The organism is uncultured Kriegella sp. (assembly GCF_963975415.1).
In the GTDB taxonomy this organism is placed as follows: Bacteria; Bacteroidota; Bacteroidia; order Flavobacteriales; family Flavobacteriaceae; genus Kriegella.
Window position 1 is genome coordinate 1 of the sequence record NZ_CAXBGN010000020.1, and the last position, 57,427, is coordinate 57,427.

63 protein-coding genes (1 of these 63 cut by a window edge) are annotated in these 57,427 nt (G+C 39.8%); 48 read left to right on the forward strand and 15 right to left on the reverse strand.

Annotated features, from left to right (window positions below):
- From rplB to AACZ88_RS23535, 33 genes are all read left to right on the forward strand, one after another.
- Positions 1-740 (forward strand): 50S ribosomal protein L2 (gene rplB / locus AACZ88_RS23375; protein WP_339716064.1); only part of this gene is annotated, 740 nt, incomplete at its 5' end.
- 14 nt (positions 741-754) lie between these two features.
- A complete protein-coding gene (rpsS, locus tag AACZ88_RS23380; protein ID WP_089894059.1) occupies positions 755-1,033 on the forward strand; it encodes a 30S ribosomal protein S19 in 279 nt (92 codons plus the stop codon).
- A 3-nt stretch (positions 1,034-1,036) separates the two neighbouring features.
- Complete coding sequence (gene rplV / locus AACZ88_RS23385; protein WP_089894062.1) at positions 1,037-1,444, forward strand: 50S ribosomal protein L22; 408 nt, start codon at positions 1,037-1,039, stop codon at positions 1,442-1,444.
- Position 1,445: 1 nt separating this feature from the next.
- Positions 1,446-2,171, forward strand: a complete 726-nt coding sequence (gene rpsC / locus AACZ88_RS23390; RefSeq protein WP_339716071.1) for a 30S ribosomal protein S3 — start codon at positions 1,446-1,448, stop codon at positions 2,169-2,171.
- Positions 2,172-2,188: 17 nt separating this feature from the next.
- Complete coding sequence (gene rplP / locus AACZ88_RS23395; protein ID WP_089894067.1) at positions 2,189-2,614, forward strand: 50S ribosomal protein L16; 426 nt, start codon at positions 2,189-2,191, stop codon at positions 2,612-2,614.
- A 13-nt stretch (positions 2,615-2,627) separates the two neighbouring features.
- The gene (rpmC, locus tag AACZ88_RS23400; protein WP_089894070.1) at positions 2,628-2,819 is read left to right on the forward strand and encodes a 50S ribosomal protein L29; all 192 of its coding nucleotides are present in this window, start codon (positions 2,628-2,630) and stop codon (positions 2,817-2,819) included.
- Positions 2,820-2,832: 13 nt separating this feature from the next.
- Complete coding sequence (gene rpsQ, locus AACZ88_RS23405) at positions 2,833-3,090, forward strand: 30S ribosomal protein S17 (protein WP_089894073.1); 258 nt, start codon at positions 2,833-2,835, stop codon at positions 3,088-3,090.
- A 2-nt stretch (positions 3,091-3,092) separates the two neighbouring features.
- Positions 3,093-3,461, forward strand: coding sequence for a 50S ribosomal protein L14 (gene rplN / locus AACZ88_RS23410; protein ID WP_089894076.1), 369 nt, complete (start codon positions 3,093-3,095; stop codon positions 3,459-3,461).
- A gap of 9 nt (positions 3,462-3,470) precedes the next feature.
- Positions 3,471-3,785 carry a 50S ribosomal protein L24 gene (rplX, locus tag AACZ88_RS23415; protein ID WP_339716079.1) on the forward strand — a complete coding sequence of 105 codons (315 nt, stop codon included), beginning with the start codon at positions 3,471-3,473 and terminating at the stop codon, positions 3,783-3,785.
- Between the two features lie 2 nt (positions 3,786-3,787).
- Positions 3,788-4,339: a 50S ribosomal protein L5 gene (gene rplE, locus AACZ88_RS23420; RefSeq protein ID WP_339716082.1), complete on the forward strand. Its 552-nt coding sequence runs from the start codon at positions 3,788-3,790 to the stop codon at positions 4,337-4,339.
- 1 nt (position 4,340) lies between these two features.
- A complete protein-coding gene (gene rpsN, locus AACZ88_RS23425; protein WP_339716084.1) occupies positions 4,341-4,610 on the forward strand; it encodes a 30S ribosomal protein S14 in 270 nt (89 codons plus the stop codon).
- A gap of 67 nt (positions 4,611-4,677) precedes the next feature.
- A complete protein-coding gene (gene rpsH / locus AACZ88_RS23430; RefSeq protein WP_339716086.1) occupies positions 4,678-5,076 on the forward strand; it encodes a 30S ribosomal protein S8 in 399 nt (132 codons plus the stop codon).
- A gap of 19 nt (positions 5,077-5,095) precedes the next feature.
- Positions 5,096-5,638: a 50S ribosomal protein L6 gene (rplF, locus tag AACZ88_RS23435; protein WP_339716088.1), complete on the forward strand. Its 543-nt coding sequence runs from the start codon at positions 5,096-5,098 to the stop codon at positions 5,636-5,638.
- A 12-nt stretch (positions 5,639-5,650) separates the two neighbouring features.
- Positions 5,651-6,007 (forward strand): 50S ribosomal protein L18, encoded by a 357-nt coding sequence (rplR, locus tag AACZ88_RS23440; protein WP_339716091.1) that lies wholly within the window; start codon positions 5,651-5,653, stop codon positions 6,005-6,007.
- Positions 6,008-6,015: 8 nt separating this feature from the next.
- Positions 6,016-6,540 carry a 30S ribosomal protein S5 gene (rpsE, locus tag AACZ88_RS23445; protein WP_339716094.1) on the forward strand — a complete coding sequence of 175 codons (525 nt, stop codon included), beginning with the start codon at positions 6,016-6,018 and terminating at the stop codon, positions 6,538-6,540.
- Positions 6,541-6,595: 55 nt separating this feature from the next.
- Positions 6,596-6,778, forward strand: a complete 183-nt coding sequence (gene rpmD / locus AACZ88_RS23450; RefSeq protein WP_089894098.1) for a 50S ribosomal protein L30 — start codon at positions 6,596-6,598, stop codon at positions 6,776-6,778.
- Positions 6,779-6,789: 11 nt separating this feature from the next.
- Entirely contained in the window at positions 6,790-7,242 is a 453-nt protein-coding gene (gene rplO, locus AACZ88_RS23455; RefSeq protein ID WP_339716096.1) for a 50S ribosomal protein L15, read from the forward strand.
- A gap of 12 nt (positions 7,243-7,254) precedes the next feature.
- A complete protein-coding gene (gene secY / locus AACZ88_RS23460) occupies positions 7,255-8,598 on the forward strand; it encodes a preprotein translocase subunit SecY (RefSeq protein ID WP_339716098.1) in 1,344 nt (447 codons plus the stop codon).
- 4 nt (positions 8,599-8,602) lie between these two features.
- Entirely contained in the window at positions 8,603-8,818 is a 216-nt protein-coding gene (gene infA / locus AACZ88_RS23465; protein ID WP_013751343.1) for a translation initiation factor IF-1, read from the forward strand.
- Between the two features lie 20 nt (positions 8,819-8,838).
- The gene (gene ykgO / locus AACZ88_RS23470; protein ID WP_089894109.1) at positions 8,839-8,955 is read left to right on the forward strand and encodes a type B 50S ribosomal protein L36; all 117 of its coding nucleotides are present in this window, start codon (positions 8,839-8,841) and stop codon (positions 8,953-8,955) included.
- Between the two features lie 2 nt (positions 8,956-8,957).
- Positions 8,958-9,332 (forward strand): 30S ribosomal protein S13, encoded by a 375-nt coding sequence (gene rpsM / locus AACZ88_RS23475; RefSeq protein ID WP_339716102.1) that lies wholly within the window; start codon positions 8,958-8,960, stop codon positions 9,330-9,332.
- Between the two features lie 98 nt (positions 9,333-9,430).
- The gene (gene rpsK / locus AACZ88_RS23480; protein ID WP_089894120.1) at positions 9,431-9,823 is read left to right on the forward strand and encodes a 30S ribosomal protein S11; all 393 of its coding nucleotides are present in this window, start codon (positions 9,431-9,433) and stop codon (positions 9,821-9,823) included.
- 88 nt (positions 9,824-9,911) lie between these two features.
- Complete coding sequence (rpsD, locus tag AACZ88_RS23485) at positions 9,912-10,517, forward strand: 30S ribosomal protein S4 (protein WP_339716106.1); 606 nt, start codon at positions 9,912-9,914, stop codon at positions 10,515-10,517.
- Between the two features lie 18 nt (positions 10,518-10,535).
- Complete coding sequence (locus AACZ88_RS23490; RefSeq protein ID WP_339716109.1) at positions 10,536-11,528, forward strand: DNA-directed RNA polymerase subunit alpha; 993 nt, start codon at positions 10,536-10,538, stop codon at positions 11,526-11,528.
- Between the two features lie 60 nt (positions 11,529-11,588).
- Positions 11,589-12,131, forward strand: a complete 543-nt coding sequence (gene rplQ, locus AACZ88_RS23495) for a 50S ribosomal protein L17 (protein ID WP_339716111.1) — start codon at positions 11,589-11,591, stop codon at positions 12,129-12,131.
- 85 nt (positions 12,132-12,216) lie between these two features.
- Positions 12,217-13,329, forward strand: coding sequence for a glutamine-hydrolyzing carbamoyl-phosphate synthase small subunit (gene carA / locus AACZ88_RS23500; RefSeq protein WP_339716113.1), 1,113 nt, complete (start codon positions 12,217-12,219; stop codon positions 13,327-13,329).
- 120 nt (positions 13,330-13,449) lie between these two features.
- Positions 13,450-14,742 carry a phosphopyruvate hydratase gene (gene eno, locus AACZ88_RS23505; RefSeq protein WP_339716116.1) on the forward strand — a complete coding sequence of 431 codons (1,293 nt, stop codon included), beginning with the start codon at positions 13,450-13,452 and terminating at the stop codon, positions 14,740-14,742.
- Positions 14,743-14,869: 127 nt separating this feature from the next.
- Positions 14,870-16,420 (forward strand): glycogen/starch synthase, encoded by a 1,551-nt coding sequence (locus AACZ88_RS23510; protein WP_339716119.1) that lies wholly within the window; start codon positions 14,870-14,872, stop codon positions 16,418-16,420.
- 137 nt (positions 16,421-16,557) lie between these two features.
- Entirely contained in the window at positions 16,558-17,841 is a 1,284-nt protein-coding gene (locus AACZ88_RS23515; protein WP_339716121.1) for a citrate synthase, read from the forward strand.
- A gap of 98 nt (positions 17,842-17,939) precedes the next feature.
- The gene (locus tag AACZ88_RS23520) at positions 17,940-18,854 is read left to right on the forward strand and encodes an arginine deiminase family protein (RefSeq protein ID WP_339716123.1); all 915 of its coding nucleotides are present in this window, start codon (positions 17,940-17,942) and stop codon (positions 18,852-18,854) included.
- Positions 18,855-18,903: 49 nt separating this feature from the next.
- Positions 18,904-19,836 carry an arginine deiminase-related protein gene (locus tag AACZ88_RS23525; RefSeq protein ID WP_339716126.1) on the forward strand — a complete coding sequence of 311 codons (933 nt, stop codon included), beginning with the start codon at positions 18,904-18,906 and terminating at the stop codon, positions 19,834-19,836.
- Between the two features lie 38 nt (positions 19,837-19,874).
- A complete protein-coding gene (locus tag AACZ88_RS23530; protein WP_339716129.1) occupies positions 19,875-20,465 on the forward strand; it encodes a Crp/Fnr family transcriptional regulator in 591 nt (196 codons plus the stop codon).
- Positions 20,466-20,533: 68 nt separating this feature from the next.
- A complete protein-coding gene (locus AACZ88_RS23535) occupies positions 20,534-21,100 on the forward strand; it encodes a hypothetical protein (RefSeq protein WP_339716131.1) in 567 nt (188 codons plus the stop codon).
- Here AACZ88_RS23535 and AACZ88_RS23540 read toward each other — a convergent pair.
- From AACZ88_RS23540 to AACZ88_RS23560, 5 genes are all read right to left on the reverse strand, one after another.
- A complete protein-coding gene (locus tag AACZ88_RS23540) occupies positions 21,066-23,576 on the reverse strand; it encodes an outer membrane beta-barrel protein (protein ID WP_339716133.1) in 2,511 nt (836 codons plus the stop codon). The two genes, AACZ88_RS23535 and AACZ88_RS23540, sit on opposite strands and share 35 nt — an antisense overlap.
- 80 nt (positions 23,577-23,656) lie before the next feature.
- A complete protein-coding gene (locus AACZ88_RS23545) occupies positions 23,657-24,469 on the reverse strand; it encodes a helix-turn-helix domain-containing protein (RefSeq protein WP_339716135.1) in 813 nt (270 codons plus the stop codon).
- Between the two features lie 229 nt (positions 24,470-24,698).
- Positions 24,699-26,273 (reverse strand): BCCT family transporter, encoded by a 1,575-nt coding sequence (locus tag AACZ88_RS23550; protein WP_339716137.1) that lies wholly within the window; start codon positions 26,271-26,273, stop codon positions 24,699-24,701.
- Positions 26,204-27,628 (reverse strand): SDR family oxidoreductase, encoded by a 1,425-nt coding sequence (locus AACZ88_RS23555; RefSeq protein ID WP_339716139.1) that lies wholly within the window; start codon positions 27,626-27,628, stop codon positions 26,204-26,206. The genes AACZ88_RS23550 and AACZ88_RS23555 overlap by 70 nt, the downstream gene beginning before the upstream one ends.
- Positions 27,625-28,050 (reverse strand): hypothetical protein, encoded by a 426-nt coding sequence (locus tag AACZ88_RS23560; protein WP_339716141.1) that lies wholly within the window; start codon positions 28,048-28,050, stop codon positions 27,625-27,627. The genes AACZ88_RS23555 and AACZ88_RS23560 overlap by 4 nt, the downstream gene beginning before the upstream one ends.
- A gap of 184 nt (positions 28,051-28,234) precedes the next feature.
- Between AACZ88_RS23560 and argS the strand changes: the two genes are divergently transcribed.
- Positions 28,235-30,022: an arginine--tRNA ligase gene (gene argS / locus AACZ88_RS23565; protein ID WP_339716144.1), complete on the forward strand. Its 1,788-nt coding sequence runs from the start codon at positions 28,235-28,237 to the stop codon at positions 30,020-30,022.
- A 120-nt stretch (positions 30,023-30,142) separates the two neighbouring features.
- Positions 30,143-30,967 (forward strand): zinc-dependent peptidase, encoded by an 825-nt coding sequence (locus AACZ88_RS23570; RefSeq protein WP_339716147.1) that lies wholly within the window; start codon positions 30,143-30,145, stop codon positions 30,965-30,967.
- Here the strand turns inward: AACZ88_RS23570 and AACZ88_RS23575 are convergent.
- From AACZ88_RS23575 to AACZ88_RS23585, 3 genes are all read right to left on the reverse strand, one after another.
- Positions 30,951-33,497: a TonB-dependent receptor plug domain-containing protein gene (locus tag AACZ88_RS23575; protein ID WP_339716150.1), complete on the reverse strand. Its 2,547-nt coding sequence runs from the start codon at positions 33,495-33,497 to the stop codon at positions 30,951-30,953. The genes AACZ88_RS23570 and AACZ88_RS23575 overlap by 17 nt on opposite strands.
- Positions 33,478-34,386: a FecR family protein gene (locus AACZ88_RS23580; protein WP_339716152.1), complete on the reverse strand. Its 909-nt coding sequence runs from the start codon at positions 34,384-34,386 to the stop codon at positions 33,478-33,480. Before AACZ88_RS23580 ends, AACZ88_RS23575 begins: the two co-directional genes overlap by 20 nt.
- Before the next feature lie 125 nt (positions 34,387-34,511).
- Positions 34,512-35,024 carry an RNA polymerase sigma factor gene (locus AACZ88_RS23585; protein WP_339716155.1) on the reverse strand — a complete coding sequence of 171 codons (513 nt, stop codon included), beginning with the start codon at positions 35,022-35,024 and terminating at the stop codon, positions 34,512-34,514.
- A 104-nt stretch (positions 35,025-35,128) separates the two neighbouring features.
- Between AACZ88_RS23585 and AACZ88_RS23590 the strand changes: the two genes are divergently transcribed.
- The 4 genes from AACZ88_RS23590 (at position 35,129) to AACZ88_RS23605 (ending at position 39,833) form a co-directional block, all read left to right on the forward strand.
- Positions 35,129-36,889 carry a hypothetical protein gene (locus tag AACZ88_RS23590; RefSeq protein WP_339716158.1) on the forward strand — a complete coding sequence of 587 codons (1,761 nt, stop codon included), beginning with the start codon at positions 35,129-35,131 and terminating at the stop codon, positions 36,887-36,889.
- A 68-nt stretch (positions 36,890-36,957) separates the two neighbouring features.
- Complete coding sequence (locus AACZ88_RS23595; protein ID WP_339716160.1) at positions 36,958-37,425, forward strand: hypothetical protein; 468 nt, start codon at positions 36,958-36,960, stop codon at positions 37,423-37,425.
- A 128-nt stretch (positions 37,426-37,553) separates the two neighbouring features.
- A complete protein-coding gene (ffh, locus tag AACZ88_RS23600; protein ID WP_339716163.1) occupies positions 37,554-38,891 on the forward strand; it encodes a signal recognition particle protein in 1,338 nt (445 codons plus the stop codon).
- Positions 38,892-38,948: 57 nt separating this feature from the next.
- The gene (locus AACZ88_RS23605) at positions 38,949-39,833 is read left to right on the forward strand and encodes a bifunctional 5,10-methylenetetrahydrofolate dehydrogenase/5,10-methenyltetrahydrofolate cyclohydrolase (protein WP_339716165.1); all 885 of its coding nucleotides are present in this window, start codon (positions 38,949-38,951) and stop codon (positions 39,831-39,833) included.
- 105 nt (positions 39,834-39,938) lie between these two features.
- On the opposite strand, the gene AACZ88_RS23610 is transcribed toward AACZ88_RS23605, so the two are convergent.
- On the reverse strand, positions 39,939-40,097 hold the full coding sequence (locus tag AACZ88_RS23610) for a hypothetical protein (RefSeq protein ID WP_339716167.1): 159 nt from the start codon (positions 40,095-40,097) through the stop codon (positions 39,939-39,941).
- A 162-nt stretch (positions 40,098-40,259) separates the two neighbouring features.
- Here AACZ88_RS23610 and AACZ88_RS23615 point away from each other — a divergent pair, with 162 nt between their 5' ends.
- Positions 40,260-41,120, forward strand: a complete 861-nt coding sequence (locus AACZ88_RS23615; RefSeq protein WP_339716170.1) for an alpha/beta hydrolase-fold protein — start codon at positions 40,260-40,262, stop codon at positions 41,118-41,120.
- A gap of 48 nt (positions 41,121-41,168) precedes the next feature.
- On the forward strand, positions 41,169-44,585 hold the full coding sequence (locus tag AACZ88_RS23620) for a HEAT repeat domain-containing protein (protein ID WP_339716172.1): 3,417 nt from the start codon (positions 41,169-41,171) through the stop codon (positions 44,583-44,585).
- Positions 44,586-44,617: 32 nt separating this feature from the next.
- On the opposite strand, the gene AACZ88_RS23625 is transcribed toward AACZ88_RS23620, so the two are convergent.
- The 4 genes from AACZ88_RS23625 to AACZ88_RS23640 all read right to left on the reverse strand — a co-directional run bounded on the left by AACZ88_RS23625 (position 44,618) and on the right by AACZ88_RS23640 (position 48,934).
- A complete protein-coding gene (locus AACZ88_RS23625; RefSeq protein WP_339716175.1) occupies positions 44,618-45,457 on the reverse strand; it encodes an alpha/beta hydrolase in 840 nt (279 codons plus the stop codon).
- Positions 45,458-45,613: 156 nt separating this feature from the next.
- Complete coding sequence (locus AACZ88_RS23630) at positions 45,614-46,588, reverse strand: YitT family protein (RefSeq protein ID WP_339716177.1); 975 nt, start codon at positions 46,586-46,588, stop codon at positions 45,614-45,616.
- Positions 46,589-46,817: 229 nt separating this feature from the next.
- The gene (locus tag AACZ88_RS23635) at positions 46,818-47,372 is read right to left on the reverse strand and encodes a hypothetical protein (protein ID WP_339716179.1); all 555 of its coding nucleotides are present in this window, start codon (positions 47,370-47,372) and stop codon (positions 46,818-46,820) included.
- A 50-nt stretch (positions 47,373-47,422) separates the two neighbouring features.
- Entirely contained in the window at positions 47,423-48,934 is a 1,512-nt protein-coding gene (locus AACZ88_RS23640) for a helicase HerA-like domain-containing protein (protein ID WP_339716182.1), read from the reverse strand.
- A gap of 184 nt (positions 48,935-49,118) precedes the next feature.
- Here AACZ88_RS23640 and AACZ88_RS23645 point away from each other — a divergent pair, with 184 nt between their 5' ends.
- Positions 49,119-49,751, forward strand: a complete 633-nt coding sequence (locus AACZ88_RS23645) for a 7-carboxy-7-deazaguanine synthase QueE (protein WP_339716184.1) — start codon at positions 49,119-49,121, stop codon at positions 49,749-49,751.
- An 84-nt stretch (positions 49,752-49,835) separates the two neighbouring features.
- Here the strand turns inward: AACZ88_RS23645 and AACZ88_RS23650 are convergent, their stop codons facing one another.
- Together AACZ88_RS23650 and AACZ88_RS23655 are read right to left on the reverse strand one after the other, a co-directional pair.
- Positions 49,836-50,681, reverse strand: a complete 846-nt coding sequence (locus AACZ88_RS23650; protein ID WP_339716187.1) for a hypothetical protein — start codon at positions 50,679-50,681, stop codon at positions 49,836-49,838.
- Between the two features lie 90 nt (positions 50,682-50,771).
- The gene (locus tag AACZ88_RS23655; RefSeq protein ID WP_339716189.1) at positions 50,772-51,497 is read right to left on the reverse strand and encodes a class I SAM-dependent methyltransferase; all 726 of its coding nucleotides are present in this window, start codon (positions 51,495-51,497) and stop codon (positions 50,772-50,774) included.
- A 96-nt stretch (positions 51,498-51,593) separates the two neighbouring features.
- Between AACZ88_RS23655 and AACZ88_RS23660 the strand changes: the two genes are divergently transcribed.
- From AACZ88_RS23660 to AACZ88_RS23685, 6 genes are all read left to right on the forward strand, one after another.
- Positions 51,594-52,091, forward strand: a complete 498-nt coding sequence (locus tag AACZ88_RS23660; RefSeq protein ID WP_339716192.1) for a YkgJ family cysteine cluster protein — start codon at positions 51,594-51,596, stop codon at positions 52,089-52,091.
- A gap of 157 nt (positions 52,092-52,248) precedes the next feature.
- Positions 52,249-53,073 (forward strand): sterol desaturase family protein, encoded by an 825-nt coding sequence (locus tag AACZ88_RS23665; RefSeq protein WP_339716206.1) that lies wholly within the window; start codon positions 52,249-52,251, stop codon positions 53,071-53,073.
- 80 nt (positions 53,074-53,153) lie between these two features.
- Positions 53,154-54,152, forward strand: coding sequence for a hypothetical protein (locus tag AACZ88_RS23670; protein WP_339716195.1), 999 nt, complete (start codon positions 53,154-53,156; stop codon positions 54,150-54,152).
- 178 nt (positions 54,153-54,330) lie between these two features.
- Complete coding sequence (locus tag AACZ88_RS23675) at positions 54,331-55,446, forward strand: DUF2914 domain-containing protein (protein ID WP_339716198.1); 1,116 nt, start codon at positions 54,331-54,333, stop codon at positions 55,444-55,446.
- A gap of 94 nt (positions 55,447-55,540) precedes the next feature.
- On the forward strand, positions 55,541-56,743 hold the full coding sequence (locus AACZ88_RS23680) for a crosslink repair DNA glycosylase YcaQ family protein (protein WP_339716201.1): 1,203 nt from the start codon (positions 55,541-55,543) through the stop codon (positions 56,741-56,743).
- A 111-nt stretch (positions 56,744-56,854) separates the two neighbouring features.
- On the forward strand, positions 56,855-57,427 hold the 5' portion of the coding sequence (locus tag AACZ88_RS23685; protein WP_339716204.1) for a TlpA disulfide reductase family protein. It continues 471 nt past the right edge of the window; 573 of the gene's 1,044 nt are visible here — the first part of the coding sequence; its start codon is at positions 56,855-56,857; the stop codon falls past the right edge of the window.

A 57,427-nucleotide genomic window follows, 5' to 3' on the forward strand; every position in this document is an offset into this window, starting at 1 on the left:
CGGAGAAAAGCTTGCTTGCTCCGTTAAAAAAGTCCGGAGGTAGAAACAGTCAAGGAAAGATGACTATGCGCCATAGAGGTGGTGGTCATAAAAGAAGGTATCGTGTAATAGATTTTAAAAGGGATAAGCAAGATGTTGCTGCTACCGTAAAATCGATTCAGTATGATCCGAACAGAACGGCGTTTATCGCTTTGTTGGAATATACCGATGGTGAAAAGCGATATGTGATAGCTCAAAACGGACTTCAGGTGGGGCAAGAGGTGTCTACGGGTTCTTCCGCAGCACCGGAAATCGGAAATGCACTTCCTTTAAGTGCTGTTCCATTGGGTACTATCGTTTCATGTATAGAATTGCGTCCTGGTCAAGGGGCGGTGATGGCTAGAAGTGCTGGTACGTTTGCACAATTGATGGCCAAAGACGGAAAATTTGTTACCGTTAAATTGCCGTCTGGGGAAACAAGATTAATTCTTTCAGGTTGTTTGGCTACAATTGGTGCGGTATCTAACTCGGATCATCAGCTGTTGGTTTCAGGTAAAGCTGGTCGTAGTAGGTGGTTGGGTCGAAGACCAAGAACTAGGCCTGTTGCGATGAACCCTGTCGATCACCCAATGGGTGGTGGTGAAGGAAGGGCTTCAGGAGGGCATCCAAGATCTAGGAACGGTATTCCTGCAAAAGGATTTAGAACCCGTACCAAGACCAAGAGCACCAACAAATATATTTTAGAACGTAGAAAGAAATAAAAAAGTAGAAAGAAATGGCACGTTCATTAAAAAAAGGACCTTACGTTCATTATAGCCTAGAGAAGAAGATTGAGCAAAATGCTTCTTCTGGAAAGAAAACGGTTATCAAAACATGGTCAAGGGCATCTATGATAACACCAGATTTCGTTGGTTTGACTATAGCGGTGCACAACGGGAGGCAATTTGTTCCTGTGTATATTACCGAAAACATGGTTGGTCATAAATTAGGTGAATTTTCTCCAACGCGATCTTTTAGGGGGCATGCAGGAGCGAAAAATAAAGGTAAAAAGTAAGCTATGGGAGTTCGAAAAAGACAGATGGCCGAAAGAATTAAGGCTGAAAAACAACAAGTAGCTTTTGCTAAATTGAACAATTGTCCAACATCGCCTAGAAAAATGCGTTTGGTCGCAGATTTGGTTAGGGGGGTGCAAGTTGAAAAGGCTTTGGCGATATTAAGGTTTAATCCTAAAGAGGCTTCGCGTAGGTTAGAGAAGCTTTTGCTTTCAGCTTTGGCTAATTGGCAAGCGAAGAATGAAGAGGCTAGTGTTGAAGATGCCGACCTTTTTGTAAAAGAGATACGGGTAGACAGCGCGAGTATGTTGAAAAGACTGCGTCCGGCACCTCAGGGAAGGGCCCATAGAATACGAAAACGTTCCAATCACGTAACATTGGTGTTGGGGTCTAACAATAATATAGAAAGCTAGAATGGGACAGAAAACAAATCCGATAGGAAATCGTCTAGGAATCATCAGAGGATGGGAGTCTAATTGGTATGGAGGTAATGATTATGGAGATAAACTTGCCGAAGACGATAAGATTAGGAAATATATCCATGCTCGTTTAGCAAAAGCAAGTGTTTCTAGGGTTATTATAGAGCGTACGCTTAAACTGATTACGGTAACAATCACAACGGCAAGACCGGGTATTATTATTGGTAAAGGTGGTCAAGAAGTTGATAAGCTTAAAGAGGAGCTGAAGAAGATTACGAGTAAAGAAGTTCAGATCAATATTTACGAAATCAAGAGACCTGAGCTAGATGCTAATTTGGTTGCTGCCAGTGTGGCACGTCAGATAGAAAGTAGGATATCTTTTCGTAGGGCTATAAAAATGGCTATTGCCGCGGCAATGAGAATGAATGCTGAAGGAATTAAGATTCAGATTTCAGGACGTTTGAACGGAGCTGAAATGGCGCGTTCCGAGTCGTATAAAGATGGAAGGATTCCATTGTCCACTTTTAGGGCTGATATTGATTATGCTTTGCATGAAGCACATACTACTTATGGAAGATTGGGTATTAAGGTGTGGATAATGAAAGGTGAAGTATATGGCAAACGGGATCTTTCTCCTTTGGTCGGTATGTCGAAAAGTCAAGGTGGAAAAGGAGGCGGAAAGCAGCAAGACGGTGGTAGAAAACCTCGTCGTAGAAAGTAATTTTTAAAGAATAAGAAATGTTACAGCCAAAGAGAACCAAGTTTCGTAAAATGCAAAAAGGCCGCATGAAAGGTGATGCGGGTAGAGGACACCAACTTTCAAATGGCATGTTCGGCATTAAAACTCTGGATTCTAATTTTTTAACATCGCGTCAGATAGAAGCGGCTCGTATTGCTGCTACTAGATATATGAAAAGGGAAGGGCAGTTATGGATTAAAATATTTCCGGATAAGCCAATTACCAAAAAACCATTGGAAGTTCGTATGGGTAAAGGTAAAGGTGCGCCAGAATATTTCGTAGCCGTGGTCAAACCTGGTAGGGTTTTGTTCGAGGTCGCCGGAGTTCCTATGGATATTGCTAAAGAGGCATTGAGGTTGGCTGCACAAAAATTACCGGTAAAGACAAAGTTCATTGTCGCTCGAGACTATGTACATCAAGATTAAATTTTAGGGAGGCATGAAAAAACAGGAAATAAAGAAAATGTCGGTCGAAGAGCTGAATGAAAAGCTTGCTGAATTTAAAAAACAGCATACCGATTTAAAAACGGCCCATTTTGTAACTCCGTTGGAGAACCCACTTCAGATAAGAAAGGTAAGAAGAACGGTTGCACGATTGGCAACGGAATTAACTAATAGGGAAAACCAATAATTGGTTCGGCTTTATGGAAAATAGAAATTTAAGAAAAGAAAGAGTCGGGGTAGTAACCAGTGACAAAATGGAGAAATCAATTGTGGTTTCCGAGGTTAAGCGTGTCAAGCACCCGATGTACGGTAAGTTCGTGTTGAAAACTAAGAAATATGTTGCACACGATGAGAAAAATGACTGCAATATCGGCGATACTGTAAAGATTATGGAGACGCGCCCTTTGAGCAAGACTAAGTGTTGGAGGTTAGTAGAAATCCTAGAAAGAGCTAAATAATTATGTTACAGCAAGAATCGAGATTAAAGGTAGCAGACAATACAGGGGCCAAAGAGGTTTTGACCATTCGAGTTCTCGGAGGTACGAAACGGAGGTATGCTTCTATAGGTGACAAAATTGTAGTTGCCGTAAAAGAGGCCACACCTAACGGTGGTATTAAAAAAGGAGCTGTTTCTACTGCAGTCGTGGTTAGGACAAAAAAGGAGGTTAGAAGGCCTGATGGGTCTTATATCCGTTTTGACGACAATGCATGTGTGTTGTTGAATCCTACCGGGGAGATGAGAGGTACACGTGTTTTCGGACCCGTGGCCAGAGAGCTTCGTGACAAACAGTTCATGAAAATTGTTTCATTGGCTCCAGAGGTGCTTTAAACTATTAGAATGAAAAAGTTAAAGATAAAAACAGGGGATACCGTAAGAATTGTTGCCGGAGACCATAAAGGTACCGAGGGCAAGGTTTTGCGAGTAGACATTGAAAAGAACAAGGCAATTGTTGAGGGAGCTAATATGGTCTCTAAGCATGAAAAACCGAGTGCTAAAAACCCACAGGGGGGCATCACTAAAAAGGAAGCTCCTATTCATATATCCAATTTGGCATTGATTGATTCCAAATCTGGGGATACGACTAAGGTCGGCTATGAAGTTAGAGATGGTAAGAAGGTCAGGTTTTCCAAAAAATCCAATGAAGTAATTTAGTTATGGCTTACGTTGCAAGATTAAAAAAGGAATATAAAGAGCGTATAATAGATGCGCTTAGAAAGGAATTTGGCTACAAGAATGTCATGCAGGTTCCAAAATTAGATAAAATCGTTGTCAGTAGAGGTGTTGGTGCCGCTGTGGCCGATAAGAAACTAATCGATCACGCTGTAGACGAATTGACCAATATAACGGGTCAAAAAGCGATTGCTACAATTTCGAAAAAAGATGTTGCGGCATTTAAACTACGAAAAGGTATGCCGATTGGAGCTAAAGTTACACTTCGTGGCGAAAGAATGTATGAGTTCTTAGACAGGTTGGTGACTACTGCCTTGCCACGTGTAAGGGATTTTCAGGGTATTCGCGCTACTGGTTTTGATGGTCGTGGGAATTACAGCCTTGGGGTTACGGAACAGATTATTTTTCCAGAGATTAATATCGATAAGATTAACAGGATCAATGGAATGGATATAACTTTTGTTACTACAGCCGAAACTGACAAAGAAGCAAAATCATTATTAACAGAACTGGGATTACCTTTTAAAAAGAACTAGTATGGCTAAAGAATCGATGAAGGCCCGTGAAAGAAAAAGAGCAAAAACGGTTGCTTTATATGCGGAGAGAAGAAAAGAATTGAAAGAAGCAGGTGATTACGAAGCCTTGCAGAAACTTCCAAGAAATGCTTCGCCTGTACGTATGCACAATCGTTGCAAGTTGACAGGAAGGCCTAAAGGTTATATGCGTACTTTTGGAATTTCTAGGGTTATGTTCAGGGAGATGGCAAATAAAGGTTTGATTCCCGGAGTAAAAAAGGCCAGCTGGTAAGATACAATTGAATAACTGGTTTCAGGTTTGGCAATGATGCTGAAAACCGTTACCGAATTAGATAAAAATGGTTACAGATACTATAGCAGATTATTTAACACGAATTAGAAACGCTAGTAGGGCGGGTCATCGGGTTGTTGAGATTCCTTCCTCAAAAGTAAAGAAGGAAATAACTAAGATATTGTTCGATCAAGGTTATATTTTAAGTTATAAATTTGAAGACGATAAAGTACAGGGGTCTATAAAAATTGCCCTTAAGTACGATAAAATGACCAAAGATCCAGTTATTAAGAAGTTAGAGCGCATAAGCAAACCGGGTTTACGTAAGTATACGGGTTCGCAAGATTTGCCTCGAGTTTTGAACGGTCTAGGTATAGCTATAGTGTCAACATCGCATGGGGTAATGACCAGCAAGCAGGCCAAGAACGAGAACGTTGGTGGCGAGGTATTGTGCTATGTATATTAATGTGATAAAGAATTAAGAAATGTCAAGAATAGGTAATAATCCAATAGCGATTCCTGATGGTGTGACCATAGAGGTGAAGGATAACGAAATTACTGTAAAAGGTAAATTGGGTGAGCTGGTACAGGAATTTTCAGAGGTTTCCATTAAGATCGAAGACGGTCAGGCTTGGGTGACTAGGCCATCAGATTCGAAAGAGCATAAAGCGAAACATGGTCTGTATCGATCTTTAGTGTTGAATATGGTTGAAGGAGTTTCTAAAGGATGGACCAAGGAATTGGAACTGGTTGGAGTTGGGTATAGAGCCAGCAATCAGGGTCAAAAATTGGATTTAGCAGTAGGTTTTTCGCATAACATTGTGCTTGATATAGCACCTGAGGTGAAAATTGAGACTACATCGGAAAAAGGAAAAAATCCTATTGTAAAGTTGACATCGCACGACAAACAGTTGGTTGGTCAAGTTGCGGCAAAAATACGTTCATTCCGAAAGCCTGAGCCTTATAAAGGAAAAGGTATCAAATTTGTCGGTGAGCAATTAAGAAGAAAAGCGGGTAAATCAGCATAATAATTAAGTATCATGGGATTATCGAAGACCGAGAGAAAATTTAGAATTAGAAGGAGAATACGTAAGGTTTCTTTCGGAACTGCCGAAAGACCAAGACTCTCCGTTTTTAGAAGTAATAGTGAAATTTATGCCCAAATTATCGACGACAATAAAGGGGAGACATTATTGTCTGCTTCGTCAAGGGATAAGGATTTAGCTAAAAATAAGGGTACAAAGTCTGAATTGGCAGCCCTTGTAGGGAAGACTATTGCTGAAAAGTGCAAAGAAACAGGAATAGAGAAAGTCGCTTTTGATAGAGGGGGTAACCTTTATCATGGCCGAGTTAAATCTTTGGCCGATGGCGCAAGGGAAGCAGGACTAAAATTTTAATTGAAAATATGTACCAGAAATACAAAAACGTAGAGACCGTAAAACCTGGAGGGTTAGATCTGAAAGATAGATTGGTCGGTGTTCAAAGGGTTACCAAGGTAACCAAAGGTGGTAGGGCATTTGGCTTTTCTGCTATAGTGGTCGTTGGTGATGAGAATGGTGTCGTAGGGCATGGTTTGGGTAAGTCTAAAGAAGTTGCTACGGCAATTGCGAAAGCTATTGAGGATGCAAAGAAAAATCTTATCCGTATTCCTTTGAATAAGGCTACAGTTCCCCATGAGCAGAAAGGAAAATTTGGAGGTGCTCGTGTCTATATCCAGCCGGCATCACATGGTACGGGAGTTATCGCTGGTGGCGCCGTTAGAGCTGTGCTTGAGGCGGTTGGGGTCCAAGATGTACTTTCGAAATCTCAAGGTTCGTCAAACCCGCATAATGTTGTTAAGGCTACTTTTGATGCGCTTTTACAGCTAAGAGGTGCTAGTACGGTTGCAAAACAACGTGGTGTATCTTTGGAAAAGGTTTTTAAGGGATAAAATAATAGTATTAGGTGCCGGTAAGCTGGCTACTTAGCTACGAATTACTAAAAAGATGGCAAAGAAGATAAAGGTAAAACAGTTGAAAAGTGGTATCAAGAGACCTCAGAATCAAAAGAGGACACTTGAAGCACTTGGTTTGCGAAGAATTGGTCAAGTCGTAGAGCATGAGGCGACTTCCAATATTGTTGGCATGATAAATAAAGTTAAACACTTAGTTTCTACAGAAGAAGCTTAATTATAGGTCCAATGAATTTAGGCAATTTAAAACCAGCGGATGGCGCTGTTCAGAAAGAAGGAAAGAGAGTAGGAAGAGGTCAGGGCTCAGGAAAGGGAGGTACTGCCACTCGAGGACATAAAGGGGCGAAGTCTAGATCCGGATACTCTAAAAAAATCGGTTTCGAGGGTGGTCAAATGCCGTTGCAACGTCGTGTTCCTAAATTTGGTTTTACGAACATTAACCGAAAGGAGTATAAAGGAATCAATCTAGATAAGTTACAAGAGTTGGTAGATAACAAAGTTGTTGCCGATACTGTAACACTTGATACACTTATTGAGAACAGATTAGTTCGCAAAAACGATTTGGTAAAGATTTTGGGTGGTGGTGAATTAAAAGCATCCCTGAAAATTTCAGTACATAAATTTACATCTAGTGCCAAAGCGGCTATTGAGGCTGCTGGTGGAGAGGCAATAAGTTTATAACCAAAGCATAGCATGAAGAAATTCTTTGAGACAATTACCAATATTTGGAAGATTGAAGAGCTAAGAAATAGAATTATTCTTACGCTGGGTCTTCTTTTGGTGTACCGTTTTGGTTGCCAAATTGTGCTTCCGGGTATTGATTCCAAACAATTGGCAGAATTGGCCTCTAGTACTGACCAAGGTATTTTTGGTTTATTGAATGCTTTTACCGGTGGTGCGTTTTCCAATGCTTCCATTTTTGCATTGGGTATCATGCCTTACATTTCGGCATCGATTGTAGTACAGTTGATGGGTATAGCCGTTCCATATTTGCAGAAATTGGATAAAGAGGGTGAAAGTGGAAGAAAAACAAAGAATCAGATTACACGTTGGTTGACCATTGGTATCTGTATCGTTCAGGCACCAGCTTATCTTTATGGGTTGGAGGCCTTCGGAGTTAGGGATAGTGCTTTTCTTTTGGGAAAGGGACTTGACTTTATGATTCCGGCGGTAATTATTTTGGTAACTGGTTGTGTTTTTGCAATGTGGTTGGGTGAGAAAATTACCGATAAGGGTATCGGTAACGGAATCTCCTTATTGATTATGATTGGTATTATCGCCACCATGCCGCAATCATTCGTTCAAGAGTTCATTTCTAGAACTGTTGATAACAACGGAGGATTGATGTTTATTTTGATTGAGGTGATTATATGGTTCTTAGTTATTTTGGCCAGTGTCCTACTGGTTATGGCCACACGTCAGATTCCTGTTCAGTATGCGCGTAGAACCGCCTCCGGCGGGTACGAGAAAAATATTATGGGATCCCGACAATATATTCCCTTAAAATTGAATGCTTCTGGGGTAATGCCTATTATCTTTGCACAGGCGATTATGTTTGCTCCAGGTTTATTGGGAAAAACATTTAATGATACGGCTATCGGTCAATGGATGGAAGTGCAGTTTAATGATATTTTTGGTTTGGCATACAATTTATTGTTTGCTTTCCTAATCATTGTCTTTACGTATTTCTATACGGCGATAACAGTACCTACAAATAAAATGGCCGATGATTTGAAGCGCAGTGGAGGTTTTATTCCTGGTGTGCGGCCAGGGAAGGAAACGGGAGACTTCTTAGATAAAATAATGTCTTTGATAACGTTACCTGGTTCTGTATTTTTGGCGCTTTTAGCGGTACTTCCGGCAGTAGTGGTCAAACTTATGGGTATTCAGGCCGGATGGGCTTTGTTTTATGGTGGTACATCACTACTTATTATGGTAGGGGTTGCCATTGACACTGTTCAACAGGTGAATGCTTATTTGTTGAACAGACACTATGATGGTTTGATGAAGACGGGCAAAAATAGAAAAGTAGCATAAGGTTATGGCTAAACAAGCAGCAATAGAGCAAGACGGATCTATAATTGAAGCATTGTCGAATGCAATGTTTCGTGTAGAATTGGAGAATGGGCATGTGGTAACAGCGCATATCTCAGGAAAAATGCGAATGCATTACATTAAACTACTTCCAGGGGATAAAGTTAAATTGGAAATGAGTCCCTATGATTTGTCCAAGGCTAGAATAACATACAGGTATTAAGAATAAGAATAGAGAGAAAGATGAAAGTAAGAGCATCAATAAAAAAGAGAAGTGCCGAGTGCAAGATTGTACGTAGAAATGGCAGGTTGTACGTGATCAACAAAAAAAATCCTAGATTTAAACAAAGACAAGGATAATTATGGCAAGAATTGCAGGTATTGATATACCAAAACAGAAGAGAGGCGTAATCGCCCTTACCTATATTTTTGGAATTGGTAAGAGTAGGGCTAAAGAAATTTTGGAAAAGGCCCAAGTGAGTGAGGATACGAAAGTTTCTGAATGGAACGATGATGAGATAGGACGTATCCGTGAGACGGTTGCTTCTTTTACTATAGAAGGAGAATTGCGCTCGGAAACTCAATTGAATATTAAGCGTTTGATGGATATCGGATGCTACAGGGGTATTCGTCATAGATCTGGACTGCCATTGAGGGGACAGCGTACCAAGAACAATTCTAGGACAAGAAAAGGAAAAAGAAAAACAGTTGCCAATAAAAAGAAAGCAACTAAATAATTAAAAGTCATTAGTATTTAGTAGTTGGATTGAATCTGTTTGAAATGTAAAAGTCTAGGATTCTAATACTAACAACTAACAACTAGAAACTAAAAAATATGGCAAAGGCAAGTACAAAAACAGCAAAAAAGCGTAAGGTAATTGTAGACTCGGTTGGCGAGGCACATGTTACTGCATCTTTTAATAATATCATTATCTCACTGACCAATAAGAAAGGCGATGTAATTTCTTGGTCATCGGCCGGTAAGCTTGGTTTTAGAGGGTCTAAGAAAAACACACCTTATGCTGCTCAGGTAGCCGCTGAAGATTGTTCCAAAGTTGCCCATGAAGCGGGACTTAGAAAAGTAAAGGTATACGTAAAAGGTCCGGGTAACGGTCGAGAATCTGCTATTCGTACTATTCACAACTCAGGAATTGAGGTAACGGAAATTATTGATGTTACACCAATGCCACATAACGGTTGTAGACCTCCTAAGAGAAGAAGAGTTTAATTCAATATTTATATATTTCACAGAAGTGTAGATAACGATTATCGAAGGATAAGCCTTAATTCATAATCACACTTCAAATTAAAAGAAAATGGCAAGATATACAGGACCAAAAAGTAAGATTGCCCGAAAATTCGGTGAAGCAATTTTCGGAGAGGACAAAGCTTTTGAAAAAAAGAGCTACCCACCAGGACAACACGGTAACAACAGACGTCGTGGTAAAAAATCGGAGTACTCCGTTCAATTGATGGAGAAGCAAAAGGCGAAATATACCTACGGTATTCTAGAAAAACAATTTAGAAACTTATTTGCCAGCGCCAAAAGAAAAGAAGGTGTTGCAGGTGAGGTATTACTTCAATTATGTGAATCTCGTCTCGATAACGTAGTATACCGAATGGGTATTTCTACCTCTAGAAGAGGTGCTAGACAATTAGTTTCTCACAGACACATTACCGTTAACGGCGAATTAGTAAATATTCCGTCATACTCTCTTAAACCTGGTGATGTTGTTGGCGTTAGGGAAAAATCAAAGTCTTTGCAGACTATTCAAGATGCGTTGTCGGCGAACAGTAGCGTTTATGAATGGATTACCTGGAATACTGAGAAGAAAGAGGGAACGTTTGTAGCGGTTCCTGAACGAATTCAGATTCCGGAGAACATCAAAGAACAATTAATCGTCGAGTTATACTCAAAATAAAACAACACTGATCCAATTATGGCATTATTTAATTTTCAGAAACCCGATAAAGTAATAATGATCGATTCCTCAGATTTCGAAGGGAAGTTTGAATTCCGCCCTTTGGAACCTGGTTATGGATTGACTGTTGGGAACGCATTAAGAAGGGTATTGCTTTCCTCTTTGGAAGGGCATGCCATCACTTCGGTTAGAATCGATAAGGTAGAACATGAGTTCTCGGTAATTTCTGGTGTTGTTGAAGACGTTACAGAGATTATCCTAAATTTGAAACAAGTTCGTTTTAAGAAGCAAATTGATGATTCTGAGTCAGAAGTCGTTTCTATTTCCGTAAGTGGAAAAGAGCAATTGACCGCTGGCGATTTTCAGAAATTTATTTCCGGATATCAAGTCTTGAATCCTGATTTGGTTATTTGTAACATGGATCCCAAGGTTAGTATCAATATGGAGATAACCATTGATAAAGGTAGGGGTTATGTGCCGGCTGAAGAGAATAAAAAATCTGATGCACCTATTGGAACTATAGCAGTAGATTCTATTTTTACACCGATAAAGAATGTAAAATATAGTATTGAAAACTTCCGTGTAGAGCAAAAGACCGATTACGAAAAGTTAGTTTTTGAAATCGTTACCGATGGTTCGATACATCCAAAAGATGCATTGACCGAAGGTGCAAAGGTTTTGATACATCATTTCATGTTATTCTCTGATGAGCGCATCACGCTTGAAGCTGATGAAATAGCACAAACTGAGACTTATGACGAAGAATCGTTGCACATGCGTCAATTGTTAAAGACTAAATTGGTAGATATGGATCTTTCGGTTCGTGCCTTGAATTGTTTAAAGGCGGCAGAAGTTGATACCTTGGGCGATTTGGTTTCTTTTAATAAGAACGACTTGATGAAGTTCAGGAATTTTGGTAAAAAATCCCTGACCGAATTGGAAGAATTAGTTATCAATAAAGGTCTAAGTTTTGGAATGGACCTATCAAAGTATAAATTGGATAAAGATTAAGTAATCATATTTTGCTCCTCGGTCTTTCGAGTTTGGTAGCAAGATGATAAAATGTAAATCATGAGACACGGTAAAAAAGTAAATCATTTAGGAAGAAAAGCCGCCCATAGAAGAGCTATGTTGGCAAATATGGCCTGTTCCTTAATAGAGCATAAGAGAATCAATACTACAGTAGCCAAGGCGAAGGCCTTAAAACAGTTTATTGAGCCATTGATTACAAAATCAAAGGCAGAAAATAACCAAACTGTTGAAAAAGGAACGCATAACAGACGAATTGTTTTTAAATACTTGAGAGACAAGTATGCGATTACAGAGTTGTTTGGTTCGGTCTCTGAAAAGGTGGGAGAGAGACCAGGGGGGTATACCCGTATAATTAAATTGGGTAATCGCCTAGGGGATAATGCCGATATGGCAATGATCGAGTTGGTTGATTTCAATGAACTTTATAATGCTGGCCAACCTAAGAAGAAGTCTACTAGAAGAAGTAGAAGAAGTGGTGGTAAGAAAGAAGATACGCCACCGGTGGTTGTGACCGATACAGAAGAAAAAGCTGTAGAGGGCGTTGCTGATGCTGAAGTTAAAGCAGATGATTCCGAAGAATAAAATGTTAGTATATTTTAATAACTATAAAAGGATAGTCTTTGAAGACTATCCTTTTTTTATGTTTTTTTGTCAAATAAAATAGAGCATGAAATATCAATCTAAAAGAAAAGCGTTATTGTTACTCGCAGACGGGACTATTTTTCATGGAAAGGCTGTGGGAGATAAAGAAGGTACGGCCTTTGGAGAAGTATGTTTTAATACGGGGATGACAGGGTATCAGGAAATATTTACGGATCCTTCCTATTTTGGTCAATTAATGGTCACTACCAATGCGCATATAGGAAATTATGGAACCAATGCCGGCGAGGTAGAATCGAACTCGGTTAAAATTGCTGGATTGATTTGTAAGAATTTTAGCTATAACTATTCTCGGCCAAGTGCAGATGCTGGTCTCGATCAGTTTTTAAGTGCTAGTAACTTATTTGCCATTTCAGACGTAGATACAAGGGCCTTGGTGAGCTATATTAGAGATAATGGGGCCATGAACGCGGTTATTTCTACGGATGTCACAAACATTGATAGACTTAAAAGTGAATTGGAAAAAGTACCAAGCATGGAAGGTTTAGAACTTTCTTCCAAAGTATCTACTACAGAGCCTTATTTTGTTGGAGATGAAAAGGCGACCTATAAAATTGCGGCACTAGACATTGGTATCAAAAAGAATATTCTAAGAAATTTGGCTAAAAGAGATGCTTATATCAAGGTGTTTCCTTATGATGCCTCCTTTGCCGAGATGGCCGAATGGGGTTGCGATGCTTACTTTATTTCAAATGGTCCTGGGGATCCCGAGCCATTGACAGCAGCTATAGAAACGACAAAGGAAATGATTGCAAGTGAAAAGCCTCTTTTCGGCATTTGTTTAGGGCACCAAGTTATTGCTTTGGCAAATGGTGTCTCTACCTTTAAGATGCATAATGGACATAGGGGTATTAACCACCCCGTAATGAACTTGGTTTCAGGTAAAGGAGAGATTACTTCGCAAAATCATGGTTTTGCTATCAATAGGGAAGAAACCGAAGCAAATCCCGACCTTGAAATCACACATGTACACTTGAACGACAAGACTGTTGCTGGAATACGCATGAAAGATAAGAATGTTTTTTCCGTTCAGTACCACCCTGAGGCGAGTCCTGGTCCACATGATGCCGATTATCTTTTCGATCAATTTTTTGATATGATCAAATCAGTGGCCAACTAAAACGTTATAGTTTAAATTAATGTTATTTCCTACAGAATATAGGACGATAAACCAATTTGCAAATGGTATGCTTTTGTATATTTGTGTTTTCGTAAAGCAATCAAAATAAAAGAAAACCATATGAGTATTATACTTAGTGTACACGCAAGACAAATTTTAGATTCGAGGGGTAATCCTACGGTAGAAGTAGATGTAGTTACTGAAGATGGAATATTAGGAAGAGCTGCCGTGCCTTCAGGGGCGTCTACTGGTGAACACGAGGCTGTGGAATTACGCGACGGAGGAAAAGCGTATATGGGAAAAGGAGTAAGCAAAGCTGTCGACAACGTAAATACCCTCATCGCAGAGGAGATTTTGGGAATGTCAGTTTTTGAGCAGAATTTAGTAGATCAGACCATGATTGAGCTAGATGGTACTCCTAATAAATCCAAATTGGGGGCGAATGCCATCTTAGGTGTTTCGCTGGCGGTGGCAAAGGCTGCTGCCAATCAGTTGGGTATGCCATTATATCGCTATGTTGGTGGTGTTAGTGCAAATACACTACCTGTGCCAATGATGAATATTATCAACGGGGGATCGCATTCCGATGCACCGATTGCTTTCCAAGAATTCATGGTGATGCCTGTAAAAGCCGAAAGTTTTTCGCATGCTATGCAAATGGGTACCGAAATTTTCCATAACCTAAAAAAGGTATTGCATGATAGAGGTTTAAGTACTGCAGTAGGTGATGAGGGAGGATTTGCACCCAACTTGGCCGGTGGTACTGAAGATGCATTGGATACTATTGCTAAAGCTGTCGAAAAAGCAGGTTACAAATTAGGTGATAATGTCATGATTGCTTTAGACTGTGCTTCTGCTGAGTTTTATGTTGACGGTAAATATGATTATACCAAGTTTGAAGGAGATAAAGGGGTAGTGCGTACTTCTGAAGAGCAAGCCCAGTATTTGGCCGAACTATGTGAGCAATATCCTATAATCTCTATAGAAGATGGTATGGATGAAAATGATTGGGATGGTTGGAAAGCTTTGACCGATAAAGTAGGTGACAAAGTCCAGTTGGTAGGTGACGACCTTTTTGTTACAAACGTAGAACGCCTGTCTAAGGGTATTGAAAATAATATTGCCAATTCTATTTTGATCAAGGTAAACCAGATCGGTACCTTGACCGAGACTATCTCCGCGGTCAATATGGCAAAGAATGCCGGCTATACTTCTGTGATGAGTCACCGTTCGGGTGAAACCGAAGATAATACCATTGCAGATCTTGCGGTGGCCCTGAATACAGGACAAATCAAAACCGGTTCAGCCTCTCGTTCCGACCGAATGGCAAAATATAATCAATTGCTCCGTATTGAGGAAGAATTAGGCAGTATGGCATACTACCCAAAAGAAAAAGCATTTAAAATTAAATAGCTTTTGAACTTGAAGAGCAAGGGCCTTTCTTGATGTTAAATCAAGGAAGGCTTTTTTTTGATATTTTGTTAAAGTTTTCTGTAACTTATTGTTTATATTGAAGTAATCTTAAAGACCACTGATTAATATGAATAATTTTCTTTTTGTTGCCGCAGAGAATGATGCAATCGCCAATTGTAAAGCAGGTGGAATGGGAGATGTAGTACGCGATGTTCCAAGGCAGATTTCTGAACGTGGCGATAGAGTGCACGTGGTAGTTCCTTCATATTCCCGATTACATAAAAATGGTGTCTTTAAGAGTAATCTTAATTTTCAATTGCGCGGTCTTGATTACACAGCTGAACTTTATGAGGTAGCGCCTAAAAAGGAATTCAAGAATTTATTTCATTACGTTATACATCATCCCGAGATAGAGGGAGGTGAAATTGCACACATCTATCATGATGACCCCGAAGAGCCATTTTTCACTGATGCCATAAAATATATTATTTTTTGTACCGCAGTGGCAGAGGCAGTAAAATTAGGTGCTTTTGGAAAGCTCGATGTGGTTCATTTACATGATTGGCACTCAAGTCTACTGCTTTTTCTTCGAACTTACCATAACGAATACAGGTCGTTAAAAGAAATTCGTTTTGTGTATACCATACACAATTTGGCCATACAAGGCATAAGGCCTTTTGATAATAATTATTCTTCGCTCAGAAATTGGTTTCCCGATGTTGAGTTCGATACCGAAAGTTTGATGGATTATAGATATCGCGATTGTGTGAATCTTATGGCCGTGGGCATTCGTTTGGCCGATGCCGTACATACGGTATCCCCATCATATAAAGAAGATGTACTTAGATCCAGTACACCGCCTGAATTTATTGGGGGGGAAGGCTTGGAGAAAGATTTGCAACAAGCAGATAACGAAGGAAGACTTTTTGGTGTACTTAATGGTTCGAATTACAAAAATATTAGAGCGGCCGAGAAAGGATTGATATATAGAAATACGGTCAAGGCACTTTTTAGATGGTTGCAAGAGGAGTCAAAAAAATACAAAGCCGATTTCTTGGCCCATACGGGAGAGAAAGTGATGGAGTTTGTGGTCAATCGTCCAAAGTTTATTGTTTCTAGTGTTGCTCGATTGACCGAACAAAAATTCTATTTTTTCAAACGATCGCCTGAAGCATTTGTCGAAATTCTAAAGAAGCTGGAAAAAATTGACGGTATTTTTATGTTGCTGGGTACCGGAGCACCAGAGTACGAAGCGCTTTTTAGGGACTTAAGTTATAAACATAAAAACTTCATTTTTACAAACGGACAATCGGAAGATTTGATTGATTCGATTTATTTGGAATCTGATCTTTATTTTATGCCAAGTCTTTTTGAACCCTGCGGCATCAGCCAAATGTTGGCCATGAGAAATGGAAATCCATGTTTGGTGCACCATACGGGTGGGTTGAAAGATACCGTTGAACATTTGAAAACGGGCTTCAGTTTCGACGGCACTACCTATGATGAGAAAATTAAGAATATGCTCTCGACTTTCGATATAGCCTTGGATATCTTCGAAAACGACAAGGCTACGTGGAAGAAAATTCAAGACAATGCCAAAAAAATGCGATTTACTTGGGAGAAATCGGTCGACGGTTACTACGAATTTTTATATGCCCTAGGAGTAAAGGCAGGTTGAGATATTGAATACTATTGCCAATTTGCCATTAACTAACAATTTGTGTTAAGAATGCCACAAAAGAAATAATGAAATTGTTAACGTGAAGGGTTTTTCATAAATTTACAAATTACAGACTTAATAAGTAAACTATACAAATGTCAGATAAAGTTACGCTAGACTACAACGGAAATAAGTTCGAATTTCCAGTCATCGAAGGAACAGAGAAAGAGGTTGCAATTGATATAAAAACATTACGAGCAACAACGGGGATGACAACTTTAGATCCTGGGTATAAGAATACAGGTTCTTGTGAAAGTGCTATTACTTTTTTGGATGGAGAAAAAGGGATTCTTAGATATCGTGGATATGCAATAGAAGAATTGGCAGAAAAGGCTGATTTTTTAGAGGTGGCCTACCTACTTATCTTTGGGGAGTTGCCTAATAAGGAACAACTGGCAAAATTTCATCATGATATTCGTGAAGAATCACATATTGATGAGGAAATGAAAAAGATTTTGGATGGTTTTCCTAAATCTGCTCACCCGATGGGAGTTATTTCTTCATTGACTAGTGCGCTTATTGCATTCAATCCATCAACAGTTGATGTTTCTTCTGAAAAAGATATGTACCATGCCATCGTACGCATAATGGCAAAATTCCCGGTTTTGGTAGCTTGGACTTTACGCAAGAAAAAAGGGCTGCCGTTAGATTATGGTGATGATAGCTTGGGCTATGTTGAGAACATCCATAAGATGATGTTCAAAAAACCAAATCAGACCTATAAAAAGAATAGTGTGGTTATCGAAGCATTGGATAAGCTGCTGATTCTGCACGCAGATCACGAACAAAACTGTTCTACTTCTACTGTACGAATTGTGGGGTCATCACATGCGGGATTATTTGCCTCGCTTTCTGCTGGAATATCAGCGCTTTGGGGTCCATTGCATGGTGGGGCCAATCAGGCAGTTCTTGAAATGCTTGAGGCTATAGAAGCAGATGGCGGTGATACAAAAAAATATATGGCCAAAGCGAAAGATAAGGAAGACCCTTTTCGTTTAATGGGCTTTGGGCATAGAGTCTATAAAAACTTTGATCCCAGGGCAAAGATTATTAAAAAAGCGGCAGATGAGGTTCTTGGTGATTTAGGTATCGAAGATTCGATATTGGATATAGCAAAAGGGTTGGAGAAAGAAGCTTTGGAAGATGACTATTTCGTAAAACGAAAGTTATATCCCAATGTTGATTTTTATTCAGGCATCATTTATCGGGCGTTAGGCATACCTACCGAAATGTTTACCGTGATGTTCGCTTTGGGCCGTTTGCCGGGTTGGATCGCTCAATGGCGTGAAATGCGTTTACGTGGTGAACCAATAGGTCGACCAAGACAAATTTATATTGGTGAAAACCTTAGACCTTTTGTCAATGTCGATTTGAGATAGTCTATTAAAAAACATCCCATAAATGCCCTTTTAATTTATTAAAAGGGCATTTTTTTTACCCTGATTGTATACGTTATCTTTACTTAAAATTAAGTACGATGCTTCAATTGCACATTACTGATGAGATTTCACCTTTAAAAGCGGTGCTTTTGGGTACGGCTGTTAGTTGTGGGGCGACCCCAACTCCCGATGAGGCTTATGATCCCAAGTCATTAGAGCATATTTTAAATGGTACTTATCCGGTGGAGGCCGATATGGTAAAGGAAATGGAGGCTTTTGCCGCGGTTTTTAAAAAATATGGAATAAAGGTTTTTCGTCCGGAGGTGTTACCAAATTGTAATCAAATTTTCTCTAGGGATATAGCATTTGTTATAGAAGATAAATTGATATTGGCCAATATCCTTCCAGATAGGGAAAAGGAAATTGAAGCAATTCTTCATGTATTGGACAAGATTCCTGAAGATAATATTATTCATCCACCCAAAGAAGTACATGTCGAAGGAGGCGATGTGATGCCTTGGAACGACTATATCTTTATAGGCACCTACACGGCAGATGACTACGCCGACTATATTACGGCGCGAACAAATATAGAGGCTGTTGCGTATATTACTGAATTATTTCCGCATAAAAAGGTCAAATCTTTTGAACTGAGAAAAAGTAATACCAACGCCAAAGAGAATGCATTGCATTTAGACTGCTGTTTTCAGCCTTTGGGTAAGGGGAAAGCTATTTTGCACAAAAATGGTTTCTTGATAGAGGATGAGTATCAGTGGCTCGTAGATTTTTTTGGAAAGGAGAATATTTTCGAAATTACGGCGGATGAAATGTACCGAATGTTCAGCAACGTTTTCTCGATATCACCTGAGGTTGTCGTTTCCGAACGTAGATTTACAAGGCTTAATCAGTGGCTCAGAAAGCAGGGTTTTACGGTAGAAGAAATTCCTTATGCCGAAATCGCAAAACAAGAGGGGTTGCTTCGCTGTAGTACACTGCCTTTGACTAGAGAGTAAATCGAGGAAGCATTAACAAGGATAAGTCTAAAATTCAAAATATAATTTGATGCAAATTACCAATACGATTCTAATGATTCGACCCGTCAGTTTTCGCATGAACGAACAAACTGCGGTCAATAATTATTTTATGGAAGACCTAGAAATCAAGAATCAGGTGATAAATAACAAGGCACAGGAAGAGTTTGATAATTTTGTAGGCGTGCTTCGTAGTAAGGGGATAAATGTTATTGTAGTCGATGATACCAAATTGCCCGATACCCCTGATTCTATTTTTCCAAATAATTGGATTTCTTTTCATGCCGACGGAACGGTGGTACTCTACCCAATGTTCGCTGAAAATAGAAGAAACGAGCGTAGGGAAGATGTTTTAGATATATTGGAAGAGCGGGGTTTTCTTATTGAAAATATCTTAGATTACACCTCGGCAGAAGAAGCTGGTGTTTTTCTAGAGGGAACTGGAAGTATTCTGTTAGATCGGGAGAACGAAAAGGCATATTGTGCCCTATCGGAACGCGCAGACGAAGAACTGTTTATCGAATTCTGTGAAGATTTCGAGTATTTTCCGATATTGTTTACGGCTAATCAGTCGGTAGCTGGTAAACGTTTGCCTATTTATCATACCAATGTTATGATGTGCCTGGCAGAACAATTTGTGGTGATTTGTTTGGATGCCATCGATGATAAAAAGGAACGTAAGAATGTTCTTGATCATTTAAAGAAAGATGACAAAGAAATCATTGTGATTTCTGAAGCGCAAATGCATCATTTTGCGGGAAATATGCTACAGGTCCTAGGTAGTGATGATCAACGATTTTTGGTAATGAGTTCAGCCGCTTACCATAGTCTTATCAGTGCTCAAATTCGACAAATCGAAAAACATTGTGAAATTATACATAGTTCTTTGGAAACCATAGAGACCTGCGGAGGTGGAAGTGCCCGATGTATGATGGCCGAAGTATTTTTGCCTAAAAGTCATTAACTTTCTTTGGAAAACTGGTAATTAAATAATTACTGGAAATGTATTTTTTTACTATGACCCATGAAACGCTAGATTATGCCATAAACAAGTATTCACCTAATTTATCATTGGATGCACGTAGCGATTTAGCACGATTGGGCCAAGAAGTATTTTTAGAAAAGGGAGCATGTCTTTTTAGTAGGAATGCTTTTGATGACTATGAATATATCTTATTAAAAGGTATTGCTAGAACATATCTTCCGAATATGGAAGGCACCGAAATCACACTCTCTTTTTTTGAGGAAGGCATGGTCTTACCGCCCTATGTGACCCGTACGAACAACCAGAGGTCTCTACTATTTTGCGACGCAATCACTGATTGTAGGTTAGTTCGTCTTGGTGCCACGGAATTTGAGCGGCTCATGATCGATAATTTAGAGATACGAAACTTTGGAAACTCGGTGCTCCGAGTAGAGCTTCAAAATAAAGTACTTAAGGAGATTAGAATGGCTTCCTGGTCGGCGAAGGAAAGGCTGCAGCAGTTTCGAAAAGACTTTACGATGTTGGAAAATTATGTGCCACATTCCATGGTCGCATCGTATCTCGGAATAACGAATGTTACGTTAAGCCGACTAAGAAAGGAAGGCTAAATCGCTTTTTATCATTTGTTAATGCGTTGTTTCATCAAACCTCATTCCTTTGCAGAAAGAACGAGGGAATGGACATTAAAAATTATTTGCTTAAAAAGAGGAGCGGTAAGACCGTGTTGCGTCTTTTTTTAGCCACGAATTTTGTTTATATAATGATGCTAGCGGTTACCATACCAAAGGTGGCGAGCTACGCAGACGGGCTGAAAATTTTAGATATGATGCCTACAGGCTACGATTTGGTATATGTAAAACAATTATTTGACGCCTTGGGAACGGAAGGAAGGAATAGCTATCTTTTTTGCCAACTTCCGCTCGACATGATTTATCCCTTTCTTTTCGGATTAAACTACTGCCTGCTTTTGGCTTATTTCTTACGCAAATTGAACAAATTCCAAGGTTTACTTATGTATTGCTGTTGGCTTCCTGTTTTTGCCGCTATTGCCGATTATGCCGAAAATATAGGAATTCTAAATCTATTGTTGACTTATCCCCATATTTCCAAAACCGCCGTGATAACGACGAATATGTTCACACTACTGAAAAGTGCTTCATCTACCATATATTTTATACTTTTAATGACAGTTTTAATTTGGTGGGGTCTTAGAATTCTTTTTTACCGAACTCGCTTTCGATAAATTTAGATTTGTTTTTCGTTGTGTTAAATAGATACGATAGGTTAATCGACACCATATCTACCTCATACCTGTAATTGGTAGTGGTATAAAACTCGTTGGTTTTAAAAGTTGTTATGCGTTGTTCGTTTGATTTCAACAGACCCATATCTATATTTTGCCATTGCAAGGTCGCCGTCAACTTATTGTCAAGAAATGTTTTTCTGAAGGTGAGATTAGGAGTGTAGAATCGAGAATCTTCCCCTTGGGCGGTGTTTCTGTCGGATAGGTAATTGAACGTAAATTGTACCGAGGCATTTTCCCAAAATGAATAGGTAGAGTTGACATTGAAAGAATAGACGGTTGCACTACTATTAACATCGTAATTTCTCGTCATACCATCTCGGTGTCTGAATACAAAAGCACCATCAATATCATAGGAATATACATTTGCTCCGATATAATTTGACCAATTTTTAGTTGGTTTTATTTGTGCTCCAATTTCTAATCCAATAGCATTACTTTTTCCTACATTGGAATAGACCCGATTAATAATACTATCTAATACTGCACCATTAGCTTCATAAGCTAGGGTGTTAACTCGGTTTATTACGTTGTCTACATGTCTATAATATGCGGTTGCGCTGAAAGAGTTCCCACCTTGGAAATTTTTGACAATTCCAAGTTCGACCAAATCGATAAATTCAGGTCTTAATTGATTATCACCCTGTTCAAAAACCTCTGAATGTTCGCGCTCAGCGAAACTGTTCATTTTAAGTGTCGTTGTTCGCTCTACCCTTTTACTATAGGCGGCTTTAATTTTTGACGTTTCATTAACGGTGTATTGCAAAGAGGCAGAAGGGAACAATTTCAAGAAATCGTAGTTATAGGTTTGCTCAGGGTCTGGTGTCTTCAGATTTTCTTTATAAGTACGATCCATTGATTCTAGGCGTAGTCCACCGGCGTAATCCCATTTATCTTTAGCGCCTGTCAATTGGGCGTATCCCGAATGTAATATGCGCTCAAGACTGATGTCGCTGGAAAATTCAGGTACCAATGTACCATCACGTTCGTAAACAAATTCACCAGTATGGTCTAAGGCCCTAAATTGATACCCCGTCTCTATAGTTCCTATGGATAACGGGTTCCATTGATAGTCTAAATTCACCCGATATCCGTTTAAGGGATTATCGTTGGTGTTGTACTCTTGTTGGTAAATGATATTTCGATTGGTAAGCCCCAGGTTATCGTTATAAGTAGGGCCGCCTAAAAAAGTATATTCATATAAAAACGATGTAGATAATTTAGATTCGTTTTTGAATATATGCGAATAGTCAAAACTTCCCAACCCAAAATCGCCTTTACGTGTCCTTAAGTTGTGATTGTAATATTGAAAAGTATAGTCCCTGTTGTTACTGCCTATTGGAGAAATTGCATGATTATCGTAATATTCAATGTCTGCCAAACGATCTACCGTATGTTTTCCGGCATAAAAGCCTAGCGAATAAGTATCTGCTTCATTAGGAGTGAAATCTACATTGAATCTTCCGTTGTAGCTAATATCATCAAAACTACGTTCCCCATCAGAAGGTAAAAAGGTCTGTTTGTTTTCTGGTTGATTGATGACAAAAACTTCGCCCTCCCTTCTTCCGGTTTTATCATTTCGTTGGTAACTGGCCCCCAGAGAGAAATTCCACTTATCGGTTCTTTTGTTAAGGGTCGCATCTATCCCGTATCTTTGAGCAGCTTTTTGGGTATCATAAGATTCTATGGAAGGAAGTCCGCCGCGAACATTTACTTGCGTATAGATACCATTCGTAGCTCCTTTTTTGGTGATTATATTGATTATACCACCTTTTCCTTCAGGATCATATTTGGCAGAGGGCGCGGTAATTAATTCTACCGATTGCAAAGCGTTTGCTGGCAATTGTGCCAAAATAGCGCTGGCATCGCCTTGTGTCGGTTTACCATTTATTAAAACGGCAAAACCTTTGCTGCCTCTTACGCTAATTTCCCCTTGTCCGTCGACAGTTACCGATGGTATATTCTTTACAATATCAACTGCGTTGCCCCCTTGGCTGCTTTGAAATTTTTTAGTATCAAAAACTTGACGGTCTATTTTGTGTATTACCGTTGAACGTTCGCCTTGAACAACCACTTCACTAAGTTGGTTCTGGCCAATATTTAATGAAATAATACCTAAATCGTTTACCGTATTTCTAGATTGAATTTGAATATCGGAAATGGTTTCCTTTTGAAACCCGATAAAAGAGGCTTCTAAATAGTAATTGCCTTTTTTTATGTTGTCGATAGAGAAATTACCTTCAGCGTCTGTAATTACACCGGTTACTACGGTACTATCTTGCTGGCTGTAAACAGCTGCAGTAGCATATTCCAATGGAGATCCATCTGCTTTATCGACAATTGTGCCGGTTAGTTGACCGAAGGTAATATGTGTTAGAAATAAAAGAAGTAAACTGCTGACGTGTTTTAATTTCAAGGTATTATGTTTTTTAATTACACTGCAAACATAGCCCCTTTGAATATTTGAAAATGGTCTATTTGTAAAATTAATGGTACTTATGAGATCGCTTCTTTTTTAAATTGTAGCGGTGTTTGCCCCACTTGTCTTTTGAAATATTTTATAAAATGGGAAGTATCTTTAAAATCAAGATTAAACGAAATCTCCGCAACCGACAGGTCAGTATAAAGCAGGAGTCTTTTTGTTTCTTGGATCATGTGAAATGCAATAACCTCTGAGGCTGTTTTTGAAAGCCGTTTTTTGCATAACGAGTTGAGGTTTTGTGCCGTAGTGTTGAGGTATTCTGCATAGAAACCAACATTGTTTCTAGGTTGTTCTTCCAAAAGTTCAGTGAATTTCGTAACCATATCAACTGATTGATTCGTCATACCTTTGGAATAGGATATTATTTTAGCTAATAGCGCCTTTAAGCTGCCCTCGAGTACTTCCTTTTGAACCGGGGAGCCGATTTTTTTTTCACGACAAAGTATTTCGAATAGGGCATTTATTGAGGGGTCTTCCGGCACCTTTGTTACTTGAAGGTCATGTAACTTCGTTAAAAGTAAGGCCAGGCTCTTGTCAAAACTCTTTTCAAGAAACTCTTCCTTTATTATTATCACATACCCCTCGGGAATTGTATTAATTTCCCAATGATGTACCTGCTCTTTCCAAATAAAAAAGAAAATAGGTGTTGTAATGGAATAGCACTTCTCGTCCATGTAATGGAAACCCTGGCCTTTTTGGAAATAGACGAGTTCTAGATACTTGTTATGGCGATGGGGTTTTGTATAGCGCTTGTTGATGTCGAAAGGTTCGATTTTGATAGCATCGAATGCCGAAATCTTATTGTACGTGGCTATTTGTTTTTCCATCAAGCAAAATGTTTTTATAATATTGAATCGAAGTTCGGTAAATAGGAGGGGGCAATATAGCCATTTTATGGGTGTGGATTTTTATCATTGAAAGCCTGTTGTGAAATTTAACAACTAATTGTACAATCAGCTTTTATGAATTAAACTTATAAAATACCCAAGGGATGGCCCTTCAATATTAGTCTATGCTGGTTCTGATCGTCATCGATACCTCAGGGATATCATGAGGTTAGCGTGGTTTTCTTAAATCCTTTTTTAAAAAAATAACTGTCATCGCTACCATGAAAAAAGCAAAGGGCAATGAGGTGATTATCAATAACTTTTGGGCGGCCGTTAGCACATCGATATTAGGTTTTGCATTTCCCAGTAGAATAAGGGCCATGGTAGCCAATAGGATAAAGACCGACCAAGTCAAGCGGTGTTTTTTGCTGGGGTTCTTTTTTCCCTTATCGGTAAACATACTCAGTACGAATACGGCGGAATCGACCGAAGTAACCAAGAAACTTATCAAAAGAAATATGGTTGTAAAATTTAGTAGCATGGCCAAGGGGTAGTTTTCAAAAAATACAAAAATGGAAGAAAAGACATTTCCGAATTCATTGTTGTAGATACCCCAGCCTTCGATTAATTGAAAGGCGGAAGCTCCAAAAACCGAGAACCAAAAAAAGGTGCCCAAAGAGGGTATCAGCAATACCCCAAGTAATAATTGCCGTAAGGTTCGCCCTTTTGAAATTCTGGCAATAAAAATACCAGTGAAGGGTGCCCACGCAAGCCAAAAAGCCCAATAATAGAAGGTCCAATCGGTTAAGAAATCGATTCCAGGGTTAAAACTTCCGTAAGCAAGGCTCAAAGGAATAAAATTGACCAAGTAGTATAATGTCGATGAGAGAAATGAACTCAGGATAAAGGCCATGTCACTTGAGAAAAATATGTAGAGCAATACTAAAAGGGTAATTAGAATGTTGAATTTTGATATTATCTTAATTCCTTTGTTTACACCTTGCCAAGCCGAATAAAAAGCGATTGACGAAATCAAAAATGCTAAGAATAGGGTAGTGCCCAATTCAAACTCTTTTTGGAATAAATGGTTAAGCCCTCCATTGATTTGAGTGGTTCCCAGGCCTATTGCGGCAATCAATCCAACTACAGTAGTAATAATGGTCATTACGTCTATTCCGTTTCTTGCAATTTTGCCTTTGATGGAATCTTCAATGGTTGCGCTAACCAAGACTTTCTTTTTTCGCACAAAAAGCGCATAGCCCATTACCATGGCAAACAACCCGTAAAAAGCCCATGCCGTAAAACCCCATTGGTAAAATGTGAATTGTAGCGCCAACACTTCAGGTTCAAGACTTGAAGGATACGGTGGATATTGTTGCATAAAAACGGGTTCTTGAACGGCACGAAGCAAAATACCGGCACCCATACCTGCACTGTATAGCATAGCGGTCCATGCCCATAAGGAATATTCTGGTTTTTGATTCTTTTTTCCCAATTTGATTTTACCGAAAGGGGAAAGGGCAATGCCTAGTAGCAACAGCACACATGCCAAGCCTAAATAGAGGTAAAAAAAACCGAAATAGTTGCGAACCCATAATGATGCATTTTCTATGGCGCGATAACTTTCCTCGGTTGCGAAAACTGTGATAAGGGAAAAGAGAAAGATGATTCCTACGGAGATAGAAAGCAGTATGTTCTTCTTAATAAAACTGATGGTTTTGATAAATACCTGTTTTAGGTTTTTGCAATATTGCGAATCATTCCTCCAAAGATAAAATAATGAAAAGGGAGTATGATGAACCAATACAATCGGCCTCTCAGTCCTTTCGGTCTAAAGGTCGCGGTCTGGTGTAAAATATTATTTCCGTCAATTTTAAACTCCAGCCAAGCTTCCCCCGGCAACCGCATTTCAGCGAATAGCAGTAAGCGCTTCTTTTTCTTATCGGCTAATAATACCCTCCAGAAATCAAGTGAATCCCCCGTGTAAATACGATTGGGGTGCGTGCGGCCCCTCCTCAATCCCACACCTCCGTTGAGCTTGTCTAGAAACCCACGTATTTTCCAAAGCCAATTGGCATAGTACCAGCCATTTTCGCCGCCAATTTTCCAAATATTCTCCAAAACTTTGTCTGTATCTTCGATTTTTATTTGTTTCTGATCTTTTAAGACACCATACTTTGGAACTTGAATGTATTTTCCGAGATTTTTTTTAAAACGGCCGCTGACCATACTGTCTTTCCAACTACTCAAGACTAAGTTTTGTTCAATTTTTTTAAACGCCATGTCAATGGCTTCGGTATAGGTGTGGGTTTTGATGCCTAATAAGTCTTGTAGTCTACGGTCTCTTGCAATAACTTCCATCTTCATGCTATCGACAAGGTTAATTGCCAATTTATAAGATGTTGATGTTACAAAATACAACCAATATGATGAAAGCTTTGGTGTCATTATGGGCACGGTAAAAATACGATTGGTAAAGCCCCGTGCTTTGGCGTACTGTTGTAGCATTTCTTTATAGGTCAATACATCTGGTCCCCCAATATCGAATGAATTGGCATAGGTGTCTTTGTTACCTATTACCTTGATTAGAAATTCTATAACGTCACGAATAGCGATGGGTTGGGTTTTGGTCAACACCCATTTTGGCGTAATCATAAAAGGTAGTTTTTCGCATAGATCTCTAATAATTTCAAAAGACGAACTGCCCGACCCTACAATAATTCCTGCACGAAGAACGGTAAGGTTAAAATTTCCTTGGTAGAGAATATTTTCGACATTTTTACGTGAATTTAAATGCTTTGATAATTTTTCATCATTGACAATACCGCTTAAATAAATGACCTGTTTGACCTTTGTTTTCTCCATGTACTTATTAAATAATTTGGCAGACTGGGCCTCCTTATCGTCAAAATCACTGGTCGAAGAACTCATCGAATGAATAAGATAGTAGGCTATTTCGACGTCTTTTGGGATCAAATTGTCTTGGAATTCCTGCAAAAAATCCACTTCAATAATCGCTATTTTTTTTTTGGTTTCTTTATCAATGGAAAATCGATTGTTGTCGCGAACAAGGCAAACAACCGTATGGCCTAATTCGAGTAATTGGGGCAGTAGACGCATACCAATATAGCCGTTGGCGCCTGTCAGGAGTATTTTCATAGGTCTTCGATTGAGGTAGGTGTATTATCCGCCTTGTAATCGAGCATTTTTTTGAAGAACTTTTGAACCGCTTTCGTATCTGCTTGCACCCTTATGAAATAATGATCTTTGTATACCCCGTAAGTCGCGAGATTGCCCTTGTGGACAGTAAGTTTGTAATATGGAATCACGAGGGCAAAGGTTTCCAATAGTGATCGAAAGCGCACAATAATACCCTTGGGTCTCAATTCAATATTGCAACTATCAATCGTATTATCAAGAATCAATAGGTTGCGTATCTCTACACTGGTTTCAAAAATGAAAAGTTTTGGTGATCCGATACCCTTCATGGCCCAACGCTCTTTCAAAGGAAAGGGTTTGCCTACTTCAGTGTCAATTTTACGGGTAATCGACTTGTCGTTATAGGATACGTTCAAGAGCATAGAATGCTATTTCAAGATAGAATTATAAAGTTAGTCAAAACACATGGGAATATGCTGAAGATAAAAGATATATTCTTTGCTTAAATTGGTTTTCTTAATTATGGGATTACTCCCGTATTTCGATATTTTTCAGAAAAATGTTCCGTTTAAATACGTAGTTTTACAGCCTTAAATACCTTGATCGATGAATTTGAAAGAAGTCCTAAGAAGTACGATTAAAGAAGCTGTAATATCAATATTCGAAGTCAATTTACCAGAGGTTGAATTTCAGCCTACACGTAAAGATTTTGAGGGAGACATTACGGTAGTTGTTTTTCCGATGCTTAGACATATAAAGGGAAACCCTGCACAGATTGGGCAGCAAATTGGCGCGTATTTAGAAGAAACGGTCGATGTGGTTTCTGGATATAATGTGGTTAAGGGATTTTTGAATATCGTTATCGATGATTCTTTTTATCTTGATTTTTTTAATGGTATAAAAGACAGTACCGATTACGGTTATGTCGTGAATACCAGCAATGATGCGGTTCTCGTCGAGTATTCTTCGCCCAACACCAATAAGCCCCTACATTTGGGACATATCAGGAATATTTTATTGGGTTATTCGGTAGCTGAAATCTTGAAGGCTTCAGGGAAAAAAGTATATAAGACCCAAATCGTCAATGATCGGGGGATACATATTTGTAAGAGTATGTTAGCTTGGAAGAAATATGGAAATGGAGAAACTCCCGAAAGTACCGGAATCAAGGGTGATAAATTGGTTGGCAACTATTATGTAGCCTTCGACCAAACCTATAAGGCCGAAGTTGCTGAAATGATAGCCGGTGGATGCGCTAAAGATAAAGCCGAAAAAGAAGCGCCCATATTGTTAGAAGCCCAAAAAATGCTCAGAAAATGGGAGGCCGGTGATTCTGAAGTGGTCGCTTTATGGAAAAAAATGAACCAATGGGTTTATGATGGTTTTGACGTGACCTACGATAATCTCGGGGTTGATTTTGATAAGTTGTACTTCGAAAGTGATACCTATCTATTGGGTAAGGATGTTGTTGCTGACGGACTCGAAAAGGGCATTTTTTATAAAAAGGAAGATGGTAGCGTTTGGATCGATCTTACCGATGAAGGCCTTGATGAAAAAATAGTACTTCGTTCCGATGGTACGGCCGTCTATATGACCCAAGATATTGGTACGGCCATTCAACGGGCCAAAGATTATACAGATATAGGTGGTATGGTGTATACCGTGGGCAACGAGCAAGATTATCATTTTAAGGTGCTCTTTCTGATTCTTAAAAAGCTCGGATTTTCATGGGCCGATAGCCTGTACCATTTGAGTTATGGTATGGTAGATTTGCCTAGCGGAAAAATGAAAAGCAGGGAAGGTACCGTAGTCGATGCCGATGATTTAATGGAAGATATGACGACCACCGCCGCCAATATTTCCGAAGAACTCGGTAAATTGGAAGGGTATTCCGAAACCGAAAAGCAGGGTTTGTACCAAATGATCGGGCTTGGGGCTTTAAAATATTATATCTTAAAAGTAGATCCGAAAAAACGAATTTTGTTCAACCCTGAAGAATCGGTAGATTTTCAAGGCAATACAGGTCCGTTTATCCAATACACCTATGCTAGAATTCAATCAATTTTAAGAAAAGCAGAATCAGGTGAACAAGTATTTGATATGGAAAGCCTAAAAGCGCTAAGGTTACATGAAAAAGAAAAGGAACTGATCAAGCAACTTCAACTTTTTCCTGAAACCATTCAACTCGCCGCAGAGAATTATAGTCCGGCATTGCTCGCGAATTATACCTATGACTTGGTAAAGGAGTTCAACTCGTTCTACCAACAAGTTTCTATTTTGGGTGAATTGAACCAAGATAAAAAAGCGTTACGGGTGCAGTTGTCGAAAAAGGTTGGGGAAGTCGTACAATCTGCATTTAAACTCTTGGGAATAGAAGTACCGGATCGAATGTAGCCAATAGCTCGTTTTGTCAAAATGAGCATATAATTTTTATGTAGTACTTTAGTTTTAAGTACTGAAATGTTTCGATGAACACTGATTTTCAGGGTTTTTTTGAAGCACGAAATCCAGCGTATGTCGATAGCTGATATTTTTGGTATTTTGGCCGTGGTATACATTCTTGGTCACCTGCTCTATATGCTCTATTATGCAGTAGGTATCTACCATTTGAATCCCTTCGTAAAATTAAAGCCCCTATTGCCTCGGGAAAAACTTCTGCTGAATGAAAACTTTCCCATCTATGGTAAGCTTCCAGATATACTGAAAGCAAAATTCGAGCAAAGAATCGTTTGGTTCAGAAGTAGGAAGAAATTTGTTTTTTATGGTAATGTTGCTGATAAAGAGGAGCTACGACTTATTCTAAGCGCCGCTGCCGTATTGATGACGTTAGGGTTAAAGGATTATAAAATGATACGGTCACTATTGCGAATTTTGGTGTACCCATCACGGTATTATTCCCGAATAAAAAGACGACATCATCTAGGAGAATACAATCCTCATTTTAAAACGGTTATATTTTCTGCGGAAACGATTCGGGAAGGGTTTGCAATACCAGACGATAATATAAATCTAGCAATACATGAATTTGCACATGCACTGAGTTTTGAAATGAGTAAAAAAAGCTCTTGGGAGGCGCGAAGATTTAGGGTCGGCCTAAAAAAGATGAAAGAACTATTGTTAGATGCATCTTTTGTTGAGCAATTGTCGTCTTCACAATATTTCCGGGAATATGGTATGACCAATCTACAGGAATTTTTCTCGGTTACGGTAGAGAATTATGTTGAAACACCAGCGATTTTTTCAAAAGACTTTCCCCAATTATATGCCATTATTCGACAAATGTTGAATTTTGATTTCCAATCCCCTGCTGTATCGGCTTCTTCTAAAAATTTATTCTGAAACTAGCGTTTGGGGTAAGGCCCAAGGAAACACTTTTGACCGCTTCAATCTCATTATTTTCATTTAATCTATAATAGGTGTTCAGGGTGTTCTTTCTGTTGGTGAAATTCAAGATCGATACGCCGACGGAAGCCTTTGTTCCAGAATTTATAGAAAAATTATACATAGCTGAGGCATCTGCCCTGAAATATTCGGGCAATCGACTACTGTTCGGATCGGCATAATTGATGCGATTTGGAAAGAAAGTAGCATCTATAGGGTTATCTGCTTGAGGTTCGGTAAAGGGTTTGCCCGTTCTGTAATTCACCCCCAAACTGAATTTCAAATGATCGAAGGTGTAGTTTCCGGCCAAGGTAACGCTGTGTCGAACATCTAAGTTGTTGGGAAAAGTACTTGGCGCGATTTCATTGAAAGTATAGTTGTTCTGATTGTAGGTATAGCTGAGCCATGTACTATAATTTGTTGATTTTTTATTTATTAAAAACTCGATGCCCTTTACATCGTATTTCCCCAATTCACCATTAAACTGATTCTGGTTTTGAAAGCCTTGGGTGGCTGTGCTAATGCCTGCAACTTCTTTGTAGAATCCTTCCAGACCGATATATAGGTTTTCATGGTCAAAATTAATGCCGACCGATCCTTGTTTGCTTTTAGTTATAGGTAGCGTTTCCCCATCAGATAGAATCCATCTTCTTTTTTCAATACCTAGAAAATTCTGTTCGAGATCGACCACTTGATTGGTAGCTTGGCTTTTGAACTCACCCATGAATTCCGCCTTTAAATGTTTTGTAAAAGAATAATTGATATTCAATCTAGGTTCGATTATGAAGTCGTTGTAGGTCGCAATATTTTCTAAATAATTCATACGGACACCACCACGCGCGAACCATTTTTTATTTGCCGGGGCAAACGTCAATTCAGAATATAGGGCATAGCTGCGCATGACTCCTTTGATGTCACTTTTAAACGGAGGCTGAGTGACGTTGGTGGCATTGATAATGCCGGTTTCGCTCAATTGATATCCATTGAGCCAATGTAATGTGTTGCTCAATTTGTACTGTGTGTTTAGTTTTACTGAAGTCTCAAGAACTTCATTGTTTTGAAATAACTCTTGTTGTTCGGTTGAAGTCGTATTTAATGCGTCGAGCATATAACTCGTGTAGTAGATATTCAAATGGGTCGAGAATTTCGAGGTCCATTGACTTTCGAGACTACCGCCGAAAGAGAGGTTACTTTGATTCAATTCGCTATTCGATGTTCGGCCTGCGTCAGAATCGGTTTCGGAATAGTCCAAATCGTTATTAATGTTGATAAGGCTAAATCGAAATTTTTGCTTTGCATTGATGTTATATAGCAGTTTTGCGCTGAAATCATAGAAATAGAAATCTTCTTCTTTCGTTATAGCTGATGCGTTGTTGTTCCCCGAAACTTCACTGTCTTGAAATGCCCTTTCGAAAAATTGATTATAAGTTGGCGTATTAAAAAAATCGGTGAGTGACCGACGAGCGGAAAATTGAAAGGACAACTTTTCCGATAACGGAATTTGACCATAGACATCGCCCCCGATAAGGTTAAAGCCACCACCTCCTATAATGTCGGCGTTAATCTGGTTTGCGGTTTGCATACTTATGATGCCACTGACCCCGTCACCGTATTGGGCGCTGGTGCCATTTTTAATAAGAACTACCTTGTCGGTAAGATAGGGGTTGAAAGCCGATATTAGGCCAAAAAAGTGACCTGACTGGTACATCTTAATACCATCCCATAAAATTAGATTCTGGTCGTTGGTGCCTCCTCTAATATTTATGTTGGAAACCGTTTCGTCAATACTCTTAATGCCCGGAAGGGCTTGAACGGTCTGTAGAACATCGGGTTCGGTTAATCCGGGTAAAAGTCCGAATTCTTCGGTGTTCATTATTACGCTGGCATCGAGTTCTTTTGTGAGTCCTGTGGTTAAAAATTTTGAGACGACGACTTCGTCCAGTAACTGATAGTTAACTGCCAGTAAAAGCGTTGGGCAATGCGATGCTACTAAATCTTCTGCATTGACAAACAGTGTCTTATGTCCAATGTGGCGTATTTGTATTGTTGAAGATCTTGGAACATTGATGAACGAGAATTTACCCTCTAGATCAGTGACCGATGCGACTTCACTTTGTAATATTTCAACTGTGGCGCCTGCAAGGGTGTTATTTTCGAAATTGTCGAGTACAGTTGCACAGATAGTCACAGTTGCACTTTTTTTGAGCGTATAATAACGTTCACTAAGCTTTTGAATTTCGATTTGAGTCTGCCCTCTAATATCATCTAAAATTTCAGAAAGCTCTGAGGATTTCGGAATGGTAATTTGAATGTGGCTAAGGTCTTCATCGATGTACGAGAACTTTACATTAAAATCTTGTTCTAGTATTTGGATAAAGGAGCTGAGGTAGGTGATAGCCCTATTTTCCTGTGCCTGAACCATTAATGAAATAAAAAATAGCACGGGGCAGAGAAAAGGAAGAACACGCTTACGGAGTGTTTTCAGCATAAAATAGCACTTTATTCCCCTCAAATTTAAACTTTATTCGAGAAGGAACGCTAATACTCTGAACGGCCAATTCGGTATCTGTATTGCTGAAAGTGCCGGTAAATAATTGATCGGAGTCTATATTTTTGGTTTCCACGGTAATATTATGCTGTCGCTCGAATTCTGATAAAACGTACTTTAGGGGAATGCTTTTAAAAGTACTTTCGTTATCCATCCAGGAAGGCCTGGTGTCAGTAACTTTAGACTTGATAATAGCGCCGTTAACGACAAGAAAAGAATTGCCTGCTGGTAATTTGGTTTCTTGCCCCTTAAATTGAATACTGACCAACCCTTCGAAACAGGTAACTTCGAAAAAATCTTTTCTGTTCTCTACATTAAATTGTGTACCGAGAACGGCAACAGTGCCATCTGCGGTAGCCACTGTAAAGCGCTTGCCTTTGGCAACTTTGAAAAAGGCTTCACCGTTCAATTTGATACTGCGCTTATTGTTCCAGTTTTTTGAATCGTACGAAAGTTCTGAATCGGCGTTTAATGTTATTTTAGAGTTGTCAGGTAAACGAATTTCTTTACTTTCCGCATACTGGGTAATTACTGTGTCCTCTAGTGTATTCAAATAAAAATAAGAACCAGTGATGAGAATGGCAACGGCCGCCGCTATGTGCAAAAATTTCTTAAAGGGATGCAGCTGAATGACTTTGGGTTTATGGAGGATATGTTTGTTTTTGACGGCCATAAATGTGCTTTCCATATCGAAATCGGGAGCTTCCAGATTGCTGGAAGCCTCAGCTATTCTTTGGTAAGAAGCGTACGTATCGGATTTTTTAAATTCCGACAGCTCAGCTTCCGTGAGTTCATTGTTTAGCCATTTTGCCAAGTAATTCTCCTGCATGATTTTCAGCTTTGTATCTTAATAACAGTTTGTTATAAAAAAACCCTACTTTTTTATACTAATTTACAACATCGCCATAGATGAGGTTCAAAATTTTTACAGCAAGCCCAGTATCCATGCAACCATCAAATACCTTCAATTTGCTCCCGTAATGATTTCAGTGCCAAGTGCATCCTTTTTTCTATGGCTTTCACGCTAACGCCTTCTATTTTAGCAATTTCGGCATACTTCTTTCCATCAATACGATTTAAGAGAAAGGTGGTTCGCTGGTTTTCTGGTAGACCGTCAAGTGCCCTATTCAATTTTTCTTTGAATTGTTTTTCTTCCATCAAGAATTCTGGAGACTCATGGGTGGTTTTCAAGCTCTTATCGGCATATTTTAAGCGTACCTTTTCCGCTTTAATGATATTCAAATATAGGTTATTGGCCACAGTGTAAACATATGACTTGGCTTTTTTCGGGGATACTTTGCCGCAATTTTCCCAGAGTTTCACGAAAGCTTCCTGCACGGCATCATAGGCTTTTTCCTCATTTCCGAACTTATAATATATATAATTGAAAACCGTTTTAGAATTATCTTTAAAGATTGTGCTGAACACTTCTTCTTCACATACGGTATCTTTATTTTCGATATTCAAAGGGTAGATTTTATACCAAAGATATTTTAAAAAAATAAACTAGGGGTAGGGTATTTCTAAAGTATGTTGTTTCAAAGTTGAAGAATAAGTAAATCCAAACCATTATGAAAAGACTTTTGAATTATGGCATCTATACATGTCTACTTGTATGCACATTGAGTATGGTTTCTTGTCAAAAGGAACATGAAGAAGTCGATCCGGTAAATGAACAGGAAACCCTTATGGCCAGTTCTGCTATCGCAAAATTGATTGAACAAACAGTTTCCAATGATGGTTCCTATGATAATATCGTTGATGGGTCTAGTTGTTTTAATGTTAGGTTTCCCTATACGGTACAAGTCAATGGCTTGGAGCTTTTAATCAATACAATGGAAGATTTACAGTTGGTAGAGATGGCCTTTGATGCGCTTGATGACGATGAGAATATTTTAGATATCTATTTTCCGGTTACCGTAACCCTGGGAGATTACACAGAAGTTACTGTCAATGGAAAGGAAGATTTGCTTACACTTTCCGAACAATGTATTGAGGGTGGTGACGATGATGATATAGAATGCATAGATTTTGTTTACCCCATTTCACTGTTCACCTTCGATATAGGTAAGCAGCAAACGGGCAAAATAATAGTAAACAGTGATAGGGAATGGAGACGCTTTTTTGCCGGGTTGGATGATGAAGATTTGGTAGGAATTGATTTCCCTGTGGTATTGGAGTTACATGATGAAACTGAAGTCGAGATCCATAGTAATACCGAATTGGCTTCCGCAATAGAAAGTGCAAAAAACGCCTGTGATGAAGATGACGACGATGATTACAACGATGATGATTTTACACAAGAGCGTTTAGACGAGTATTTAGTAGAATGTTTTTGGTTGATCAGGGAAGTCGAACGGAATGACCTGGCCCAAACAGAACAATATTTCGAATACGCCATGAATTTTACGGAAGCCGGGGAGGTGACCCTAATCGATAGGGGCGGAAATAGGATTGCCGGAACTTGGGCAACCGGGATCGTCAATCATAACGTAGTGCTAAATCTTGATTTTGAGGTGTTGGTAGCTTTTAATCTTGAATGGTTCGTCAATGAAATAGAAGAGGGTAAAATCAAACTTTACTCCGGCGACGATAATAAAATTGTTATGAAAAAGGCTTGTAATCTCTTTTCCGATGAGCCTGATGCTTTAGGTGATGTATTACGTGAATGTAGTTGGATAGTAAAAAAGGTCAAGAATGAAGGGGAAGAAATGAGAAGGCTTTTGGGCTATGAGTTCAATTTTATGGCCGGAGGCGTAGTAACCTTGGGCAATGGCGATAATACTTCGGAAGGTACTTGGGAAAGTACGACCAATGCGCAAGGACGTTTAGTTATGGCTATAGATATGGGGCAAGAACCCGGCGTTAGTTTTGAGTGGCCCTTGGCCGATTTAAGGGATGATCGGCTGAAATTTGAAATCGAGGAAACCGATTACGAGCTAATTCTTGAAAGAAACTGCGACAATGATGAAAATGACGATGATGTTATTACAATCCGTGGCCTCTTTAATAAGTCGCTTTGGGAGGTGGCTTATTTTGCCGAAAATGAAAACTTCTCGACCGAACTATATGGTGGTTACCTATTCAGTTTTGGCCTGAATGGGCAACTTACGGTCTTAAATCCGAACGAGCAGGAAGTTGATACTGCTAGGTGGTTCGTATATAGAAATAGTGAACAAAAACTTGAAATGATCATCACTTTCGAAGTAGAAAGCAATTTCTATGCTTTAGGGAACGATTACCATATTACTGAAGTAAGCGAAAATCGTTTGGAGCTAAAGCATCAAAATGATTGGGGCGGTTTTAATGATCTTGTTTTGGAAAAGTTATAATTGGTAATAGGGTAAATAATCTTAGGTGTTTCGACGTTATAGTTGCGGTATAACTAAAAATCACAAATATGAAATTCAATTTTATAAGAATATGTACCCTGTGTATCGCTATGGCCTCATTTATGGCCTGTGATAAAGATGATGATAAAACAGAAGATCGGGTTACCGCCGAAGATATAACAGAAATCAAAACTATTATAAATAACGGGGAATGGTACGTATCGTATTTTTTAGATTCTGATGAGGACGATACCGATAATTTCCTCGGTTACGGGTTTATCTTTAATGTTAGCGGTGTTTTGGCGGCCACCGATGGAAATACAGCGTTGTCAGGCGCATGGTCAATTGCAGTTTCTGATGCCGATGATAGTAGTGATGGCGAGGTCGAGTTTGATATTGTATTCAATGCTCCGGATAATTTTGAGGAATTAAGCGAAGATTGGCACATCGTAAAGTACACGAAAAGTAAAATTGAACTTGAAAATGTCAGTGATGCTAGTGGCGGCACCGATTATTTGACTTTTGAAAAGAATTAACACCTTTTTTGCCCCACATCCCCGAAAAGGGCATCCATCCTAGATGGGTGCTCTTTTTTTTTCTTCTTAAACACCATCTTTCCCACTGTTATTAGTAAATTTGCTTTCCTTCAAAAGAACGCAAGACGATGTTTGATAATTTAAGTGAAAAGCTTGACAAGGCACTGCACGTACTCAAAGGGCATGGCCAGATTACGGAAATAAACGTTGCAGAGACTACTAAAGAGGTTCGCAGGGCCTTGCTAGACGCTGACGTTAACTTTAGAATAGCCAAAGAGTTTACGAATCGTGTCAAGGAAAAAGCCTTGGGACAGAACGTGTTGACGACGTTGCAACCGGGCCAGTTAATGGTCAAGATCGTGAAAGACGAGCTTACCGAACTTATGGGGGGCGAAACTGAAGGTGTCAACCTTTCGGGTAATCCATCCATCATTTTAATGTCAGGATTACAAGGTTCTGGTAAGACTACTTTTTCGGGAAAACTGGCCAATTTTCTAAAAACAAAAAAATCGAAAAAGCCCTTATTGGTGGCCTGTGACGTATATCGACCTGCGGCCATTGATCAGCTACATGTTGTTGGTGAACAAATCGAGGTAGAGGTATATTCCGATCGTGGTAACAATGATCCTGTCGCTATTGCCAAAGCAGGGGTGGCCCATGCAAAGGCTGGTGGGTTTAACGTAGTCATTATCGATACGGCAGGTCGTCTGGCGGTCGATGAAAAGATGATGGATGAAATTTCTAACGTCCATAATGCTATTCAGCCTCAAGAAACCCTATTCGTGGTTGATTCAATGACAGGTCAAGATGCTGTGAATACGGCCAAGGCTTTTAATGATGTTTTGAATTTTGATGGGGTTATCTTAACAAAATTAGACGGTGATACGCGTGGTGGTGCCGCCATATCGATAAAATCGGTTGTTGACAAGCCTATAAAATTCATCGGTACGGGAGAGAAAATGGAAGCTATTGACGTTTTCCACCCATCTCGAATGGCCGATCGAATTTTGGGAATGGGCGATGTGATTTCGTTGGTTGAACGTGCCCAAGATCAATTCGATGAAGAAGAAGCTCGTAAGATTCAAAAGAAAATCGCCAAGAATAAGTTTGGTTTTGATGACTTTTTAAACCAGATCCAGCAAATCAAGAAGATGGGAAATCTGAAAGATTTAATGGGAATGATACCTGGTGCCGGTAAAGCTTTAAAAGGGTTGGATATCGATGATGACGCTTTTAAACATATAGAAGCTATTATTCATTCGATGACACCCGACGAACGTTCGACACCCTCGAAATTAGATGTCAGCCGTAAAAAACGAATAGCCAAAGGTAGCGGTCGTACTGTGCAAGAGGTCAACCAATTGTTAAAACAGTTTGACCAAATGAGTAAAATGATGAAAATGATGCAAGGCGGAGGTGGCAAAAAGATGATGCAAATGATGGGTGGCATGAAGGGAATGTCATAAGTTGAATAGCTATCAAAAATGCCAAAGTTAAAAGAGTCAAAAGCTGAAAATTTATAAATGGAATTACTAGACGGTAAAAAAGTTTCGAACGAGATTAAAGAAGAAATCAAGGCCGAGGTTGCCAAAATGAAAGAACGGGGAGAAAAAGTTCCCCATTTAGCCGCAGTTTTGGTAGGTAATGATGGTGCAAGTCTTACGTATGTTGGTAGTAAAGTACGGTCGTGCAAACGTGTTGGTTTTGAGTCGACCTTGGTTCAGATGCCGAGCACAACTTCGGAACAAGAGCTGTTAAAAAAGATTGAGGAGCTCAATCAAAATGATGATATTGACGGCTTTATCGTTCAGCTTCCCTTGCCCGAACAAATCGATACCCAAAAAGTAATTATGGCCGTTGACCCCGATAAAGATGTCGATGGGTTTCATCCTACCAATTTCGGAAAGATGGCGTTGGATATGAGTACCTTTATACCTGCAACGCCGTTCGGTATTTTAGAACTGATCGAGCGTTATGGCGTTGAGACCCAAGGCAAGCATACCGTAGTGATCGGTAGAAGCCATATCGTCGGGCGTCCCATGAGTATTCTTATGGGCCGTAAAGGTTTTCCTGGTAATTCGACCGTGACTTTGACACATAGTCGCACAAAGAATATCACCCAAATTATATCTCAGGCAGATATTATTATTTCGGCATTGGGTGTTCCACATTTTTTAAAAGCTGAGATGGTAAAAGACGACGCCGTAGTCATTGACGTGGGAATTACCCGAGTAGCCGATGATACCAAGGAGAAGGGGTACTATATAACCGGTGATGTTGATTTTGAAAACGTTAGTAAAAAAGCTTCCTATATCACGCCCGTTCCGGGTGGGGTGGGGCCGATGACCATTGCCATGTTGTTGAAGAATACGTTGTTGGCGAGAGAAAGGCACCGAAGTCGAAAATAGTTAGGTTTTTAATTAAAGGGGTGCTCTAATGTTCATCCCTTTAATTTTGTGCTATTTTAAAGGTGAAAGAATGGTCGGTTGGCTTCCTATTAAAAATTGATTTCCTTAAGGATTTTTGGCTTGGTCATCAAATAAAGCGCCTGTTGTTTCCTGCGTGTCATCCTTTGGTATTAGCAAATCAATATCTTCGCTATCATCATAATTACAACTGCTCATTCCGAATAAACCTATAACGAGCGATCCTGCGATTAGAAATTTTTTCATACGAGGTAATTTAGTAGGTGTTTTACCCGATTAATGCTAATTGATAACGTTTAAAAAGCAGATTTCTTGTTTGTTTTTTGGTGTAAACTATTGATCACCCATTCCCTGTTAGAAATCCCAACCCTTTTCTTATCTTGTAATCCGTTTTAATCGAACCGTTTTATGAAATCTATTGTAATGTTGTCCATACTCTGTTTGGGCACAACTTTTGCCGTTCTTTCCCAATCGGGAAAAGTGTACGACAATCTTTCCATGACCAGTGAAATTTTAAAAGGCGAACGCAAATACGCTGTTTATCTTCCGCCTGATTATGAAACCTCCGAACGTAGTTACCCGGTACTCTATTTATTGCACGGTGCTGGAGATGACCAAACGGGCTGGGTGCAGTTTGGTGAAGTATTACGATTAGCAGACAATGCCATAAATGACGGAACCGCAACGCCAATGGTCATTATTATGCCAGATGCTAATTCAGGGCAACGCGGTTATTTTAATCAGGGTAAGGATTGGAGGTACGAAGATTTCTTTTTTGAGGAGTTCATGCCTTATGTAGAAGAAAAATACCGTGTCAAGAATGAAAAAAGATATCGTGCCGTAGCCGGACTCTCCATGGGAGGGGGTGGTTCGTTTATGTACGCCCTACACCACCCAGAATTGTTTTCGTCTGCTTGTCCGTTAAGCGCCTACGTTGGGCCTTTGACAATCGATGACCTTAAAGAAAGATTGAAGCGTGGTACAACAACATATTCCGAAAAAGAAATCAAGGAATATTTTGCAAAGCACAATGCCCTAAATTTAATTGAAAATTTACCTGTTGAGGATGTTAAATCGGTACGTTGGTATATTGACTGTGGCGATGACGATTTTCTATATGAAGGAAATAGTTTGGTGCATATTGCAATGACAAAAAAAGAAATTCCCCATGAATATCGCGTTCGTGATGGTAGTCATAACTGGACGTATTGGAGAGAAGCACTTCCTGTCGTTTTAGAATTTGTATCAGACACTTTTCATCAACACTAATTCTGTATTTCAACTACAATAAACAAATTTGCACCAAACATATAAAATATGAAAAACTACGGCATTGCCAAGCTATTGACTGTTTTAGGGATTGTTTTTTTTATTTCGATTTCCTGTGAAGACAAACCTAAAAAACCCAAGGAGATTCCTTTGGTCAAAAGGGAAGATTCTGTAATAGGTTTGGAGCGGGCCAAAGAAACCAGACAGAACGTGGCCGCACAAGTGGCCGAGGGGCTAGAACTTTCATTGTGGGCCTCCGATTCATTGGCGCCCGACCCGATAGCCATGTCGATAGATGATTTTGGCAGGGTATACCTTACACGTACCAATCGACAAAAGAACTCCGAATTTGATATACGAGGACATAGGGATTGGATGACCCCTTCCATAGCATTGCAAACGATGGAAGAACGTCGCGCCTTTCTTCGAAGCACCTTCGCTCCCGAAAAGAGCGAGGAAAACGAATGGTTGGCCGATTTGAACAACGACGGTGTTCATGATTGGAAGGATCTTGCCGTGGAAAAAGAAGAAATATGGCGTTTGGAAGATAAAAACGGAAACGGTATTGCCGATGAGTCAACACGTATTTTGAGCGATTTTAATGAAGAAGTCACTGATGTAGCCGGGGCGCTTTTGGTACGAAAGAATGATGTATTTGTTGGCGTGGGTCCTGATATGTGGCGATTGACCGATACGAACGATGATGAGGTATTGGATAGTAAAACATCCATATCCCATGGGTATGCAGTGCATATCGGTTTCGGTGGGCACGGTATGTCAGGGGCGATCGAAGGTCCTGACGGAAAAATTTACTGGGGTATCGGCGACATCGGTTTTAATGGTACCTCACAAGAAGGGGAGAGTCATAAATACCCCAATCAAGGGGTCATCGTAAGGGCGAATCCTGATGGTAGTGATTTTGAAGTTTTTGCTGCTGGTCTGCGTAATACCCACGAATTTGTTTTTGATGCCTATGGTAATATTATCTCTTCCGATAATGATGGTGACCATCGTGGGGAGAGTGAGCGCTTGGTACATATTGTTGAGGGGCATGATGCCGGTTGGAGGTCTAATTGGCAATATGGGAAGTATACCGATCCTAAAAATAACGGGTATAACGTTTGGATGGATGAAAAGTTATTTGTCCCTCATTGGGAGGGCCAGGCAGCCTATATTATTCCTCCCATTCAAAATTTTCATAATGGCCCTACAGGTATGGTTTTCAATCCTGGTACGGCATTGGGCAAAGATTGGCTGAATAAATTCTTTTTGGTAGAATTCGTAGGTACGCCGAGTCGCTCGCATATTTGGTCGTTTGGGTTAAAACCAAAAGGCGCTTCGTTTGAATTGAATGGAGAGCAAGATGTACTCAGTGGGGTGCTTCCTACCGGTATTCGTTTCGGGCCTGATGGCGCGTTGTACCTGGCCGATTGGATCAACGGTTGGGATACAAAGAATTATGGTCGCGTATGGAAGTTGGATGTAGCCGCCAACAAAAATGATTTAGAAGCGGAGCGTGAAGAAACACAGCGCTTGATGACTTTGGATTATGACAAACAGTCCATCGATGAATTGGTCAAATTTTTATCGTACAAAGACATGCGAATTCGCCAAAAAGCACAATTTGAATTGGTCAAAAGAGGAAACAAAGGCTTTGATGCTTTTCAGGAAGTGATTGCAGGTAATTCGAATCAATTTGCACGGATCCACGCAATCTGGGGTATTGGGCAATTGGCAGGAAGGGATAATGGAAAGGCAGCGCCTTTAATGAAATTACTCGATGATGGAGATTTGGAAATTGTTGCCCAAGCTAGTAAGATTTTAGGCGATGTACGGTATGCCGAGGCTGCCCCGAAATTACTTCCGTTGTTAAAGAATGACAATCCGAGAGTTCAATTTTATGCAGCTCAGGCTTTAGGAAGGCTTGCTTACAGAGAAGCGGTTCAGCCCTTGCTCGATATGCTTGCCGAGAATGCTGATGAAGATATCTACATCAGGCATGCGGGAGTTTTGGCACTTTCACGAATAGATGAGATTGAGCCTATTGCTGCATTGGTCCACAGTCCCAACCGAAGTTTAAGAATTGCGGCCGTCTTGGTTCTACGGCGTTTAAAGAGTGCCCGGGTTTCTGATTTTCTTAAAGATAAAGACGAGTATATTGTGACAGAAGCTGCTCGCGCCATTAATGATGATTGGTCAATTGAAGAAGATTTACCGGCTTTGGCATCCGTTTTGACAGAGCAACGGTTTTCGTCTGAGCCTTTGCTTCGACGGGCTATAAATGCTGCTGTTCGAGTCGGGGGAGAAAAAGAATTGGAGACCTTGATCAATTTTGCGAGACGAAGCGATTTGTCGGGAGTTATACGTGGAGAGGCACTTGCGGCTATCGGTACTTGGGCAGAACCTTCTGTGTTAGACCGGGTCGATGGCCGGTATAGGGGCGAAGTCAAAAGAGATGCTGCTCTGGTAAGGCAAGAACTGGAAGGGTTGATCGAGCCTTTCCTGAAAGATAGCGATGAGGATATTTTGGTTGCAACCTCGCAAATGGTAAGCGCTTTGGGTATTCGTTCGTACAACGACCGACTGGCAGCTATTATGGCAAAGAGTAAGTCTCCGAAAGTACGCATGGCCATGTTACAAGCTTTGGGAGAATTGGAGTATGCTAAAATAGCTACGGCCATGCAATCGGGAATGAAAGATCCCGATCCCATGGTACGCACTGTGGCCATTGGTCTAATTACTAAAATGGAGGTGTCTAAGGAAGCCTTGCCAGGTATTGTGAACCCCATTTTTAAAACGGGTTCGATACGTGAGCAACAGAAAGTATTGAGTGTATTAGGGGAACTTTCAAGTACCAAAACCGAAGCGGTACTGGCACAATTGATAGAACAGGCAAATACCGAAAAATTGTCTTCCTCGGTGACTTTAGATTTGATAGAGGCCGTTGAAGCTTCAGGTTCGGAGAAAAACATTGCACAGCTGGACCCCTTAAAAGCCACAGGAAATACGGTCGAGGCTTATCAAGAGACCTTGAATGGCGGAAATTGGCGAGAGGGAAGGGATTTCTTTAATAAAAACTCAACCGGGCAATGTGTGCGATGCCATGCCGTTGGAGGTTTGGGAGGTAAAGTAGGACCTGAGTTGGATAACATTGGGAACGTACTAAGTAGGGAAGAGTTGCTCGAAGCGATAATCAATCCGAGTAAGCGGCTGGCACCCGGTTTTGGTACCGTCACGGTCACCCTAAAAGATGGTCAGGTCGTAACTGGGCTCTTAGAGGAAGAAACGGAAAAGGAACTTATTCTACGAACCACAGATGCCGAACCGATGGAAATTGCCCTTTCACGAATCGGCAAGCGCGAAAACATGCCTTCAGGTATGCCCCCGATGGGCGGCGCATTATCAAAACGCGAAATCAGAAATGTCATCGAATATTTGGCGAGTTTGAAGAAACCGCTACCATAGAAGGAAGGTTTTACTACATTGCCCGTTTTGGGTTAGGCCTTTAAGAAGTCGATAAGCTGCTCATTGACCAGATCCTGGTGCATAGAGTGACCTAGGCCTTCTGTAGCGATAAAGATACTGTTCTTCCAATTGGCGTGTACGGCTTCCGAGGCATGAAATGGGGTAATATTATCCAATTTATCATGGAACAATAATCCTTTTATTGCATTCGTCTTTACAAATTTAGAGGTGGAAAATTCCTGTATGGTAAATCCGAAATGTTCTTGAATGTACTGGTCTAGACCTTCCATAACTGCTTCGTTCAAATTTAAGAGTTTTTGGTAATGGTCCATAATTTCGTGGTTCTCGGAAGGCGAACCAATGGTCACTATTTTTTCTACGGAAGATATCGGATGTTTGTATTGATGATATAAAGTCGTCATCCCTCCAACAGAATGCGCAACTACGTAACTGGGTTTGTATTTTTCGACCATATGATGCAAACATACGGTATACAAGGGTACATGCATTCGTTGTCCTGATGAGTGGCCATGTGCCGGCGCATCAAAAGCAATAATATTGTAATCTTCTTTTTGAAGAAATTCAATGAGGTTACGCCAGCGAAAACTATTACTTTCCCAACCATGCACCAAAAGTACAGTTTCTTTCGTTCCACGCCATAGATAAGATTGCAACTGGTGGTCCGCGACCTTTTCGACAGCCATTCTTGCTCTGTTCAGAAATGCGACCTGCTCTGGTAAAACCCTTCCCTTTCGCACTTTGGAGAAAGTTTGAAATGCTTTTTTAGCGGCGTATTTTTTTGATAGATGTGAGAGGGCATTGAAATATTTGCCATAGATTAGGGGTAAATAGGCCGTAATCAATTTTTTCATAATGAAGAGTAAAGTAACTTTGGAAACCTGTATTTTATTAGGGGTAACCTATTGAACCTGTGCAAAAGTAAGAGTAAATTATAACATGGAAAATCTTTTCCGAAAGAGGAAGTTGGTAAGAAACTGGAGTATTATTTTAATGGTGTGATGTTGGGATTAATCCTTTAGTGGTTTTTTCTTGATCATTCCGCCTTTGATATCGGTGATAACGTTCATTACAATAAAAGCTTTTTTATCGATCTTATCGATTTCTGTACTTAAACGGGCCAATTCAAGACGGGTCATTACCGTGTAAACAATTTCAGTTGATAGGCGCTCAATACCATCTTTGCTGTAGCCTTGTTTTCCTTGATAAATGGTGCATGCCCTTCCCATTTTCTGGGTAAGCATTACCCGTATTTCTTCACTTTTATGCGAGATAATGGTTACTCCTATATATTCTTCTACACCATCAACGACGTAATTAACCGTCTTTGCGGCCACTAAATAGGTTAGAATGGCATATAGCGCGGTTTCTATGGACAATAGATAGGCCCCGGCCGAAAAAATCATTATGTTAATCAGCAGCAAAACATCGCCGATGGTCAAGTGCCATTTTCTGCTGAGGTAGATGGCGAGTACCTCGGTGCCATCTATGACGCTGCCGCCCCGCATTGCCATACCGATACCAAGCCCTAGAAAAAAACCACCAAAAACGGCTATTAAGAGTTTGTCACTGGTTATGATGGGGTAATGCACAAAATGAACCACCACCGCCAAAGAGATGATGGCAAGAATACTTTTGATGGCGAATTTTTTACCAATAGTTTTAGCGCCCAAAACTATAAACGGTAAATTGACCAGTACCAACAAAATACCCAGGGAAATATTCGATTTGACCTGGATCAATAGGGAAACCCCTGTAGCGCCGCCATCTATAAATTGGTTAGGGAGCAAAAAACCTTTAAGGCCAAACCCCGCTGCGAAAACTCCGATAGCAATAAACAATACTTCTTTTATGGCATGGGCAAACTCTACTTGTTCTGAACGTATTTCAGAAACTATCTGTTTTTTGGAAGGTTCTTTTTCTTCCTTGTTCTTTAATTTGTTTTTGGCACGCCGTACCAAAAGATAGTGTAGTAGCGGATTCATGAAATCTAGATTGCTATGGTCAAAATAATTTCTTAAAGTGTGCAAACCTCAAGGTCAGCTTTACTGCAATTTTTTATATCAAGGGAGAACAGCTGAAACCTATTCACGAAATCAGGGACTAATTTTCAGGAGTCACTCAATAATTTATTAAGGAACAATGGGGCATCCTTAAAAGTTTGAAGGTGACGTTTGAGCACTGTTTATGTCGCATTTCGGTTTTGAAAAAAAACTAATCCCAAGCGACCATCATGTACTTGGTTTTGGCTTTGTCCGGTATTTGAACGGCCTCAATGTTAACACTTGATGAATAGCGCAAACTTGAGGGTAATTCGGCCTTGTCAATTGTAAAATACACTTTGCTATCTTTTAAGATAACTAGAATATTATTGGTCGATGTAAGTATTTTTTTTATAGTATGCTTTTCTTTAATATCCTTAAAGGTACTTAGGGTGCCCACCCCTTGTTCTGTGATAAAACGCGGGTCATGGATCCTGACGTTTTCGATAGTTGGAATACTGTCGGAACTTGGAGTAAGGGTCAACAAGAGCTTTCCTCCTTTTTCAAAAACTCTAACCTTTTTTGATCGATTGGCTAAATTCAGAATTAATGTATCCTTTACTATTGAATCATCGGCGTAGATGAGTTCAAGGTCACGCACAAGGCTGGTCTGGTCTAACTTACCAACACTGTTTTTGGTAATTAAAAACGCACTTTTCTCTTCCTTTTGGCAATTAAACAGCAAAAAGGTAACGAAAACTATTATGACCGCGGCTATTCTTTTCATTAACGGGTATACTTTGTTTTTCAATGTTATGGATCAAGATATTTTGCAAATTAACGCATAACTTTTTTTAAGACCCCTAGAACCCCGCGAATAAATGTTGCACTGGTAAGCACTTTTATCACCGGATTTTGGCGCGTGCTTCTTCTGCTGCTGGTTCTGCTACGCGAAGTTGTTGCTTTTTCTTTCTCTTTATCTGCCGCGGCTTCGGCCTTTTCAATTTTTTCGTTTAAAATTTCATAGGCGCTTTCCCGGTCAATGACTTCTCCGTATTTTTTAACAAGCTTCGAGTTGTCAATGACTGCTTTTAGCTCACTATCGGTTAAAACGTCCATACGGCTCATGGGCGCACGAAGCAAGGTAGCGGCTAAAGGTGTCGGTCTTCCTTTTTCATCCAATGCCGAAATCAATGCTTCCCCAATTCCTAAAGATGTGAGTACTTCTTTTGTGTCGTAATAAGGTGATTCGGGGTAGTTCTCAGCTGTCAATTTTATAGCCTTTCGGTCACGGGCCGTAAAGGCCCTCAGTGCATGTTGCACTTTTAGTCCCAATTGAGACAGTACTTCATTGGGTACGTCGGTTGGGTTCTGCGTGACAAAGTAAAGGCCGATTCCTTTAGAGCGTATCAATTTTACTATACTTTCTATTTGCTCCAATAGTGCTTTTGAAGCTTCCTTGAAAATTAAATGGGCTTCATCGATAAACAAAATAAGTTCGGGCCTGTCACTATCCCCTTGTTCGGGGAATGTAGCATAGATTTCAGCGAGCAGACTTAACATAAAAGTAGAAAATAGCTTGGGTCGGTCTTGAATATCGGTCAAGCGAATGATATTGATATAGCCCTTTCCATTTTCATCGATGCGGGTCAGGTCATCGACCTCAAAAGATTTTTCCCCAAAGAAAAGTTCTGCCCCCTGCTGTTCAAGTTCGATAATCTTTCTCAAAATGGTGCCTGTCGAACTGGTAGAAATTCGGCCGTAATTGGACTGAAATTCCTTTTTACCTTCACCTGTAGCATATTGTAGCACTTTTTTGAAATCTTTCAGGTCTAACAAAGGCAACTTGTTATCGTCACAATATTTAAAAACAACGGCAACAATACCTTCTTGGGTGACGGTCAGGTCTAGGATGCGGGAAAGAAGTACGGGGCCGAACTCAGAGACAGTGGCCCTCAATTTGACACCATCTTGTTCGGAAAGCGAGAGTATTTCGACTGGGAAATTCTTTGGTTCAAAGGGAATCCCAATTTTCTGGTGACGTTCGTCTATTTTTGGATGACCCGGACTCGGTTCCGCTATACCACTGAGATCTCCTTTCAGGTCCATAAGTAAAACGGGTATACCCTTATCCGATAAATTTTCGGCAAGTACTTGTAACGTTTTTGTTTTCCCAGTACCGGTGGCACCGGCTATTAGACCGTGTCTGTTCAATGTTTTTAAAGGAATTTTTACAAAAGCATTGGTTACGGCTTCACCATTTTGCATGCCTGCTCCCATGATTATAAAATCTCCTTTTGTAGTGTAACCTTTGTCGATATGTGCAAAGAATTCTTCCTTAGTGCCCATTGCGTGTAATTTTTTGATAAAAATAGGGGAAAATTAAGTAATGAGAAGTATTTACCGGGAATACCAATGTTTTTATGTTAAATGCTTAATCGGCAGAACGTTCATTTTTTAGACATAATCGTGCTACATTGAATTAGAAGGAGAGAATTTAAAATTTGTGCTTTGTGCGACTTATCTTTGCGCCATGGTAACAGATGATGTTTTGACATTGGTAGATAAAGGTGTAATGCTCCCACTGATGGAAGAGTTTTATACTATTCAGGGCGAAGGATTCCATAAAGGTACAGCAGCATATTTTGTGCGTATCGGTGGTTGTGATGTAGGATGTCATTGGTGTGATGTCAAAGAGAGTTGGAATGCAGAAACGCACCCGCCAACTGCGATTGAAAATATCGTTGAAAATGCAGCTAAGTATTCCGATACCATTGTAATTACAGGTGGTGAACCCTTGACATGGGATATGGGGCCTTTGACATCGGCATTAAAAGCAAAGAAACTGAAAATACATATTGAAACATCGGGTGCTTATGCCTTAACGGGTATTTGGGACTGGATTTGCCTTTCCCCGAAAAAGAACAAACTACCCGAAGGTAAAATTTATGAGAAGGCCCATGAACTCAAGGTCATTGTTTATAATAAACACGATTTGATTTTTGCCGAAGAGCAGGCTGCCAAGGTTAACAGTGAATGTATTTTATACTTACAACCCGAATGGAGCGTTCGTGATAAAGTAACACCTTTGATTGTTGATTATGTAATGCAGCACCCCAAATGGAAGGTGTCTTTACAAACCCATAAATATCTGAATATTCCGTAAGTCTGAATTACAGGCGTATAAAAGCAATTTTTTCTGAATTGCAACAAGCGTACCTTAGTACAGAATTGGGTCTTAGAAGGTTGGCTATCTTCCGCCGTTTGTTTGTAAATCGAGAATACATTCAGGGTCGAGGCCCGGTGCAGATGATAAACCTTTTGATACTCTGCTGGTCAACATTTTTTTCATGCCGGCCCCAAATTGTAATTCTGCACGCATCAAACAATTTTCTTCATTACAGTGGTTTTCGGCATCGGGATCTTCATGTTCGTTGACCGGAGTAGTGCCTAAATCGACAAGTCCGAAAAGATGCCCGAATTCGTGATTAAGGGTTGCCGCTTCGATATCTGCTTCCGATATCAAGAAACTCTGTTTGGCCAATTTTTTTACAGTACTTTCATGAATGACCATTGAGGTGTTGCGATAAACGGCACCAAGAGTTACCAAATCTTCATCTTCATCGTCTGATTCTGAAGGGGCATCGGCAAAATAGATATAAATGGCCAAGGTCTTACCATCGTTGTATGCCGTTCTGTTTTCTTTCTCTAAATCGGCAATCTCATTTAGGGAAAGACTATCTTTTTCTGGTGAAGGCAACTCATTGTACATTACTTCGATATTCTCTTTGAACGTATATTCTTTCAGGAATGCTTCAAAGTCGGTAATGGCATCGGCCTTTGGCCTGAAATCTTTTACATAGGCAATCTCTACCAAAAGCTTGTCGAAATTATCGTTGGAAAGAATATCGTTCGCAGACTCGCCAGCTGCTTTAAGGTTTGCGGTTTTATCGACTGCCTTAGGAGTTTCATCTACGGTGTTCGAATCATTTGAGCATCCTATAAAAAATAAGGCACCTAACACCATTAAAAGAATGGAATGCTTTTGTATGTTAAATTTACATCGACCGCCTTTATGTCTGTATTCAGTTTTCATATCTAACTGTTGGCTATTTTTAGGTTACTGCTGAAACAAAGTTTTCAATTGTAACTTGTTCAGATAGTGCAAATAAAGCAAAAATAGTGCCTATTTACCTATTTTAGTCGCTAAACGGGCCAAATAATTGTAATGATTTCCTTTGAATATAAGGTCACAGGCCAAATTATTGGCGTTTGCGGCACTTTCTAGCGTATCGAAATCAAGGTAGAGCCAGTAAAAGGAATTGCTCTTTACGCCCTTATATTTCATGGTAAATAATACTTCACCATAGTAGTTCTCGGGGTCAATTTTCCAATTTTCTTGATTTTCGGGGTCTTCGTCATCAGCGAACATATAAATGATGTCGCTTGAATCAAGTAAAATCTGCCCACCGGGCTTTAAGAGAGATTTTAAATGACTTAAGAACTGGTCCAAAAGTTTCAAATTACCTACTATTCCAATACCGTTCATAAGTAGGAGCAGCGTATCGAATTTCTTATCTTCAAAAGTAGCTATATCGGTATGAAGGGTATTCTTGATGCCCCGAAGTTTACAGGTTTTGATCGCACCCGCCGAGCTGTCGAGTGCAGTTACTGCAATGCCCTTTTGTTGTAAATATAAACTATGGCTACCGGCTCCACAACCAATATCAAGTACTTCGCCTTTGCAAAGTGCTAACGCTTTTTTTTCCACAGGAGGCATAGCCTCAAAACCTCGGAACAGGTAGGGAAGGGGCATCACGTCTTTTTCGTCAAGTGAAGAATAGGTGTAGATATCTTCGGAATACCTTTCGTTCTGATAGTCTAATAAAGCTTTTCCGAAAACATCTTCCATTTAAATTTGTATTTTACGTGTCCTTCCGTGTTTTTTTCTGAAAAAGAGCGCAACAAAAATAACGATTTAAAGGAATAAGGGGCCAAAAGAGACTGTATGGATAAAATAATTAAAAAATTACCGAAAAGGGCGAGAGAAAAGCATGCGGAAAACAAGAAGTTTTTCATGAAGCTCAAAAAGAAACCTCCGAAAAACCTTGATTATGTAATGCAAGAACTTCATGAGAATGAGTTTGAACGAACCGACTGTCTCAATTGTGCCAATTGCTGTAAAACTACCGGGCCATTGTTTACCCGAGCCGATATCGAGCGTATTTCAAAGTACCTGCGATTGAAACCGCAGCAATTTATTGAAAAATTCTTGCGTATCGATGAAGATAGGGATTATGTGTTGCAAGAATTGCCTTGCCCGTTTCTTGATAACGATAACTATTGCGGCATTTATGAAGAGCGTCCCAAGGCATGTCGGGAGTTTCCGCATACGGATCGGAAGAAATTCCACCAAATCAGTAACATCACCCTTAAGAACGTAGCAATTTGTCCGGCAGCTTTTAATATCGTCGAGGAAATGAAAAAAAGAGTGGCGGTGAAGTAGCGCACATGAAAATGGTCAATAAACAATAAACAATTAGCAATAAGGAACAAACAATTACCATTGAATGGGGGCAACTGAAATTCAGGTGCTCAATTCGCTACTTCAGAGGTGGTTAGTAAAGGAGTTCGACGAAAAATGGATTTTTGTATCTTTAAGCATGGAGTCTATTATTTCATATTTTGAGACCATACCTTCTTCACACCGGTCGCTATTGTTAGTTGGAGGAATTACCCTTTTTTGGATTTTAGAGGGTTTTGTACCGCTTTTTAAATTCGATTATAAAAAATGGCGGCATGCCCTGCCCAATTTGTTTTTTACCCTTACTACCGTTATCATTAATTTTTTGTTAGCTTTTTTATTGCTTAAAACCAGTGATTGGACGGTTGTCAACGACTTTGGTATACTGAATTGGTTGCCCTCAATGCCCTTGTGGGCCTATATCGTTCTTGGAGTTTTGCTATTGGATTTTATAGGAGCGTATTTGGCCCACTACATCGAACATAAGGTAAAACCGCTTTGGATGATCCATTTGGTGCACCATACCGATCATAATGTAGATACGACCACTGCCAATCGACACCACCCCTTGGAAAGTATGATTCGGTATGCATTTACACTTTTCGGCGTATTTATTATCGGGGTGCCCATTGGTATCGTGATGCTCTATCAATCCCTTTCGTTAGTAGCAACCCAGTTGGGCCATGCCAATATTCGATTGCCAAAAAAAATCGATGAGGTCTTGAGTTATGTCATCGTATCCCCCGACATGCATAAAGTACATCACCATTATGTGTTGCCTTATACCGATAGCAATTATGGGAATATCTTCTCGATATGGGACCGGCTTTTTGGTACGTTTATGAAGTTAGATCGAGAGGCTATTGTCTATGGTGTAGACACCTTTCCCGATGTCTTGGAAAATGGAAGTATTAAAGGCTTGCTCAAACAGCCTTTTCAAAAATATCGAAAACCGACACAGTGAAAATATATGGTACTCTTAATACTGTTGTTTAGGCTATCGGATGATTGACGACAAATTGCCTTGAAACTAAATTCCAGCCGATGAAAAAACTTTTAAAACCTGCCAGTCTACTATTTAATTTGCTTTCACTCTTGGTTTTCTTTATCATCGGAATGTACTTTGCCGGATGGATGGAAGCAGGGAAAAACCAAGGATTGGCCGGTGGTGCCATCGTTTTCGGTTGGGGTGTTCTTTTTGGGGGAATCGCATTTGTCGCATCGTTTTTTGCAACCTACCGTCTGCCCCATGGTAAAATAAAGACAGGCAATTGGGTGCTTTTTGTAATTCTGCTGCTTGGCTATGGTATTACGCACTATCGTTTTATGCAACGCGATAAACTACAGAAGGAAAGAAACAAGCCTTACAATAAAGAGACCCCTACCAAACCCGCACCGACCAGTGAGCCCACCGCTATGCTTTTTGTTGAGGAGGAGTTCAAAGAAGTGCTGTCTCCGACACACCTAAAACAAGAAACGCAATGGGAAGGAATGGGGTATTTTGCTCCTAATTTTAATGAGTTGTCCGTACTATATTTTTATGGGAATCCGAACCTTAAAAAACCTGAAATTGATATTTCGCCTTATGATAGCCTTACTTTTAAACGCAATACTTACAATCAATTTGAGATTGCTACGGCACCGCCTTGGTTAGTGCCCGATATTATGAAACTTGATTACGATACGCTGTATTTCAAGATTGAAAGTGTTACCGAAGAATTTGTCGAAGTGATTGTGAATTCTCAAAACAATCGAACTGCCTACGTGCGTAAAAGCGATGGAAATGTCGTCTATTGGCCCGATTTTCTACTTGGTGTACACTCCGTGGAATTCCTTCCAGGGTCCAACGAAAAAGTAAGGGCGCGTCCTTTTCAGGCCTCTGGGAGTATCCATACGGAATACCAATTTATGAAGCCGATTAAAATAAAGGGAGACTGGGCCGAAGTATGGTTGCTCGATGCGCAATTTCAAAATATCGGAAAAGGCTGGATACCTTGGAGGCGTGATAATAAACTTTTGGTACGCTTTAATTTGTTCAGCTGATAAGGCTGACGCACTTCTTTTTTCCTCTTAAAAACAACTTTTGTCGAGTTTGCCGGGCGCCGAAGATGAATTCTGCCACTCATGGGCAGCTTTATATTTTTCGAAACAAGAGTTTTGGTGAACAGCGTAAAATACCTAAGGCGAATTCCGTTATATTTATAGGCTTTCAAAAATATAGATGAAAAGAAATTTGGTCAGGTATAGAAATAGTGCGCTTCGTAAGTTCGTAAGACGGCATCAGAAATATGCCCCTATCATCTTCTTTATCGGAGGTTTCATTTTTGATACCTTGACCTTGGGCCGTATCGACCGGTTATACGACCTTGTTGTCTTGTGTTTGTACATGAGTTTGTTGACCATTACACTTTATGGCTATAATTTGGCCGACGATGGTAGCTGGAAAAATACGATGCTGGAACGCTATGAAGAATATTTCCCCCTGGCTATTCAATTTTTCTTTGGCGGACTCTCAAGCGCCTATGTTATTTATTTCTCGAGAAGTGTTTCCCTATCAAAAACAATGTCCTTTTTTGTTATTCTGGTGGTCTTGTTTTTGGCCAATGAGTTTCTGAAACGAAGAATATCGAACAAGTATTTGCAATTTAGCGTGTACTTCTTTATCAGTTTTACTTTTTTCACCTTTATCATACCGGTCTTTATTAAAGAAATGAATACCCGTGTCTTTCTCTTTTCCGGCTTGGCGAGCCTGGTCTGTACCTTGGTTTTGATCAGTATCATTTATGTGCAAAGTTTGAGTACACGAAAAGAAATACACCTCGGCAAGCTAATGGGTATCATAGTATTCATGTATGCCATAATAAACATATTTTACTACTTTAAGCTAATTCCGCCTGTACCTTTGGCTATGGATACGGGTCTGGTAGCCCATAATATCACGATAGAAGACAATACCTATTTTGTCACTTATGAAAGGGATGAATGGTTTGTATTTTGGAGAGGTCATCGAATTGAGTTTATACACAGACCCGATGAAAATGTTTATGTATTCTCTTCCATATTTGCCCCGACGGACTTAAAAAAATCGATGTTTCACCGGTGGACATGGTTTAACCCAGGCACCAGGGAGTGGGAGACCGTCGAAGACATCGGTTACGATATTATGGGGGGTAGGGATAATGGTTTTCGTGGTTATACCTATAAAAACAATGTAAAAGAGGGCCTTTGGAAAGTTCAAGTAATCACTGAGGAAGAGTTGGTATTGGGGGTCATCGATTTTGAAATTATAATGAATCCGGATCTGGAACCCCAAAGAATGATCGAGAAGCGATTCTAAATTGGCTCTTTGGAAATGTTTTGCTTTTTTTGTTAAGGGCTAGGGGAAAGCGGCGAAAATGAACTTCCAAACCGACGAAATCTTAAAAACCACAATGAACAAAATAGATACGATTTCGCTGCAACAAGCAAGAAAGATGGTTTTGTTGTCGCAAAAATTGCCTCCTACAAAGCAAACGGGGAGTGCACTCGCGGCTACCCTATCGGCAATTGAACATTTGGGTTATATTCAAATCGACACTATTTCTGCCATTCAGCGTGCACATCATCATACCCTGTGGAACCGAAACCCGCGTTATAAAACAAACCATCTTGGGCAGCTATTTAAAGAAAAAAAGGTTTTTGAATATTGGTCGCATGCGGCGGCCTATCTCCCTATGCGTGATTATCGCTTTACCTTGCCGCGCAAACACGCTATAGCGAACGGACATCAAAATCACTGGTACAAACGCAACGAATCGCTGATGAAATCGGTGTTACAACGTATTGCTACCGAAGGCCCTTTAATGGCCAAAGATTTTGAATATACGGGCAAGAAAATGGGCGAATGGCAGACCAAGCCGGCCAAGCAAGCTTTGGAATATCTGTTTATGCAAGGCGACCTTATGATTCCGTATCGGGTGAATTTTCATAAAGTATATGATCTGACCGAACGGGTCTTGCCCGAAGGCATAAATACTGAAGTGCCTGGCCCCAAGGAATATGCACGTTTTTTGATTCTGCAATACCTACGTGCCAATGGTTTGGGGCAAGCAAATGAAATGGTGTATCTTCTCAAAAACACCAAGACTACTGTTTTGACGGTTTTACGGGAAATGATGGAACAGCAGGAATTGCTTCAGGTCAACACGGGTGGAAACGTATATTATGCTTTGCCATTGGCACTGGAACTGCTGAACAAGCCCTTGTCGCGAAGCAAACTAAAAATACTCTCCCCATTCGATAACCTACTCATACAACGCAAACGTATGGGGGCTTTGTTCGGTTTTGACTATTTGTTGGAATGTTATACCCCCGAGGCAAAGCGGCAATACGGTTATTTCTCGTTGCCCATTTTATGGGATGGAAAACTAGTGGCGCGAATGGACTGCAAAGCCGATAGAAAAAAGGCCCTCTTACGGATCCATCATTTGGCCCTGGAACCCGGCCTTGTAAAGTTCGATGCCTTTGCCCATGCTTTGGTCAAGGAGCTGCAGGCATTTATGGTATTTAATGGATGCAACGAACTACAATGGACCAAAACAAGCCCGAATAGTTTTAAATCGATATTGGAAAATAGTTATAAAAGAGAGGACTAGTGTATTGGTCAATTTATTGCGCGATAAAAGGAAAGGGATTTGATCGGTTTTGTTTCGATTTAGCGGTATAAAGCTGTATTTTACAGCGATATAAACAAGTTGTAAACAATTATGAAAAAAATACTCTTACTTTCATTAACATTCTTGATTTTCAGTTGTAAATCTGAATTACAAAAAGAAAATAATGATTTAGCTGACCTGAATCTTTATCTTCAGACAAAAGAAGATATTGACACTATCATGATTACTGATATTAGTCAAAATAGGGAAGTTCATAAAATAGCATATAAAGACACTATCAAAATCAATTTTAAAGACAGTCTAAATGATTTATATAATGTTTGTTTCTTTAAAAATGGTAAAATGGTTTCAAGTCCAATGCAGTATAGCCAATTATGGCTTAATGGAAAGAATATTGAGATTAAAGGAAAAATAGATAAACAACTTATAATTGATACCATAATTGGTTCTGACTTATACTACAAAACCAAAACATATCAGACAGGATTTAGGAGCCTCTATAAAACAAATGCAGATAGTTCAGAAATAAATACTTTTCTTTTAAAAAATATTCAGGACAATTTTGACAATCCTTTCTCTTTACATGTAATGTCCACGTATATTTTTAGAAATCAAAATAATAAATTTAAATTAAAAGAACTTCATCAGTTAGTAAGCAAACAA

Coding starts and splice junctions, on each gene's coding strand:
- rpsS (WP_089894059.1), top strand. CDS start 755: ATGGCACGTTCATTAAAAAAAGGACCTTACGTTCATTATAGCCTAGAG.
- rplV (WP_089894062.1), top strand. CDS start 1,037: ATGGGAGTTCGAAAAAGACAGATGGCCGAAAGAATTAAGGCTGAAAAA.
- rpsC (WP_339716071.1), top strand. CDS start 1,446: ATGGGACAGAAAACAAATCCGATAGGAAATCGTCTAGGAATCATCAGA.
- rplP (WP_089894067.1), top strand. CDS start 2,189: ATGTTACAGCCAAAGAGAACCAAGTTTCGTAAAATGCAAAAAGGCCGC.
- rpmC (WP_089894070.1), top strand. CDS start 2,628: ATGAAAAAACAGGAAATAAAGAAAATGTCGGTCGAAGAGCTGAATGAA.
- rpsQ (WP_089894073.1), top strand. CDS start 2,833: ATGGAAAATAGAAATTTAAGAAAAGAAAGAGTCGGGGTAGTAACCAGT.
- rplN (WP_089894076.1), top strand. CDS start 3,093: ATGTTACAGCAAGAATCGAGATTAAAGGTAGCAGACAATACAGGGGCC.
- rplX (WP_339716079.1), top strand. CDS start 3,471: ATGAAAAAGTTAAAGATAAAAACAGGGGATACCGTAAGAATTGTTGCC.
- rplE (WP_339716082.1), top strand. CDS start 3,788: ATGGCTTACGTTGCAAGATTAAAAAAGGAATATAAAGAGCGTATAATA.
- rpsN (WP_339716084.1), top strand. CDS start 4,341: ATGGCTAAAGAATCGATGAAGGCCCGTGAAAGAAAAAGAGCAAAAACG.
- rpsH (WP_339716086.1), top strand. CDS start 4,678: ATGGTTACAGATACTATAGCAGATTATTTAACACGAATTAGAAACGCT.
- rplF (WP_339716088.1), top strand. CDS start 5,096: ATGTCAAGAATAGGTAATAATCCAATAGCGATTCCTGATGGTGTGACC.
- rplR (WP_339716091.1), top strand. CDS start 5,651: ATGGGATTATCGAAGACCGAGAGAAAATTTAGAATTAGAAGGAGAATA.
- rpsE (WP_339716094.1), top strand. CDS start 6,016: ATGTACCAGAAATACAAAAACGTAGAGACCGTAAAACCTGGAGGGTTA.
- rpmD (WP_089894098.1), top strand. CDS start 6,596: ATGGCAAAGAAGATAAAGGTAAAACAGTTGAAAAGTGGTATCAAGAGA.
- rplO (WP_339716096.1), top strand. CDS start 6,790: ATGAATTTAGGCAATTTAAAACCAGCGGATGGCGCTGTTCAGAAAGAA.
- secY (WP_339716098.1), top strand. CDS start 7,255: ATGAAGAAATTCTTTGAGACAATTACCAATATTTGGAAGATTGAAGAG.
- infA (WP_013751343.1), top strand. CDS start 8,603: ATGGCTAAACAAGCAGCAATAGAGCAAGACGGATCTATAATTGAAGCA.
- ykgO (WP_089894109.1), top strand. CDS start 8,839: ATGAAAGTAAGAGCATCAATAAAAAAGAGAAGTGCCGAGTGCAAGATT.
- rpsM (WP_339716102.1), top strand. CDS start 8,958: ATGGCAAGAATTGCAGGTATTGATATACCAAAACAGAAGAGAGGCGTA.
- rpsK (WP_089894120.1), top strand. CDS start 9,431: ATGGCAAAGGCAAGTACAAAAACAGCAAAAAAGCGTAAGGTAATTGTA.
- rpsD (WP_339716106.1), top strand. CDS start 9,912: ATGGCAAGATATACAGGACCAAAAAGTAAGATTGCCCGAAAATTCGGT.
- AACZ88_RS23490 (WP_339716109.1), top strand. CDS start 10,536: ATGGCATTATTTAATTTTCAGAAACCCGATAAAGTAATAATGATCGAT.
- rplQ (WP_339716111.1), top strand. CDS start 11,589: ATGAGACACGGTAAAAAAGTAAATCATTTAGGAAGAAAAGCCGCCCAT.
- carA (WP_339716113.1), top strand. CDS start 12,217: ATGAAATATCAATCTAAAAGAAAAGCGTTATTGTTACTCGCAGACGGG.
- eno (WP_339716116.1), top strand. CDS start 13,450: ATGAGTATTATACTTAGTGTACACGCAAGACAAATTTTAGATTCGAGG.
- AACZ88_RS23510 (WP_339716119.1), top strand. CDS start 14,870: ATGAATAATTTTCTTTTTGTTGCCGCAGAGAATGATGCAATCGCCAAT.
- AACZ88_RS23515 (WP_339716121.1), top strand. CDS start 16,558: ATGTCAGATAAAGTTACGCTAGACTACAACGGAAATAAGTTCGAATTT.
- AACZ88_RS23520 (WP_339716123.1), top strand. CDS start 17,940: ATGCTTCAATTGCACATTACTGATGAGATTTCACCTTTAAAAGCGGTG.
- AACZ88_RS23525 (WP_339716126.1), top strand. CDS start 18,904: ATGCAAATTACCAATACGATTCTAATGATTCGACCCGTCAGTTTTCGC.
- AACZ88_RS23530 (WP_339716129.1), top strand. CDS start 19,875: ATGTATTTTTTTACTATGACCCATGAAACGCTAGATTATGCCATAAAC.
- AACZ88_RS23535 (WP_339716131.1), top strand. CDS start 20,534: ATGGACATTAAAAATTATTTGCTTAAAAAGAGGAGCGGTAAGACCGTG.
- AACZ88_RS23545 (WP_339716135.1), bottom strand. CDS start 24,469: ATGGAAAAACAAATAGCCACGTACAATAAGATTTCGGCATTCGATGCT.
- AACZ88_RS23555 (WP_339716139.1), bottom strand. CDS start 27,628: ATGAAAATACTCCTGACAGGCGCCAACGGCTATATTGGTATGCGTCTA.
- AACZ88_RS23560 (WP_339716141.1), bottom strand. CDS start 28,050: ATGCTCTTGAACGTATCCTATAACGACAAGTCGATTACCCGTAAAATT.
- argS (WP_339716144.1), top strand. CDS start 28,235: ATGAATTTGAAAGAAGTCCTAAGAAGTACGATTAAAGAAGCTGTAATA.
- AACZ88_RS23570 (WP_339716147.1), top strand. CDS start 30,143: ATGTCGATAGCTGATATTTTTGGTATTTTGGCCGTGGTATACATTCTT.
- AACZ88_RS23575 (WP_339716150.1), bottom strand. CDS start 33,497: ATGCTGAAAACACTCCGTAAGCGTGTTCTTCCTTTTCTCTGCCCCGTG.
- AACZ88_RS23580 (WP_339716152.1), bottom strand. CDS start 34,386: ATGCAGGAGAATTACTTGGCAAAATGGCTAAACAATGAACTCACGGAA.
- AACZ88_RS23590 (WP_339716158.1), top strand. CDS start 35,129: ATGAAAAGACTTTTGAATTATGGCATCTATACATGTCTACTTGTATGC.
- AACZ88_RS23595 (WP_339716160.1), top strand. CDS start 36,958: ATGAAATTCAATTTTATAAGAATATGTACCCTGTGTATCGCTATGGCC.
- ffh (WP_339716163.1), top strand. CDS start 37,554: ATGTTTGATAATTTAAGTGAAAAGCTTGACAAGGCACTGCACGTACTC.
- AACZ88_RS23605 (WP_339716165.1), top strand. CDS start 38,949: ATGGAATTACTAGACGGTAAAAAAGTTTCGAACGAGATTAAAGAAGAA.
- AACZ88_RS23610 (WP_339716167.1), bottom strand. CDS start 40,097: ATGAAAAAATTTCTAATCGCAGGATCGCTCGTTATAGGTTTATTCGGA.
- AACZ88_RS23615 (WP_339716170.1), top strand. CDS start 40,260: ATGAAATCTATTGTAATGTTGTCCATACTCTGTTTGGGCACAACTTTT.
- AACZ88_RS23620 (WP_339716172.1), top strand. CDS start 41,169: ATGAAAAACTACGGCATTGCCAAGCTATTGACTGTTTTAGGGATTGTT.
- AACZ88_RS23625 (WP_339716175.1), bottom strand. CDS start 45,457: ATGAAAAAATTGATTACGGCCTATTTACCCCTAATCTATGGCAAATAT.
- AACZ88_RS23630 (WP_339716177.1), bottom strand. CDS start 46,588: ATGAATCCGCTACTACACTATCTTTTGGTACGGCGTGCCAAAAACAAA.
- AACZ88_RS23635 (WP_339716179.1), bottom strand. CDS start 47,372: ATGAAAAGAATAGCCGCGGTCATAATAGTTTTCGTTACCTTTTTGCTG.
- AACZ88_RS23640 (WP_339716182.1), bottom strand. CDS start 48,934: ATGGGCACTAAGGAAGAATTCTTTGCACATATCGACAAAGGTTACACT.
- AACZ88_RS23645 (WP_339716184.1), top strand. CDS start 49,119: ATGGTAACAGATGATGTTTTGACATTGGTAGATAAAGGTGTAATGCTC.
- AACZ88_RS23650 (WP_339716187.1), bottom strand. CDS start 50,681: ATGAAAACTGAATACAGACATAAAGGCGGTCGATGTAAATTTAACATA.
- AACZ88_RS23655 (WP_339716189.1), bottom strand. CDS start 51,497: ATGGAAGATGTTTTCGGAAAAGCTTTATTAGACTATCAGAACGAAAGG.
- AACZ88_RS23660 (WP_339716192.1), top strand. CDS start 51,594: ATGGATAAAATAATTAAAAAATTACCGAAAAGGGCGAGAGAAAAGCAT.
- AACZ88_RS23665 (WP_339716206.1), top strand. CDS start 52,249: ATGGAGTCTATTATTTCATATTTTGAGACCATACCTTCTTCACACCGG.
- AACZ88_RS23670 (WP_339716195.1), top strand. CDS start 53,154: ATGAAAAAACTTTTAAAACCTGCCAGTCTACTATTTAATTTGCTTTCA.
- AACZ88_RS23675 (WP_339716198.1), top strand. CDS start 54,331: ATGAAAAGAAATTTGGTCAGGTATAGAAATAGTGCGCTTCGTAAGTTC.
- AACZ88_RS23680 (WP_339716201.1), top strand. CDS start 55,541: ATGAACAAAATAGATACGATTTCGCTGCAACAAGCAAGAAAGATGGTT.